Annotated in this window: 40 protein-coding genes and 1 tRNA gene; 28 read left to right on the top strand and 13 right to left on the bottom strand. The window is 63.0% G+C overall.

From position 1 onward, the window contains the following. Positions 1 to 142: 142 nt before the first annotated feature. Positions 143 to 1,363 (bottom strand): M20 aminoacylase family protein, encoded by a 1,221-nt coding sequence (locus tag LPA34_RS24415; RefSeq protein ID WP_228983301.1) that lies wholly within the window; start codon positions 1,361 to 1,363, stop codon positions 143 to 145. A 170-nt stretch (positions 1,364 to 1,533) separates the two neighbouring features. On the opposite strand from LPA34_RS24415, the gene LPA34_RS24410 reads away from it, so the two are divergent. Next, on the top strand, positions 1,534 to 3,612 hold the full coding sequence (locus LPA34_RS24410) for a molybdopterin-containing oxidoreductase family protein (RefSeq protein WP_228983297.1): 2,079 nt from the start codon (positions 1,534 to 1,536) through the stop codon (positions 3,610 to 3,612). A gap of 170 nt (positions 3,613 to 3,782) precedes the next feature. Beyond that, the gene (locus LPA34_RS24405; protein ID WP_228983293.1) at positions 3,783 to 5,456 is read left to right on the top strand and encodes a long-chain fatty acid--CoA ligase; all 1,674 of its coding nucleotides are present in this window, start codon (positions 3,783 to 3,785) and stop codon (positions 5,454 to 5,456) included. A 225-nt stretch (positions 5,457 to 5,681) separates the two neighbouring features. Here LPA34_RS24405 and LPA34_RS24400 read toward each other — a convergent pair whose 3' ends face one another. Beyond that, entirely contained in the window at positions 5,682 to 6,881 is a 1,200-nt protein-coding gene (locus LPA34_RS24400) for a porin (protein ID WP_228983290.1), read from the bottom strand. Between the two features lie 291 nt (positions 6,882 to 7,172). On the opposite strand from LPA34_RS24400, the gene coq7 reads away from it, so the two are divergent. The 18 genes from coq7 (at position 7,173) to lpxC (ending at position 27,600) form a co-directional block, all read left to right on the top strand. Next, a complete protein-coding gene (coq7, locus tag LPA34_RS24395) occupies positions 7,173 to 7,811 on the top strand; it encodes a 2-polyprenyl-3-methyl-6-methoxy-1,4-benzoquinone monooxygenase (RefSeq protein WP_228983288.1) in 639 nt (212 codons plus the stop codon). Positions 7,812 to 8,186: 375 nt separating this feature from the next. Beyond that, positions 8,187 to 8,615: a division/cell wall cluster transcriptional repressor MraZ gene (mraZ, locus tag LPA34_RS24390; protein ID WP_228983286.1), complete on the top strand. Its 429-nt coding sequence runs from the start codon at positions 8,187 to 8,189 to the stop codon at positions 8,613 to 8,615. Positions 8,616 to 8,630: 15 nt separating this feature from the next. Next, entirely contained in the window at positions 8,631 to 9,584 is a 954-nt protein-coding gene (gene rsmH / locus LPA34_RS24385) for a 16S rRNA (cytosine(1402)-N(4))-methyltransferase RsmH (RefSeq protein ID WP_228983283.1), read from the top strand. Continuing rightward, entirely contained in the window at positions 9,581 to 9,937 is a 357-nt protein-coding gene (gene ftsL / locus LPA34_RS24380; RefSeq protein WP_228983278.1) for a cell division protein FtsL, read from the top strand. The genes rsmH and ftsL overlap by 4 nt, the downstream gene beginning before the upstream one ends. Continuing rightward, positions 9,934 to 11,808 carry a peptidoglycan D,D-transpeptidase FtsI family protein gene (locus tag LPA34_RS24375; RefSeq protein ID WP_228983276.1) on the top strand — a complete coding sequence of 625 codons (1,875 nt, stop codon included), beginning with the start codon at positions 9,934 to 9,936 and terminating at the stop codon, positions 11,806 to 11,808. Before ftsL ends, LPA34_RS24375 begins: the two co-directional genes overlap by 4 nt. Beyond that, complete coding sequence (locus LPA34_RS24370; protein ID WP_228983273.1) at positions 11,805 to 13,361, top strand: UDP-N-acetylmuramoyl-L-alanyl-D-glutamate--2,6-diaminopimelate ligase; 1,557 nt, start codon at positions 11,805 to 11,807, stop codon at positions 13,359 to 13,361. The genes LPA34_RS24375 and LPA34_RS24370 overlap by 4 nt, the downstream gene beginning before the upstream one ends. Continuing rightward, positions 13,358 to 14,785: a UDP-N-acetylmuramoyl-tripeptide--D-alanyl-D-alanine ligase gene (locus LPA34_RS24365; RefSeq protein WP_228983268.1), complete on the top strand. Its 1,428-nt coding sequence runs from the start codon at positions 13,358 to 13,360 to the stop codon at positions 14,783 to 14,785. The genes LPA34_RS24370 and LPA34_RS24365 overlap by 4 nt, the downstream gene beginning before the upstream one ends. 17 nt (positions 14,786 to 14,802) lie before the next feature. Continuing rightward, complete coding sequence (mraY, locus tag LPA34_RS24360; RefSeq protein WP_228983265.1) at positions 14,803 to 15,972, top strand: phospho-N-acetylmuramoyl-pentapeptide-transferase; 1,170 nt, start codon at positions 14,803 to 14,805, stop codon at positions 15,970 to 15,972. Positions 15,973 to 16,028: 56 nt separating this feature from the next. Beyond that, positions 16,029 to 17,570 carry a UDP-N-acetylmuramoyl-L-alanine--D-glutamate ligase gene (gene murD / locus LPA34_RS24355; protein WP_228983263.1) on the top strand — a complete coding sequence of 514 codons (1,542 nt, stop codon included), beginning with the start codon at positions 16,029 to 16,031 and terminating at the stop codon, positions 17,568 to 17,570. Further along, positions 17,567 to 18,835: a putative lipid II flippase FtsW gene (ftsW, locus tag LPA34_RS24350; protein ID WP_228983259.1), complete on the top strand. Its 1,269-nt coding sequence runs from the start codon at positions 17,567 to 17,569 to the stop codon at positions 18,833 to 18,835. Before murD ends, ftsW begins: the two co-directional genes overlap by 4 nt. Continuing rightward, positions 18,832 to 19,953, top strand: coding sequence for an undecaprenyldiphospho-muramoylpentapeptide beta-N-acetylglucosaminyltransferase (gene murG, locus LPA34_RS24345; protein WP_228983257.1), 1,122 nt, complete (start codon positions 18,832 to 18,834; stop codon positions 19,951 to 19,953). The genes ftsW and murG overlap by 4 nt, the downstream gene beginning before the upstream one ends. After that, positions 19,950 to 21,341: a UDP-N-acetylmuramate--L-alanine ligase gene (murC, locus tag LPA34_RS24340; RefSeq protein ID WP_228983254.1), complete on the top strand. Its 1,392-nt coding sequence runs from the start codon at positions 19,950 to 19,952 to the stop codon at positions 21,339 to 21,341. Before murG ends, murC begins: the two co-directional genes overlap by 4 nt. 1 nt (position 21,342) lies before the next feature. Continuing rightward, the gene (locus LPA34_RS24335; protein WP_228983251.1) at positions 21,343 to 22,287 is read left to right on the top strand and encodes a D-alanine--D-alanine ligase; all 945 of its coding nucleotides are present in this window, start codon (positions 21,343 to 21,345) and stop codon (positions 22,285 to 22,287) included. Positions 22,288 to 22,296: 9 nt separating this feature from the next. Then, entirely contained in the window at positions 22,297 to 23,049 is a 753-nt protein-coding gene (locus tag LPA34_RS24330) for a cell division protein FtsQ/DivIB (RefSeq protein WP_228983247.1), read from the top strand. A gap of 27 nt (positions 23,050 to 23,076) precedes the next feature. Further along, the gene (ftsA, locus tag LPA34_RS24325; protein ID WP_228983244.1) at positions 23,077 to 24,309 is read left to right on the top strand and encodes a cell division protein FtsA; all 1,233 of its coding nucleotides are present in this window, start codon (positions 23,077 to 23,079) and stop codon (positions 24,307 to 24,309) included. Between the two features lie 171 nt (positions 24,310 to 24,480). Then, positions 24,481 to 25,680, top strand: a complete 1,200-nt coding sequence (gene ftsZ, locus LPA34_RS24320) for a cell division protein FtsZ (RefSeq protein WP_228983239.1) — start codon at positions 24,481 to 24,483, stop codon at positions 25,678 to 25,680. Positions 25,681 to 25,903: 223 nt separating this feature from the next. Beyond that, the gene (locus LPA34_RS24315; protein WP_228983237.1) at positions 25,904 to 26,407 is read left to right on the top strand and encodes a peroxiredoxin; all 504 of its coding nucleotides are present in this window, start codon (positions 25,904 to 25,906) and stop codon (positions 26,405 to 26,407) included. A 275-nt stretch (positions 26,408 to 26,682) separates the two neighbouring features. Beyond that, positions 26,683 to 27,600, top strand: a complete 918-nt coding sequence (gene lpxC / locus LPA34_RS24310) for a UDP-3-O-acyl-N-acetylglucosamine deacetylase (RefSeq protein ID WP_228983234.1) — start codon at positions 26,683 to 26,685, stop codon at positions 27,598 to 27,600. A 78-nt stretch (positions 27,601 to 27,678) separates the two neighbouring features. On the opposite strand, the gene LPA34_RS24305 is transcribed toward lpxC, so the two are convergent. Beyond that, the gene (locus LPA34_RS24305; RefSeq protein WP_228983231.1) at positions 27,679 to 28,176 is read right to left on the bottom strand and encodes a DUF721 domain-containing protein; all 498 of its coding nucleotides are present in this window, start codon (positions 28,174 to 28,176) and stop codon (positions 27,679 to 27,681) included. A gap of 303 nt (positions 28,177 to 28,479) precedes the next feature. On the opposite strand from LPA34_RS24305, the gene secA reads away from it, so the two are divergent. The 4 genes from secA (at position 28,480) to LPA34_RS24280 (ending at position 34,050) form a co-directional block, all read left to right on the top strand. Next, positions 28,480 to 31,290 (top strand): preprotein translocase subunit SecA, encoded by a 2,811-nt coding sequence (secA, locus tag LPA34_RS24300; protein WP_228983227.1) that lies wholly within the window; start codon positions 28,480 to 28,482, stop codon positions 31,288 to 31,290. 172 nt (positions 31,291 to 31,462) lie between these two features. Beyond that, positions 31,463 to 32,704: a bifunctional glutamate N-acetyltransferase/amino-acid acetyltransferase ArgJ gene (gene argJ, locus LPA34_RS24290; protein WP_228983223.1), complete on the top strand. Its 1,242-nt coding sequence runs from the start codon at positions 31,463 to 31,465 to the stop codon at positions 32,702 to 32,704. Positions 32,705 to 32,728: 24 nt separating this feature from the next. After that, positions 32,729 to 33,622 carry an ATP-binding protein gene (locus LPA34_RS24285; protein WP_228983221.1) on the top strand — a complete coding sequence of 298 codons (894 nt, stop codon included), beginning with the start codon at positions 32,729 to 32,731 and terminating at the stop codon, positions 33,620 to 33,622. Beyond that, the gene (locus LPA34_RS24280) at positions 33,619 to 34,050 is read left to right on the top strand and encodes an NUDIX domain-containing protein (RefSeq protein ID WP_228983219.1); all 432 of its coding nucleotides are present in this window, start codon (positions 33,619 to 33,621) and stop codon (positions 34,048 to 34,050) included. The genes LPA34_RS24285 and LPA34_RS24280 overlap by 4 nt, the downstream gene beginning before the upstream one ends. Positions 34,051 to 34,105: 55 nt before the next feature. Here the strand turns inward: LPA34_RS24280 and LPA34_RS24275 are convergent, their stop codons facing one another. The 9 genes from LPA34_RS24275 to LPA34_RS24235 all read right to left on the bottom strand — a co-directional run bounded on the left by LPA34_RS24275 (position 34,106) and on the right by LPA34_RS24235 (position 42,291). Beyond that, positions 34,106 to 34,303, bottom strand: coding sequence for a DNA gyrase inhibitor YacG (locus LPA34_RS24275; RefSeq protein WP_228983216.1), 198 nt, complete (start codon positions 34,301 to 34,303; stop codon positions 34,106 to 34,108). 124 nt (positions 34,304 to 34,427) lie between these two features. Further along, positions 34,428 to 35,183, bottom strand: coding sequence for a cell division protein ZapD (gene zapD / locus LPA34_RS24270; protein WP_228983214.1), 756 nt, complete (start codon positions 35,181 to 35,183; stop codon positions 34,428 to 34,430). A gap of 291 nt (positions 35,184 to 35,474) precedes the next feature. Then, positions 35,475 to 36,077, bottom strand: coding sequence for a dephospho-CoA kinase (gene coaE / locus LPA34_RS24265; RefSeq protein ID WP_228983210.1), 603 nt, complete (start codon positions 36,075 to 36,077; stop codon positions 35,475 to 35,477). A gap of 3 nt (positions 36,078 to 36,080) precedes the next feature. Further along, on the bottom strand, positions 36,081 to 37,007 hold the full coding sequence (locus LPA34_RS24260; protein WP_228983207.1) for a prepilin peptidase: 927 nt from the start codon (positions 37,005 to 37,007) through the stop codon (positions 36,081 to 36,083). 28 nt (positions 37,008 to 37,035) lie between these two features. Continuing rightward, positions 37,036 to 38,265, bottom strand: a complete 1,230-nt coding sequence (locus LPA34_RS24255) for a type II secretion system F family protein (RefSeq protein ID WP_228983305.1) — start codon at positions 38,263 to 38,265, stop codon at positions 37,036 to 37,038. Positions 38,266 to 38,267: 2 nt separating this feature from the next. Then, complete coding sequence (locus LPA34_RS24250) at positions 38,268 to 39,482, bottom strand: GspE/PulE family protein (RefSeq protein ID WP_228983303.1); 1,215 nt, start codon at positions 39,480 to 39,482, stop codon at positions 38,268 to 38,270. A 239-nt stretch (positions 39,483 to 39,721) separates the two neighbouring features. Continuing rightward, on the bottom strand, positions 39,722 to 41,026 hold the full coding sequence (locus LPA34_RS24245; RefSeq protein WP_228983205.1) for an HlyC/CorC family transporter: 1,305 nt from the start codon (positions 41,024 to 41,026) through the stop codon (positions 39,722 to 39,724). 155 nt (positions 41,027 to 41,181) lie between these two features. Further along, positions 41,182 to 41,258: transfer RNA gene (locus LPA34_RS24240), tRNA-Pro, on the bottom strand. A gap of 40 nt (positions 41,259 to 41,298) precedes the next feature. After that, the gene (locus tag LPA34_RS24235; protein WP_228983202.1) at positions 41,299 to 42,291 is read right to left on the bottom strand and encodes a polyprenyl synthetase family protein; all 993 of its coding nucleotides are present in this window, start codon (positions 42,289 to 42,291) and stop codon (positions 41,299 to 41,301) included. A gap of 214 nt (positions 42,292 to 42,505) precedes the next feature. Here LPA34_RS24235 and rplU point away from each other — a divergent pair, with 214 nt between their 5' ends. The 4 genes from rplU (at position 42,506) to proB (ending at position 45,580) form a co-directional block, all read left to right on the top strand. Next, positions 42,506 to 42,817: a 50S ribosomal protein L21 gene (gene rplU, locus LPA34_RS24230; protein ID WP_007180329.1), complete on the top strand. Its 312-nt coding sequence runs from the start codon at positions 42,506 to 42,508 to the stop codon at positions 42,815 to 42,817. Between the two features lie 24 nt (positions 42,818 to 42,841). After that, positions 42,842 to 43,105 carry a 50S ribosomal protein L27 gene (gene rpmA, locus LPA34_RS24225; RefSeq protein ID WP_228874116.1) on the top strand — a complete coding sequence of 88 codons (264 nt, stop codon included), beginning with the start codon at positions 42,842 to 42,844 and terminating at the stop codon, positions 43,103 to 43,105. 156 nt (positions 43,106 to 43,261) lie between these two features. Beyond that, a complete protein-coding gene (cgtA, locus tag LPA34_RS24220) occupies positions 43,262 to 44,377 on the top strand; it encodes an Obg family GTPase CgtA (RefSeq protein WP_228983198.1) in 1,116 nt (371 codons plus the stop codon). An 84-nt stretch (positions 44,378 to 44,461) separates the two neighbouring features. Next, positions 44,462 to 45,580 (top strand): glutamate 5-kinase, encoded by a 1,119-nt coding sequence (proB, locus tag LPA34_RS24215; RefSeq protein ID WP_228983196.1) that lies wholly within the window; start codon positions 44,462 to 44,464, stop codon positions 45,578 to 45,580. A 282-nt stretch (positions 45,581 to 45,862) separates the two neighbouring features. Here the strand turns inward: proB and LPA34_RS24210 are convergent, their stop codons facing one another. Continuing rightward, complete coding sequence (locus LPA34_RS24210) at positions 45,863 to 46,414, bottom strand: CNP1-like family protein (protein ID WP_228983194.1); 552 nt, start codon at positions 46,412 to 46,414, stop codon at positions 45,863 to 45,865. Positions 46,415 to 46,484: the final 70 nt, after the last annotated feature.

Below are 46,484 nucleotides of genomic sequence, written 5' to 3'. Positions count from 1 at the left end.
TGTGAAAGTAGGTAATCGTCAGGCTCCCCAGCAGCAACAGAAACCCCACCCCAAAAAGGTGGGGTTTCTGCGTTTACACCGCCATTCGCCTGTCTCGAGGGCTGATCCCGATGGCTTTTACCCGCCCGCAATCCCCGCCCCGTCAGGGCGGGCCATCCTCCCTCAGTTCACCCTCCCGCCCCAGATAACGCCGCGACAGATGCACCCAGTACGTCGACCCAACCGGCAGCAGGGCGTCGTTGAAATCGTAACTTGCGTTGTGAAGCATGCAAGGACCCGCGCCATGGCCAGCATCGCGGTGACCTCCAGTTCCGTTGCCCAGGAATGCGTAGCATCCCGGTTTCGCTAGGAGCATGAACGAGAAGTCTTCAGCGCCCATCGTCGGCTCGACTGAGTCGTCGACGTTTTCGACGCCTACGATCTCCTTCATCACCTCGGCCGCAAATCGGGTTTCTTCCGAGCTATTGATCGTCGGCGGGTAGTTCCGGTGGAATGTGATCTCGACCGAGCAGTCGTATGCCTCAGCCGTGCTTTCAGCGATCTTCCGGAGCCGGGTTTCGATCAGGTCGAGCGTTTCCGTCGTGAACGTGCGAACCGTGCCGCCAATCCACGCAACATCAGGTACTACGTTGACTGCGTCACCGGCATGGATCTGCGTGATCGACAGCACCGCCGTATCTAGCGGCTTTTTGTTTCGCGTGATGATGCTTTGAAGTCCGTTGGCGATTTGAACAGCCGTAAATACCGGGTCGCGTCCGTTGTGCGGCAGTGCTGCGTGTGAACCGATGCCCTTGATTTCAATGCGAAATTCGTTGCTCGATGCCATGATCGGACCTTCAGTCACGCCGAAGTTCCCAGCCGGCATGCCTGGCCAGTTATGGATGCCGAAGACCGCATCGACAGGAAAACGAGTGAACAACCCGTCGTCGATCATCGCCTGAGCACCTGCGCCGCCTTCCTCTGCCGGCTGAAAGATAAACACGATCGTGCCGTCGAAATCGCCATGTTCCGCGAGGTATCGGGCCGCGCCAAGCAGCATCGCCGTATGGCCGTCGTGGCCGCACGCGTGCATCTTTCCGTCATTGCGCGAGCGATGTTCGAAGGTGTTCAGTTCGTGTACCGGCAGCGCATCCATGTCGGCGCGCAAACCGACCGATCGTTCACTCGTGCCGCGCTTCAGGACGCCCACCACCCCCGTTTTACCGAGGCCGCGGTGCACTTCGATGCCCCAGGCGGTGAGATTCTTTGCCACGAGATCTGCTGTCTGGGTCTCCTCGTAACGCAGTTCGGGATGCGCGTGGATCGTTCGTCGGATGGTCTGAATTTCGCCCTGGGCGGCCTGGATTTCCGGAATGAGTTTCATGGTCGTAAGTACGTCATTGGCTGCGTGTCGCTCGAGGCTGGACGCCCGAGTCCGGTTCGGATCATTCTACGCCGAACGGCCTTTTTGGCGGAACGCCACCGTCGCCGCGCTGCGAACGTAATAAAATTGCACTTCGCCTCGCAGACGCCTCATTTCTCCCCGGATTTCCGATGAATGCTCCCGCTGAATTTCGCCGTGCAGTTTGTCCGCACGATTGCCCGGATACCTGCGCAATGCGCGTAACCGTCGAAAACGGCAGGGCGGTCAAGGTGACGGGCGATCCCGACCATCCACCGACGCAAGGCGTCCTCTGTGCGAAGGTCAGCCGCTATGCGGAACGGGTGCATCACCAGCAGCGGTTGACGACGCCGATGAAGCGCGTCGGCCGGAAAGGCGAAGGACGGTTTGAGCCGATCAGTTGGGATGAAGCGTTCAAGCTGGCCGGCGCGCGTCTGTCCGAAATCGCGCAACGCGCGCCGGAATCAATCGTGCCTTACAGCTATGCGGGGACGATGGGCCTTGTGCAGGGCGACAGCATTGCGCAGCGGTTCTTTCACAAGCTGGGCGCCTCACGGCTCGATCGGACGATCTGCGCGGCCGCCGGCGCGGCGGGCCTCAAATATACGTATGGCGCGAGCCTCGGTATGCTCACGGAATTTTTCGAAGAGAGCGAACTGATCCTGATCTGGGGTTCAAATCCAATTGCCTCGAATCTGCACTTCTGGACGCGCGCACAGGAAGCGAAGCGCCGCGGCGCAAGGCTCGTCGCGATCGATCCGTACCGCTCGCTCACGGCCGAAAAGTGTCATCAGCACATTGCACTGAAGCCGGGTACAGACGCCGCTTTGGCGCTTGGCATGATGCACGTGCTCATCCGGGAAAACCTCCTCGACCGTGACTACATCAATGCGCATACGCTCGGTTTCGACGAGCTGGCCGGGCGCGCCGCGGCATATCCGCCGGCGCGTGCCGCGGAGATCTGTGGCATCGGTGAGCAGGTCATCATCGATCTCGCGCTTCTTTACGGACGCACAAAAAAAGCGGCGATTCGCCTCAACTACGGCATGCAGCGGGTGCGTGGCGGTGGCAACGCTGTTCGCGCAATCGCCTGTCTGCCGTCGCTGACCGGCGCCTGGCGCGACCGCGCGGGCGGGTTGCTGCTGTCGTCGTCGGGCTGGGCGCCAGTCGATTCGCATGCGCTCGAGCGACCCGATCTGATTCCGGGCTGGCCGCAGAAGCAGCCGCGCATCGTCAATATGAACGCGATCGGCGATGCGCTTACCCATCCCGGTGACGCCGGGTTCGGTCCGAAAGTCGAGGCGATTGTCGTCTACAACTCGAACCCGGTCGCAGTGGCGCCCGATTCGGAAAAGGTTGCCGCCGGATTCGCGCGCGATGATCTCTTTACGATCGTGCTCGAGCATTTCCAGACCGACACGGCCGATTATGCCGATCTGCTGTTGCCGGCCACGACGCAACTCGAACATCTGGATGTACACAAGTCATATGGGCACACGCATGTCATGGCCAACCTGCCGGCGATTGCGCCGGTCGGCGATGCGCGCCCGAACACGGAAATTTTCCGCGGAATCGCGCGTGCCATGGCGCTCGAAGAGCCGGCTCTGTACGAAAGCGACGAAGCCGTCGCGGCTGGCGCGTTCCGCTGGGATGACGCGGCGCTTAAGGGTTCCGGCTGGGAGTCGCTCAAAACCGCTGGATGGGTGAAGCTGAATCTGCCCGATGCGCCGCTCGCTGAGGGCGCATTCCGCACGCCGTCCGGCAAGTGCGAGTTCTTCAGCGCGCGGCTCGCACAGCAAGGGCTCGATCCACTGCCCGACTATCTGCCGCCATACGAATCCGCCGACGGCGCGCCGGAGCTCGCGGCGCGTTTTCCGCTGGCGATGATCTCTCCGCCGTCGCGCAATTTCCTCAACAGCACCTTTGTGAACGTCGAGAGCCTTCGCGCCACTGAAGGCGAACCGCATCTCGACATTCACCCATCCGATGCGCTGGGTCGTGATGTTCACGATGGCGATCTGGTGCGCATCTTCAACGACCGCGGCTCGATGCAGGCGCGCGCCCGTGTGACGGAGCGGGCTCGCGAAGGCCTCGTCGTTGGTCTGTCGATCTGGTGGAAGAAGCTTGCGCCAGATGGACGTAACGCCAATCAGGTCACGAGTCAGGCGCTGACCGATCTCGGCGGTTCCGCTACCTTCTACGACTGTCTGGTCGAAGTCGAGCGCGTGTGATTCCGGCGCGCCGACGCGCCTGGAAACGTCATCGGCAGCCCGGTCGAACCGTCTGGCGACGGTTCGAGGGCCGCGTCTAACCGGGTTTCTTTCGAGAAAAACGACAGGGTGCGCATGCTAGGATGCATGTTTTAGCACGACCATTCGAAAATATAAGGAGGAGACGCCGCATGGACAAAATCTGGCTGAAATCATATCCGCCCGGCGTTCCAGCTGAGATCGACCCGACGCAGTACACGTCGGTCGCCGAACTGCTTGAAGAGAGTTTCCACAAGCACCGGGCGAAGCCGGCTTTCGTCTGCATGGGCAAGGCGATCAGCTACGGCGAACTCGACGATCTGTCGCGCAGGCTTGGCGCCTGGTTCCAGTCGAAGGGACTCGCGCGTGGCGCACGCATCGCCATCATGATGCCGAACGTGCTGCAATATCCGGTCGCCATCGCGGCGATCCTGCGCGCGGGCTATGTCGTCGTGAACGTGAACCCGCTTTATACGCCGCGCGAACTCGAGCATCAACTCAGGGACAGCGGCGCCGAGGCCATCGTCATCCTCGAAAACTTCGCGAACACGTTGCAGGCGGTTGTCGCCAATACGTCGGTGAAGTATGTGGTGGTCGCGGCGATGGGCGATCTGATGGGCGCGAAGGGGATGCTCGTCAATTTCGTCGTGCGTCGCGTGAAGAAAATGGTGCCGGTCTGGAGTCTGCCAGGTCACGTCTGTTTCAACGATGCCGTCGCCGCAGGCGGTCGTCAGACGTTCAAGGCCGTACAGCAGGACCCCGAAGACGTCGCGTTTCTCCAGTACACGGGAGGCACGACGGGTGTCGCGAAAGGCGCGACGCTCACGCACCGCAATCTCGTCGCGAACGTCCTGCAGTCGCATGAGTGGATGGATCCGGTGCGCCACGGCCGCGGTGAAATCGACCAGTTTGTCACCGTGGTCGCGCTGCCGCTGTATCACGTGTTCGCGCTGACCGTGTGCGGGCTGCTGACGATCCGGACCGGCGGCCTCGGCGTACTTATTCCGAATCCGCGCGACATCGGCGGCATGATCAAGTCGTTGCGCGGTTACGCAATCACGACGATCCCGGCCGTGAACACGCTGTATAACGCACTGCTGAACCACCCGGATTTTTCACAGCTCGACTTTTCGAAGCTGATCACCGCAAATGGCGGCGGCATGGCCGTTCAGGAGGCCGTCGCGAAACGCTGGTTCGAGAAGACGAACACGCCGATCGTCGAGGGCTACGGATTATCGGAGACGTCACCGTGCGTCACGTGCAATCCGGTGACGGTGACCGAATACAGCGGCACGATTGGTTTGCCGCTGCCGTCGACGGAAGTTTCGATCCGCGACGACGACGGCAACGAAGTGCCGCTCGGCCAGCCCGGCGAAATCTGCATTCGCGGCCCGCAGGTGATGGCCGGCTACTGGAACCGGCCGGACGAAACGGCCAGGGTCATGACCGGGGACGGCTTTTTCAAATCCGGCGATGTCGGTGTGATGAATGAGAAGGGCTTCGTGAAGATCGTCGACCGCAAGAAGGACATGATCCTGGTGTCGGGTTTCAACGTCTATCCGAACGAGATCGAGGATGTTGTCGCGAAGCACCCGGGCGTCTTCGAGGTTGCGGCGGTTGGCATGCCCGACGAGCGTTCGGGCGAAGCAGTCAAGCTCTTCATCGTCAAGAAAGACCCGGCACTCACCGACGACGATCTGTTCGCATTCTGCAAGACGCAACTGACGGGTTACAAGCGTCCGAAGATCATCGAGTTTCGCACCGAACTGCCGAAGAGCAATGTCGGCAAGATCCTGCGACGTGAGTTGCGGGACGGGCGGGTTTGAAACGGTGAGGTAGTTGCTCGCGCTTGTGGCGTCTGTGCATCGGTGCGGGACAAAACGGCTCAACCAGCGCCGGTTGAGCCTTTTTTGTCGCCGCGCGCGATCCGGTGAGGCGTGGCGGGCGCGATCGGATTGTCCATGTCGCGCAAGGCGCAATGACGGCGACAGTCAGGCACAAAAAAAGGCGCCCGAAGGCGCCTTTGAGGCATACAGCTTTTTTACGACTTATTAGAACTTGTGACGGATACCGATGCGAGCCGTCGTTTGACGGGTGTTCGACGACGGCGTCAGGCCGTTGATTGCCGCATGCGCGACATCGTTGCCAGCCGAATCGCGATCTGCCGAAGCCTGCTGGAACACGCCGATCACATAAACGTCCGTGCGCTTCGACAGGAAGTAGTCGACGCCCAGTGCGCCCTGGTAGTACGCTGCGCCCGCGTTGCCCGTGCCATTCGCCAATGCGACGTCGCTGCCCTTCGTGTAGTCGAACGAGGCGCCGAGCAGCAGTGCTGGGGTCAATTGATACTTGAAGTTGGCTTCGACGTTGTTGAACGTCGCTGTTTCGCCGCTTGCGTATGCCGTGGTACCCACTGCGCCGAGGCCCATGAACTTGACGTTCGAGTACGTCACGCCGACCGTTGCTGCGCCGAACGTATAAGCACCGCCAGCACCGATAACCTGGTACGTGTTGGCCGAGGCGAAACCGCTGTACACCGGGCTCGTGACTGCCGTTTGCTGACCAGTCGTCGCGCTCAGGCCTGCGATCGAGCCGCCGTTGTTGAACAGGCCGCCCGATGCCGCCGGCGTACGTGCGTTCAGGTAGCCAACGCCCAAGACCAACGGACCGTTCGCGTAGCCAGCGCCCAACGACCAGATCTGGTTGCTGGAAAAATCACCAGCCTTGCCGCCGAAGCTGTACGTACCGCCGAACGTCAGGCCGCCGTAGTTCTTGCTCGCGAACTTGACCGTGTTGTTCGTACGGTAAGCGTTGTTGAAGTTGTCCAGGTCACCCGGGTGAGCCGCGATGTAGCCGCCCCACTGGTCACCGGATTCCAGCGGACCGACGTAATCGACGACGGAGTCGTACTGACGACCCAGCGTGACCGTGCCGAACTGGCTCGACAGACCGACGTAAGCCTGACGGCCGAACATCAGACCGCCTTGACCCAGCTTGCCGCTGTTCACGTCAAAGCCGTTTTCCAAAACGAAGATTGCCTTCAGACCGCCGCCCAGATCTTCCGTACCGCGCAGGCCGAAACGGCTGCCTTGAAGCACGCCGCTCGACAGGTTGTACAGGTGCTGGCCACCCGAATTCGTGTTGATGTTGAAACCTTCATCAATAATGCCGTACAGGGTCACGCTGCTCTGCGCATGAGCGACGCCCGCAAACGTGCCCAGTGCTGCCAGAGCGAGAAGCGACTTTTTCATCGAATGATCTCCAAGGAATTACGAATCTTTTATTGCAAGGCGAATATTTGTCGTGCTTTGCTGCCTTGATGTAACTTCGCGAGAAGTTGCACGTAATGTAACAAAACGACCTGGCTGCACAAAGGAAAAGCCGACCGCCCGGTAACCTCATGTTTCGTTTACGCAACATGAGCTAAAATCACGGGTTATCCCCGCTTTTGGGGTTCCGCAAAAACGTGTTTTGTCGTGCAAAGACAAAGCCTTACAAAGCCTGCTGCACTTCAGGCAGCGCAGCTTTCGAGGGAGGCCTGAATGATGCTTGATGAGTTGATAACCGAGCTTGATCGGGGTTTACGATCGATGACGGGTGTGTCGCGGATGTCGCGTCCCGTCCCGCTTCCGCCGGTCGCGGCAGGCGAGTCGACGGCCGTCGAAATGTCGCCAGCCGAACGTGCGCATGCCGCGGGTCTGATGCGTGTCAACCATGTCGGCGAGGTGTGCGCCCAGGCGCTATATCAGGCGCAGAAGCTGGCCACCCGTTCGCCCGCGCTGAGAGAGGCGTTCGAGCATGCCGCCCGCGAAGAGGAGGACCACCTTGCGTGGACGGCGCGTCGTCTCGAAGCGCTCGATTCACGCCCGAGCCTGCTTAATCCGCTCTGGTATGCGGGCTCACTCGCACTCGGTCTCGCGGCGGGTCGTCTGGGTGATCGCGTGAGCCTTGGCTTCATGGCCGAAACCGAAAAGCAGGTGGAGCACCACCTCGATGGCCATCTGGAGACGTTGCCAGAAGCCGATCTCGAATCGCGCGCCATCGTCGAGCAGATGCGCATCGATGAAGCGGCTCACGGTAAGGCCGCTAAAGACGCGGGCGGTATCGATCTGCCGTTTCCCGTGCGCGCGCTGATGCGCGCTGCTTCGAAAGTCATGACACGTACCGCGTATTACGTTTAATCCCACCGGTGGGACGGCGCGCAACACGCCGTTCCGCTTCATCGTCGATGATCCGTGCTTTTCTTCCTCTCAGTTTGCTTACGCGCCGCGCCTTTCCCCCTCACTTTTGAAGTATCACCTTCACTTGTCGCAGTAGCTCATTCATTTATAACGATTTTCTGTTTTAGATGCGACGTGAGCATGTGGCGCTAAGTCCTTGTTCTAGCAAACAAAATTCCTCGAAAAAGCGTGTTTCTCCCTTGACCCGTGTTTAGCGTTCCTCTAAAGTGGGAGACAGTGTGAGAAAGTGTACATTTGTGTGATTTACCGGCTAATTTCGGGTAAATTTTCGAGATCACGCGGGCGTCGTTCAACGTTCGCCATGGGAGAGCAAAAGTGTTCCAAGGGGCGTCAGCGCTCACTCTCGATGCGAAAGGACGGATGTCGGTTCCGTCCCGCTATCGTGAAGCGCTGCAAGGACAGGCAGAAGGCCGGGTGACGATTACCAAGCACCCGGACGGCTGCCTGTTGCTCTTTCCGCGCCCGGAATGGGAGGTCTTCCGCGCGAAGATCGCCGCGCTGCCGATGGACGCCCACTGGTGGCGCCGGATTTTCCTCGGGAATGCTTCGGACGTCGATCTCGATGGCGCGGGCCGCGTGCTGGTCTCGCCCGAATTGCGGATGGCGGCGACGCTGGAAAAGGAAGTGATGTTGCTCGGTATGGGCAGCCACTTCGAGTTATGGGATGCGCAGACCTACGCCGCGAAGGAACAGGCGGCGATGGCGCAAGGCATGCCCGATGCGTTGAAGAATTTCACGTTCTGATCGCGGTTTACATATATGGCACCTGCGATGGGAAACGAACTGCAGCATCGCACGGTGCTGCTGGAAGAAGCGGTCGATGCGCTCGTCACGCGCACGGACGGCGTCTATGTAGACGGCACGTTCGGGCGTGGCGGCCATAGCCGTCTGCTGTTGAGCGGGCTGGGGGAAGGCGGACGTCTGATCGCGTTCGACAAGGACCCGCTCGCGATCGCCACGGCGCAGCAGATCGTCGATTCGCGTTTCGAGATCGTGCATGAAAGTTTTGCTTCACTGCGTGACGCGATCGCGGAACGCGGGGTAGGGCGGATATCGGGCGTGTTGCTGGATCTGGGCGTGTCGTCGCCGCAAATCGACGATCCGGAGCGGGGTTTCAGTTTCCGCGCCGACGGCCCGCTCGATATGCGGATGGACCCGACGCGCGGCGAGTCTGCCGCTGACTGGCTCGCGCGGGCCACGGTGCAGGAACTGACGGAGGTGATACGAGATTATGGGGAAGAACGGTTTGCTTTTCAGATTGCAAAGGCGCTTGTTGCTCGCCGGGCAGAGTCCGACCGTCTTGGGCCTCTCGTCAGCACGGGCGAGCTTGCCCAAATCGTGGCTAACGTCGTCAAAACCCGTGAGAAGGGCAAGGATCCGGCAACCCGCACCTTTCAGGCTATACGGATTCACGTCAATCAAGAGCTTGCGGAGCTGCAAGTCGTTTTAGAAGCAGCGCTGTCGTTGCTGGAGCAAGGGGGGCGGCTGGTGGTGATCAGCTTTCATTCGCTCGAGGACCGGATCGTCAAACGGTTCATGCAGGCGCACGCGAGTGCGCCTGCGGTCGACCGCCGCCTGCCGATCCGTGCCGTCGATCTGCCCAGCCCGCCGCTCAGAATCATCGGCCGTGTGTTTGCAAGTGACGAAGAAGTCGCCGCGAACCCGCGCGCCCGTTCGGCCGTGATGCGCGTCGCGGAGCGTATCGCGCCATGAACCGCCTCAATATCTTCCTTCTGATCGTCGTGATGGGCTGCGCGCTTTCCGTTGTCAACGCGACCAATCAGCAGCGTCAGATCTTTATCCAGTTGCAGCGGGCGCAGTCGCAGGAGCGACAGTTGCAGCAGGATTACTCGCAGCTTCAATATCAGCAGAGCGCGCTGTCGAAGACCTCGCGTATCGAGCAGATCGCCACGGCCTCACTGAAGATGCAGCCGGCCACGACCGGCCGCACGCAATATCTGACGCTCGCCGCCGGCGCGGCAACCGCTGAAGACGCACCGGTGCCGACCTCCGACGCCGGTTCGGCATCGTCGGCGTCCGCAGCCCGCCCGCGAGGTGTCCGATGAAAAAATCGGCTAATCGCAAGAGCGTCGCGTTTTCGGCGAACCCGATCCTTTCTGTTCGCCTGCCGATGTGGCGTTCGAAGCTCGTCGTGTTCCTGCTGTTCATGGCGTTCGTCGCCCTGGCCGCGCGCGCGTTCTGGATTCAGGGCCCGGGCAACGCGTTTTATCAGAAGCAGGGTGAAAGCCGCTATCAGCACACGCTCGAACTGCCGGCCACGCGCGGCAAGATTCTGGACCGCAATGGGCTCGTGCTTGCCACCAGCCTGCCCGTGCGCGCGATCTGGGCGATTCCCGAATCCGTGCCGGACGATCTCGGCGCGGACAAGCTCGCGTCGCTCGGCAAACTGCTCGACATGACACAGAAGGAACTGCGCACGAAGCTCTCGGAAGACAAGACCTTCGTCTACGTGAAGCGCCAGGTGCCGGTCGACGTCGCGCAGAAAGTCGCCGCTCTCGACATTCCCGGTATCTATCAGCGTGGTGAATACAAGCGCTTCTATCCCGAAGGCGAGATTACCGCTCACCTGATCGGCTTCACGAACGTCGAGGACGAAGGTCAGGAAGGCGTCGAACTCGGCGACCAGAAGCTGCTCGCCGGCACTTCGGGCATCCGTCGCGTGATCAAGGACCGGATGGGCCGCGTGGTCGAGGACGTCGACGAGCAGGTCGTGCCGCACAACGGCACCGACGTCGACCTGTCGATCGATAGCAAGATCCAGTACATCGCGTACACGAACCTGAAAGCAGCGGTCGAGAAATTCAAGGCGAAGGCCGGTGCGGCCATGGTGATCGACGTGCGCACGGGCGAAGTGCTCGCGCTCGTCAATTACCCGACGTACAACCCGAACGACCGCTCGCACCTGACCGGCGAGCAGCTGCGTAACCGGATACTGACCGACGTGTTCGAGCCGGGCTCGATCATGAAGCCGTTCACGGTTTCGCTTGCCCTCGATCTGCATCGCGTCACGCCGACTACACTGGTAGATACCGGTCCGGGCCGTTTCGTGCTGGACGGCGCGACGATTACCGATGACAGTGCGTTCGGCGTGCTGACGGTCGGCGGCGTGATCCAGAAGTCGAGCAACATCGGCGCGACCAAAATCGCCATGACGCTCAAGCCGGAAGAGATGTGGAATATGTACACGAGCATCGGTCTCGGTCAGGCGCCGAAGGTCGGGTTCCCCGGCGCGGCGGCGGGACGTCTGCGCCCGTGGCATAGCTGGCGGCGCATCGAGCAGGCAACCATGTCGTACGGCTACGGCCTGTCGGCTTCGCTGTTCCAGCTGGCGCGCGCGTACACCGCGATCGCGCACGACGGCCAGATCGTGCCGGTGTCGATTTTCCACACGCCCGGCGGCCAGCCAGTGCCCGGCACGCAGATTTTCTCGCCGACCACCGCGCGTGAAGTGCGCGCCATGCTCGAAACCGTGACAGCGCCGGGCGGCACATCGCCGGATGCGGCGGTGCCGGGTTACCGTGTCGGTGGCAAGAGCGGCACGGCGTACAAGCACGGCCCTCACGGGTACGACAAATCGAAGTACCGCGCGTCGTTCGTCGGCATGGCGCCGATGCCGAATCCGCGCATCGTCGTCGCCGTTTCGGTCGACGAGCCGACGGCCGGTAGCCACTTTGGCGGCCAGGTGTCGGGCCCGGTGTTCTCGTCGATCGTGGGCGATACGCTGCGCACGCTGAACGTGCCGCCGGATATGCCGGTCAGGCAGATGGTGGTGTCCGACGATACGGCCCCGCCCACGACGCCGGCCGCGCCATCCGCTGCGGCAGCCACTGCGAAAAAGCTTGCCACCGGCGCCGGTGGCGCGAGGAAACTCACTATCGCGGATACCGCGAAGACCCGTCCCGGAGTGGTCAGATGAGCGCGTTGCGTTCCGCGCATCCGGCGCACCGGCAAATCGCCGACGCACTCGCCTGGCTGCACGCCCGCGTGCAGCCAGCGGCGCATCTGCACGCCGATACGCGCTCGATCGCGGCCGGCGACGTGTTTCTCGCCTACGCCGTCGACGGCGCCGACAACCGTCCGTTCATCGATAACGCGATCGAACGTGGCGCAACGGCGGTGCTCGTTCAACCTGAAAACTTCACCGGTGCAATCGATCCGGTCAGCGCGCTCGCCGTGCCGGCGCTCAACGATCTGGCTGGCCCGATTGCGAGCGCCTGGTACAGCGATCCGAGCGATGCGATGCTCGTTTTCGGCGTGACGGGCACGAACGGCAAGACGTCGTGCAGCCAGTGGATTTCGTCGGCGCTGACGGCGGCCGGCACGCGCTGCGCGATCATTGGCACGCTCGGCAGCGGCATGCCGGGCCAGCTCGTCCACACGGGTTTCACGACGCCGGACGCTCCGCAGCTTCAGCGCAGTCTTGCGCGGTTGCGTGACGCAGGCGCGCAGGCTGTCGCGATGGAAGTGTCGTCGCACGCGCTGCATCAAGGGCGCGTGAACGGCACGTCGTTCGACATCGCCGTGTTCACGAACCTCACGCAGGATCATCTCGACTATCACGGCACGTTTGCCGCCTACGAGGCGGCCAAGGCACGTCTCTTTGCATGGCCGGGTCTGCGCGCGGCCGTGATCAACCGGGATGACGAAGCCGGCCGCCGCCTGCTCGCAGGCGCACATGGCAAGGTGCGCACGATCGCGTACGGCATCGAAGGCGCGCAGGATAACGCATCGGAAACCGCGCAGTCCGACGCATGGCTCGTCGCGTCGAAGGTTCGCGCGACGGCGACGGGCACGGCTTTTCACCTGACCACGTCCGGATGGGGCGACGCCGACGTCGAAGTCGCGACGCTCGGCGCGTTCAACGTGAGCAATCTGCTTGGCGTGCTGGGCGCGCTGCTCGCCGCCGACGTGCCATTCGAAGCCGCGCTCGTGGAACTGGAAAAACTCGAACCGGTAAACGGACGCATGCAGCGTCTCGGCGGCCGTTTGCAGAACGACGAACCGCTCGTCGTGATCGATTACGCGCACACGCCCGACGCGCTCGAAAAGACCCTCGCTGCGCTGCGTCCGATCGCGGTTGCGCGCGGCGGCGAACTCGTCTGCATGTTCGGTTGCGGCGGCGATCGCGACGCCACGAAGCGTCCGCTGATGGGCGCCATCGCCGAATCGTTCGCGGACGCGCTCATCGTGACGAGCGATAACCCGCGCAGCGAAGATCCGGCGTCGATCATCGACCAGATCGTCGCGGGCATGAAGGACGCCACGAAGGCACGCCGCATCGACGACCGCGCGAGCGCGATCCTGCATGCGATCCGTCACGCCGCCCGCGAAGACGTGATCGTGCTGGCCGGCAAGGGGCACGAAGCAACACAGGAAATCATGGGCAGGAAACGCGCTTTCTCCGATCAGGATCACGCCCGCCTCGCGCTCGCCGCGCGCGCGACGCAGGCTCGCGGAGGTGGCGAATGACGATGTATTCGCTCCGCGAAGCCGCTGCGCTGATTCCGGGCGCGACCGTGCTCGGCGATGAATCGGTGACGTTCGAGCGCGTGTCGACCGACAGCCGCACGGCCGGCCCCGGCGACCTCTTCGTCGCGCTGAAGGGCGACCGTTTCGATGCGCACGATTTCCTGCCGGAAGTCGCGACGCGTCACGTGAGCGCCGCGCTCGTCACCCGCAGCCCGGGCGACTGGCGTGTGCCCGCGTTGCGCGTCGCCGATACGCGGGTTGCGCTGGGCGCGCTCGCGCGCGGCTGGCGTCGGCGGTTCTCGATGCCGCTCGTCGCGGTCACGGGCAGCAACGGCAAGACGACGGTCAAGGAAATGATCGCGTCGATCTTCGCGGCGGCGGTGGGTGAGCCGGCACGGCTCGCAACCGCCGGCAACTTCAACAACGACATCGGCCTTCCGCTCACGCTCTTCCGTCTCACCGATACGCACCGGCTCGCGGTCGTCGAACTCGGCATGAACCATCCGGGCGAAACCGGTCTGCTCGCGAAAATCGCCGAGCCGACCGTCGCGGTAGTCAACAATGCGCAGCGTGAGCATCAGGAATTCATGGCGACCGTCGAAGCGGTCGCGCTCGAACACGCGAGCGTGATTCATGCGCTGAAACCGGAAGGCGTCGCGGTCTTTCCCGCCGACGACACGTACGCGAGCATCTGGCGCGTCGCCGCGACGGGTAGCCAGATCATCGACTTCGCGTTGAATCCCGCAGGCGGAGTTAATGCGCCGCGCTCGACCGAAGCCGCGGTGACCGGCACGTTCGACGGCAGCCGTTTGACGATCGATACGCCACAAGGCCGCGTCGAAGTCGCACTGCAGGTGCTCGGCGAGCACAACGCGCGCAACGCGCTCGCGGCAACCGCGGCGGCGCTTGCGTCGAACGTGTCGCTCGACGCGATCCGCCGCGGTCTCGAAGCGTTCGGCGCGGTGAAGGGCCGTTTGCAGGTGAAGCGCGCGGCGTCGGGCTCGTTCGCGGGCGCGACCGTCATCGACGACACGTACAACGCCAACCCCGACTCGATGCGCGCTGCGATCGACGTACTCGCGGCGTGCGCTTCGCCGCGCGTGCTGGTGATGGGCGACATGGGCGAAGTGGGCGACAGCGGTCCGGCGTTTCACCGCGAAGTCGGTGCGTACGCGAAGGAACGCGGCATCGAGACGTTGCTCGCCACGGGCGACGCGACGCGCGATGCATGCAGCGCATACGGCGCTGACGCGCGTCATTTCGATGACGCCGCCGCGCTGGTCGCGCATCTGCAGCAGGCTGGCTTAGGGCCGGATACAACGATTCTCGTGAAAGGCTCGCGCTTCATGAAAATGGAACGCGTGGTGGACGCCGTGACGAGTCCACAACCCTCAGCACCGGGCACGACGCCCGGTGCGCACTGAAATAGAAGGACCGAGGCATGCTTCTGGCGCTGGCGCAATGGCTGCAGAATGACGCAAGCTTTTTGCGCGTGTTCAGTTATCTGACTTTTCGGGCGGTCGCGGCGACCATTACCGCGCTCGTGATCGGGCTCGTCTGCGGCCCGGCCGTGATCCGCAAGCTGACCGCGATGAAGGTCGGCCAGGCCGTCCGTAAAGACGGCCCGCCGACTCACCTCGTGAAATCCGGTACGCCGACGATGGGCGGCGTGCTGATCCTGCTCGGCATTGGCGTCTCGACGCTGTTGTGGGCCGACCTGACGAACCGCTTCATCTGGATCGTGATTCTCGTCACGTTCGGCTTCGGCGTGATCGGCTGGGTCGACGATTACCGCAAGGTCGTCCACAAGGATCCGCGCGGGATGTCGTCGCGCGAAAAATACTTCTGGCAGTCGGTGATCGGGCTTTTCGCGGCGGTCTATCTCGCCTTCAGCGTGTCGGAAGCGAGCAACGTGCGCGTGTTCGATCTTTTCATGGCGTGGGTGCGAAGCGGTCTGTCGATGGGCCTGCCCGCGCGCGCCGACCTGTTGCTGCCGTTCGTGAAGTCGATCAGCTATCCGCTCGGCGTCTGGGGTTTCATCCTGCTGACGTATCTCGTGATCGTCGGCGCGAGCAATGCGGTGAATCTCACCGATGGTCTCGACGGTCTCGTGATCATGCCGGTCGTGCTGGTCGGCGCATCGCTCGGCGTGTTCGCTTACGTGATGGGCAGCTCGGTCTACTCGAAGTATCTGCTGTTCCCGCATATCCCCGGCGCGGGCGAGCTGCTGATCTTCTGCTCGGCGATGAGCGGTGCCGGGCTTGCGTTCCTCTGGTACAACACGCACCCGGCGCAGATGTTCATGGGCGACGTCGGTGCCCTCGCGCTCGGCGGCGCGCTCGGCACGATCGCGGTCATCGTGCGCCAGGAAATCGTGCTCTTCATCATGGGCGGCATCTTCGTCGCGGAAACGCTGTCGGTGATCCTGCAGGTCACCTGGTTCAAGTACACGAAGCGTCGCTACGGAGAAGGGCGGCGTTTCTTCAAGATGGCGCCGCTGCATCACCACTTCGAACTGTCGGGCTGGAAAGAGACGCAGGTGGTGGTGCGGTTCTGGATCATCACGCTCATGTTGTGCCTGTTCGGTCTGTCCACGCTCAAGCTGCGGTGAACGTTGATGACCCGTCGCTGTCTGGCTGGTGAAGTGAAATAAAGGGAAAGCAAGCGATGTTTGGCGAGAAGTTTCGGGATCGGCAAAAGCCGATGGTGCTCGTGCTGGGACTCGGTGAATCGGGTCTCGCGATGGCGCGCTGGTGCGCGCGCCACGGGTGCCGGCTGCGCGTTGCCGATACGCGCGAAGTGCCGCCGAACCTGTCCGGGCTCGAAGCGCACGGCATCGATGCCGACTTTGTCGGCGGCCCGTTTTCGCCCGTATTGCTCGAGGGTGTGGAACTGGTCGCGATCAGTCCGGGCCTGTCGCCGCTCGCCGCCGACCTGCTGCCGCTGATCAACGAAGCGCGCGAGAAAGACATTCCAGTGTGGGGTGAGCTCGAGTTCTTCGCGCAGGCGCTGAAGACGCTCGGCGAAAGCGGCTACGCGCCGAAGGTGATCGCCATCACCGGCACGAACGGTAAAACCACGACGACGAGCCTCACCGGCCTGCTGTGCGAACGCGCCGGCAAGAAAGTCGCGGTCGCGGGCAATATCAGTCCGGCCGCGCTCGACAAACTCACCGAAGCGATCGACAACACCGCGCTGCCTGACATCTGGGTGCTCGAACTGTCGAGCTTCCAGCTGGAAACCGCGCACACGTTCGCTCCGGATGCGGCCGTGGTGCTGAACATCACCCAGGATCACCTCGACTGGCACGGCGGACTGGACGCATACGCCGCCGCGAAGGGCCGCATCTTCGGGCCGGAAACGGTCCGCGTGCTGAACCGCGACGACGCGCGTGTAATGGCGCTCGCGTCCGCCGCAGGCGCCCCGAAGGAAGCCTCCCCGGGAGGCGCCTCCGCGCCGGTGATCACGTTCGGCCTGAACGAGCCGACGCGTGCGGGCGACTACGGTCTGCTGCGCGATAACGCGATGAACTGGCTCGTCGAGGCCCACGACCGCGACGCCAGCGACGAGCCGCAACCCACGCGCCGTCGCAGGAACGAAACCGCTACGCCGCCGGACATCGGCCTGAAGCGCCTGATGCCCGCCGACGCGCTGCGCATTCGCGGCCTGCACAACGCGGCGAACGCGCTCGCCGCATTCGCCCTCGCACGCGCCGTCGGCCTGCCGGGCGCACCGCTTTTGCACGGCCTGCGCGAATACCGTGGCGAGCCGCATCGCGTGGAACTGATCGCATCGATTGAAGGCGTCGATTTCGTCGACGACAGCAAGGGTACGAACGTTGGCGCGACGGTCGCCGCGCTCGACGGCCTCGCGCAGCGCGCGGTGCTGATCGCAGGCGGCGACGGCAAGGGCCAGGAATTCGAGCCGCTCGCCGCGCCCGTGATGCGCTGGTGCCGCGCCGTGATGCTGATCGGCCGCGACGCGCCGCTGATCCGCGCGGCGCTCGAAGACACCGGCATCGCGCTCACTGATTACGCGACGCTGGAAGACGCTACGCGTGCCGCGAGCGCGCTCGCGCAGCCGGGCGACGTCGTGCTGCTGTCGCCGGCATGCGCGAGCTTCGACATGTTCAAGGGTTATGCGCATCGTGCCGCCGTGTTCCGCGGCTCGATCGAGGAAATCGCCGCGGAACGGGGGACGATGATATGAGCTGGTCCGAACGCTTCGGCTCCCGCCTCACGAAACAACGCGGCTCCGCCGGCGGCGAAAGGGTGTCCGCGCGCTCGGCGGGCAGTGGTCTCGCGAGCGCCGTCAATGGTGTGAGGCCGCTGCGCTCACGCATGCTCGACTACGACCATTCGCTGCTGTGGGTCGTGATCGCGCTGCTCGGTCTCGGCGTGGTGATGGTGTATTCGGCGTCGATCGCGATGCCTGACTCGCCGAAGTACGCCGCGTATCGCGACTACGCGTTTCTCGTGCGACATCTGGTTTCGCTGGCGGTCGCCACCGTCGCGGCCGTGATCACGTTCCGGATTCCGATCTCGGTGTGGGACAAATACGCGCCGAAGTTCTTCCTGCTCGCGCTGTTCACGCTCGTGATCGTACTGATTCCGCACATCGGCAAGGGCGTGAACGGCGCGCGTCGCTGGATTCCGCTCGGCATCACGAACATGCAGCCGTCGGAAATCATGAAGCTCGCCGTGACGATCTACGCGGCGAACTACACGGTGCGCAAGCAGGAATACATGCAAAGCTTCGCGAAAGGCTTCCTGCCGATGGCGCTCGCCGTCGGCGTGGTCGGCGCGATGCTGCTGCTCGAGCCGGACATGGGTGCGTTCATGGTGATCGCGGCGATCGCGATGGGCGTGCTGTTCCTCGGCGGCGTGAACGGCAAGCTGTTCGGCGGCCTCGTTGCCACCGCGGTGGGCACGTTCAGTCTGCTGGTGTGGGCTTCGCCCTGGCGTCGCGAGCGGATTTTCGCGTATCTCGATCCATGGGACGACCGTTACGCGCAGGGCAAGGCCTATCAGCTGACGCATTCGCTGATCGCGTTCGGACGAGGCGAATGGTTTGGCGTCGGCCTCGGCGGCAGCGTCGAGAAGCTCAATTACCTGCCGGAAGCGCATACCGACTTCATCCTTGCCGTGATCGGCGAGGAACTGGGTTTTGTCGGTGTGCTGATCGTGATCCTGCTGTTCTACTGGATCGTGCGCCGCTCGTTCGAGATCGGCCGTCAGGCGCTCGCGCTCGATCGCACGTTCGCGGGGCTCGTCGCGAAGGGCATCGGCATCTGGTTCGGCGCGCAGACGTTCATCAACATGGGCGTGAACCTCGGCCTGCTGCCCACCAAGGGTCTGACGCTGCCGCTCGTGAGTTATGGCGGTTCGGGCATCTTGCTGAACTGCGTCGCGCTGGCGGTGCTGATGCGGGTTGATTATGAAAATCGTGTGCTGATGCGCGGAGGAAAAGTATGACCGCGACGCAACAGCGCACGCTCATGGTGATGGCCGGCGGCACCGGGGGACACGTGTTCCCGGGGCTCGCGGTCGCGCACCGGATGCAGGCGTGGGGCTGGCGCGTCGTGTGGCTCGGCAACCCGACCGGCATGGAAGCGACGCTCGTGCCGAAGCACGGTATCCCGATGGAATTCGTGCGCTTCGGCGGTCTGCGCGGCAAGGGCCTGAAAACGAAGCTGATGCTGCCGGTGAATCTGCTGCGCGCGTGCGCGCAGAGTTTAGGCGTGCTGCGCCGGGTGAAGCCCGACGTTGTACTCGGCATGGGCGGATACATCACGTTTCCGGCTGGACTCATGACCGCGTTGAGCGGCCGTCCGCTCGTGCTGCACGAACAGAATTCGATCGCGGGCCTGACGAACAAGGTGCTCGCGAAAGTGGCAAAGCGCGTGCTGGTCGCGTTTCCGGATGCGTTGCCCCATGCCGAATGGACAGGTAACCCGATTCGTGAGGAACTTGCGCTGACATTGGCACCCAAAGTTCGCTACGCACAACGCAATGGTCCGCTGAATGTGCTGGTCGTCGGCGGCAGCCTGGGTGCGGCGGCGCTGAACGAAGTCGTGCCGCGTGCGCTGGCGCTGCTCGCGCCGGAGCAACGTCCGCGCATCGTGCATCAGGCGGGCGCGAAGCATATCGACGCGCTGAAGGCGAACTACGCGGACGCGGGCTTGTCGGCGGGCGACGATCTGCAGCTCGTGCCGTTTATCGACGACATGGCGTCGGCCTATGCGAAGGCGGATCTCGTGATCTGCCGCTCGGGCGCGATGACGGTGGCGGAAATTGCAGCAGTCGGCGTGGCGGCGTTTTTCGTGCCGTTCCCGCACGCAGTAGATGATCACCAGACAACCAACGCAGCGTTTCTCGCCGATCACGGCGCGGCGCTCGTCGTGCAGCAACGCGATCTGTCGGCGGATACCCTTGCCGGCTGGTTGCGCAGCCAGACGCGGGACATCCTCGCGGACATGGCGGAGCGTTCGCGCTCGCTCGCGAAACCCGATGCCACTGAACAGGTCGCGCAGATCTGCGCCGCCGTGGCGGGTGTAATCCCGAGCTTGAGCCCGGAAGGAAGGCAACAATGAAACACATCGTCAAACATATTCACTTTGTCGGCATCGGCGGCGCCGGCATGAGCGGCATCGCCGAAGTGCTCGTCAATCTCGGCTACCAGGTGAGCGGCTCCGACCTCGCGCGCAACGCGGTGACCGATCGCCTCGCCACGCTCGGCGCGCGCGTCGCCATCGGTCACGACGAGGCGAACATCGAAGGTGCGAACGCCGTCGTCGTTTCGACGGCGGTGCGCAGCGACAACCCGGAAGTGCTTGCCGCGCGTCACCGGCGCATTCCGATCGTGCCGCGCGCGGTGATGCTCGCGGAACTGATGCGCCTGAAGCAGGGCATCGCGATTGCCGGCACGCACGGCAAGACGACCACCACATCGCTCGTGGCGAGCGTGCTGGCGGCTGGCGGACTCGATCCGACGTTCGTGATCGGCGGGCGGCTGATCAGCGCGGGCGCGAATGCGCGGCTCGGCACGGGCGATTTCATCGTCGCGGAAGCGGATGAATCCGATGCGTCGTTCCTGAACCTGTTCCCGGTGATCGAAGTCATCACGAACATCGACGCCGATCACATGGACACCTACGGCCACGATTTCGCGCGGCTCAAGCAGGCGTTCATCGAGTTCACGCATCGCCTGCCGTTCTACGGGATCGCGGTGCTGTGCGTCGACGATCCGAACGTCAAGGAAATCCTGCCGTTCGTCTCGAAGCCGATCATCCGCTACGGTTTCGCGCCCGACGCGCAGGTGCGCGCGGTGAACGTCGAAGCGAAAGACGGACGTATGCATTTCACCGCCATGCGCGAGGATGCGGCACCGATCGACATCGTCCTGAACCTGCCCGGCACGCACAACGTGCAGAACGCATTGGCGGCCATCGCAATTGCGACTGAACTTGAAGTGAAAGATGCCGATATCCAGCGAGCACTCGCGGATTTCAACGGCGTCGGTCGACGCTTCCAGCGTTACGGCGAAGTACCGGCGCCGGATGGCGGCACGTACACGCTGGTCGACGATTACGGGCATCACCCGGTCGAAATGGCCGCGACGGTCGCGGCGGCGCGCGGCGCGTTCCCCGGTCGCCGGCTCGTGCTGGCGTTTCAGCCGCACCGCTTCACGCGCACGCGCGACTGCTTCGAGGATTTTGTGAAGGTGCTGTCGACGGTCGACGCTCTGGTTCTGACCGAAGTCTACGCAGCCGGCGAAGCGCCGATCATCGCCGCCGACGGCCGCGCGCTCGCGCGTGCGCTACGCGTGGCGGGCAAGGTCGAGCCGGTATTTGTCGAAACGGTGGATGAAGTGCCGGATGCGCTCGCAGCAGTGGTGCGCGGCGGCGACGTAGTGATCACGATGGGTGCGGGTTCGATCGGCGGCGTGCCGGGTCGGATTGCCCAGGAACAGAAGGTTTGAGATGAGCAGCAATATCGATCCGAAATCATTCGGCAAGGTGGCCGTCCTTCTCGGCGGGAATTCCGCCGAGCGCGAGGTGTCGCTCAATTCCGGTCGTCTCGTGCTGCAAGGCCTGCGTGACGCAGGCGTGGATGCACATCCGTTCGATCCGGCCGAGCGTCGGCTCGCCGCACTGAAGGAAGAGGGTTTTGTGCGCGCGTTCAACGCGCTGCACGGCGGCTACGGTGAAAACGGCCAGATTCAGGGTGCGCTCGATTTCTATGGCATCCGCTACACCGGTAGCGGCGTGCTGGGCTCGGCGCTCGGTCTCGACAAGTTCCGCACGAAGCTCGTGTGGCAGCAGCTCGGCGTGCCGACGCCGCCGTTCGAAGCCGTGCTGCGGGGCGACGACTACGACGCGCGCGCGGTTGAAATCGTCGCGAAGCTTGGCTTGCCGCTCTTCGTGAAGCCGGCGAGCGAAGGCTCGAGCGTCGCGGTCATCAAGGTGAAGCGCGCCGACGCACTGCCGGCCGCACTCGCCGAAGCCGCGAAGTTCGACAGGATCGTCGTGGTCGAACAGAGCATCGAAGGCGGCGGGGAGTACACCGCGTGCGTCGCGGGCGATCTCGATCTGCCGGTGATCCGCATCATCCCGGCCGGCGAGTTTTACGACTATCACGCGAAGTACGTCGCGAACGACACGCAGTATCTGATTCCGTGCGGCCTCGCGCCGGACGCCGAAGCGCACCTGAAAGTGCTGGCGCGCCGTGCGTTCGATGTACTCGGCTGCACCGACTGGGGCCGCGCCGATTTCATGCTCGATGCGCACGGCAACCCGTATTTCCTCGAAGTGAACACGGCGCCTGGCATGACCGATCACTCGCTGCCGCCGAAGGCGGCGCGCGCGGTCGGTATCAGCTACCAGGAACTGGTAGTGAAAGTGTTGTCGCTGACACTGAAGGACTAACGGCCAGACATGTGGAACAACGTTCGCCAGCTCAATCTCGCCTCCAACGCACTGCATGCGTTGCTGGTGCTCGTGCTGCTGGCGGCAGGCGGTTACTGGATGATCCAGCGCCCGGGCTTCGCGCTGCGCGAAATCCGGATCGACGGCGACACCGAGCACATCAATTCGCCGACGGTGCGCGCGGGTGTGGTCGGCCGGTTGAAGGGCAATTACTTCACGGTCGATCTGGACACGGCGCGTCAGGCGTTCGAGCAGATGCCGTGGGTGCGTCACGCGAGCGTGCGGCGCGTCTGGCCGAACGCGCTGGCTGTCACGCTGGAGGAGTACAAACCGCTCGGGACGTGGGGCAGCGATCAGCTTGTCAGTGTCGACGGCGATCTGTTCACCGCGAACCAGGGCGAACTGGAGCAGGAACTGCCTGCCTTCGATGGTCCGGACGGCACGGCGAAGGAAGTGGTCTCGCGTTATCGGGACTTCAAGACGTGGTTTGCGCCGCTGGGCGCGACGCCGGAAGAAGTGACGCTGTCGCCGCGTTATGCGTGGACGGTGAAGTTGTCGAACGGCATGCAGGTGGAGCTTGGACGCGAACGCAATCAGGACACGCTCCTGGATCGCTCGCGCCGGTTGACCGCGGCGTGGGGCGCGGTGACGCAACGTTGGGGGAACGATATTGAGTATGCGGACTTGCGCTATCCGAACGGTTTCGCGATTCGCGCAGCAGGCATGCGCTTTATCAGCGAACCCGACAAGGGCAAGAAGTAAACGGACATCACACGCAATGAGCACGCTATGAGTAAAGACTATAAAGATCTGCTGGTCTCCCTCGACATCGGGACGTCGAAGGTGGTGGCCATCGTCGCCGAGCTGAAAGGCGAAGGTCACTACGAAGTGATCGGCCTCGGCCAGAGCGAATCGAAGGGGCTCAAGAAAGGCGTCGTGGTGAACATCGAGGCCACGGTGCAATCGATTCAGCGCGCGCTCGAAGAAGCTGAACTGATGGCCGATTGCAAGATCACAAACGTATTCACCGGAATCGCCGGCAGCCATATCCGCAGCTTCAATTCGAGCGGCATGGTGGCGATCAAGGAAAAGGAAGTCACGCAGACGGATGTGGCGCGCGTGATCGAGACGGCGAAGGCGATCAATATCCCGACCGATCAGCAGGTGCTGCACATCCTGACGCAGGAATTCATCATCGACGGCCAGGAAGATGTGCGCGAGCCGATCGGCATGAGCGGCATTCGCCTCGAAGTGAAGGTGCACATCGTGACGGGTGCGGTGAGCGCGGCGCAGAACATCGTCAAGTGCGTGCGCCGCTGCGGCCTCGAAGTGAACGATCTGATCCTGCAGCCGCTGGCGTCGTCGCTGGCGGTGCTGACGGAAGACGAAAAAGAGCTGGGCGTGGTGCTGGTCGACATCGGCGGCGGCACGACCGACATCGCGATTTTCAGTGAAGGCGCGATCCGTCACACCGCGGTGATTCCGATCGCCGGCGACCAGATCACGAGCGACATCGCGATGGCGCTGCGCACGCCGACGCCGGACGCGGAGGACATCAAGGTCGATTACGGCATCGCGAAACAGGCACTCGCCGATCCGGACGAAATGATCGAAGTGCCGGGGCTCGGCGAGCGCGGTCCGCGCACGCTGTCGCGCCAGGCGCTGGCGGCGGTCGTCGAGCCGCGCGTCGAGGAGCTGTTTTCGCTCGTGCAGCAGGTGGTGCGCGAGTCGGGTTACGAGGAACTGCTGAGTTCCGGCGTCGTGTTGACCGGCGGCGCGGCGATGATGCCGGGCATGGTCGAACTCGGCGAGGACATTTTCCTGAAACCGGTGCGCATCGGTGCGCCGGAATACGCGGGTGGCCTTGCTGACGTGGTGCGCAATCCGCGTTATTCGACGGCGATGGGGCTGCTCGTCGAAGGCCGTGCGCAACGCATGCGCGGTCGGAAGGTCGCGGTGCAGTCAGGTTCGATGGGCCAGGTGCTCGGACGGATGAAAGACTGGTTCCTCGGCAACTTTTAACGCAGCACCCCGGGTTCAGATGCGGATTCCGGGGCGCGGTGTGCAGGGAGATTTTCAGTAATACGCGCTGGTGCCGGCGGCTGGCGCGCGACAGGAGGTTGCCCGATCTCCTGCCGAATAACGGCCGAGTAGCTGCCTGACGGCAGTACATTTTTTCTTGACGGAGGCAACATGGAATTCCAGATGCTGGAAACCGAAACCAACGGCACCATCATCAAGGTGGTTGGCGTAGGTGGGGCTGGCGGCAATGCCGTTCAGCATATGATCAACCGCGGCGTGCAAGGCGTCGACTTCATCGTGATGAACACGGATGCACAGGCCCTGTCGCGTTCGCGCGCCACGGCTGTGATCCAGCTCGGCAACACCGGTCTCGGCGCGGGCGCCAAGCCGGAAATGGGCCGTTCGGCAGCAGAAGAAGCACGGGAGCGCATCGCCGATGCACTGCGCGGCGCGCACATGGTGTTCATCACCGCGGGCATGGGCGGCGGCACGGGCACGGGCGCGGCTCCGGTCGTGGCGCAGATCGCCAAGGAGATGGGCATTTTGACTGTGGGCGTCGTCAGCAAGCCGTTCGAATTCGAAGGCGGCAAGCGGATGCGTGTGGCAGAAGCCGGTTCGCAGCAACTGGAGGATCACGTCGACTCGCTGATCGTCGTTCTGAACGACAAGCTGTTCGAGGTGATGGGCGATGACGCCGAGATGGATAAATGCTTCCAGTGCGCAGATGATGTTCTGAACAACGCAGTCGCCGGTATCGCGGAAATCATCAACGTAGACGGTCTGGTGAACGTCGACTTTGAAGACGTGAAGACGGTGATGGGCGAGCAGGGTAAGGCGATGATGGGCACGGCGACGGTTGCCGGCGTCGATCGCGCGCGTCTCGCGGCCGAGCAGGCGGTTGCCAGCCCGCTGCTGGAAGGGGTGGACCTGTCGGGCGCGCGTGGCGTGCTGGTGAACATCACGTCGAGCCGTTCGCTGCGTCTGTCCGAAACGCGCGAAGTGATGAACACGATCAAGAGCTATGCTGCAGAAGACGCAACCGTGATTTTTGGCGCGGTCTACGATGATGCAATGGGCGACGCGCTGCGCGTGACGGTGGTGGCAACGGGTCTCGGCCGTGCGGCGAAGAAGCAGCAATCGGCACCGATGACGCTGCTGCGTACCGGCACCGATAACCAGCCGGTCGGCGGTCATGCGCACGCGTTCGCGTCGCAACAGCATCACACGGGCGCGGCCGATTACGGTTCGCTGGATACGCCGGCTGTATGGCGTACGTCGCGTGATACGGCGGCTTCGCACGTGCAGGCGCTGCAGGAAAAGGGCGTCGACACGTACGATATCCCGGCGTTCCTGCGCAAGCAGGCGGATTAACCGCGGGCTGGGCTGTGCTGCGGCACGGTTGATGCGTGCCAGCAGCGATATGCACGGGCGTGGCGGGTGAACGGCGAACAAGGCCGCGTTTCGTCAGATACGTGGCGGGGACAGATGCCCTCTTCGTATTCGCGAAGCGGATCGGGCAACTGTCGGCGAAAGTCAGGTTCACTGCGACACGAAAACGTGCGGATGCAAGCCGCATCGATGTAAAGGACTGAGCATGATTCAGGTGGGTGAAAAGCTGCCGGACGCAATCGTCTACGAATTGATCGACGACGAGCGCGAAGGCTGCACGATCGGGCCCAACAGCTTCGACGTGCGCGAGCAGACCGCGGGAAAGCGCGTGGTGATCTTCGGATTGCCGGGCGCGTTCACGCCGACCTGTTCGGCGAAGCACGTGCCGGGTTATGTCGAACACGCTGCCGCGTTTCAGGCGGCTGGTGTCGACGAGATCTGGTGTGTGTCCGTCAACGACGCGTTCGTCATGGGCGCGTGGGCGCGCGATCGGCACACCTCGGGCAAGGTGCGCATGATGGCGGACGGAAGTGCGGCTTTCACGCGGGCGCTTGGTCTGGAGCAGGATCTGTCGGCGCGTGGCATGGGAATCCGTTCCCAACGCTACGCCATGGTGGTCGACGACGGCGTGGTCAAGACGCTGAACGTCGAGGCACCCGGCAAGTTCGAAGTCAGCGATGCAGCGAGTATTCTTGCCACGTTGAGCTAGCCGCGAGGGCCTGTTTTGTCGCCTCGTCCTGCGAATGTTGCAGGCAGGCAACGACAAAATGACGCTTTTGTGACCGGCCGTTACGCGGGCCGATGTCCGGAAACGCCTCCGTTCCGGGCGTCGGCCCGTCACGCTTTCCGCGCGGTTCCTGTGAAGTAACGATGGGAAACAGATTGATACGTTCAGTGAAAACCCGATGTGGGGTTGATGGAGTATAATTCGCGCTATGGAATAAAAAGTCCCGATTGGGATTTTCAATCGAATAGAAGACCATTATGTTGAAGCAGCGCACAATCAAATCGATCGTCAAGACGGTCGGCATCGGCTTGCATTCGGGCCGCAAGGTCGACCTGACGCTCCGTCCGGCGGGTCCGGATACGGGCATCGTGTTCACGCGTGTGGATCTGGCCACGCCGGTGGAGATTCCTGCGCAGGCCATGGCGATCGGCGATACGCGTCTTGCTTCGGTATTGCAGAAAGACGGCGCGCGGGTCTCGACGATCGAGCATTTGATGTCGGCGTGCGCGGGTCTCGGCATCGACAACCTGTATGTCGACGTCACCGCCGAGGAAATCCCGATCATGGACGGCAGCGCGGCGTCGTTCGTGTTCCTGATCCAGTCGGCGGGCGTGGAAGAACAGAACGCCGCGAAGAAATTCATCAAGGTAACGAAGCCGGTCGAAATCCGCGACGGTGACAAATTTGCCCGTCTGGAGCCGTTTTTTGGCTTCAAACTGAAGTTTACGATCGATTTCCGTCATCCGGCCGTCGACAAGACCGGCCAGGCGCTCGAAGTCGATTTCGCGAATACGTCGTATGTGCGTGAAATCGCCCGTGCACGTACGTTTGGTTTTGCGCACGAAGTCGAAATGATGCGTGAGCTGGGTCTCGCGCGCGGCGGCAGCATGGACAACGCGATCGTGCTCGACGAATACCGCATCCTGAACAACGACGGCCTGCGTTACGACGACGAATTCGTGAAACACAAGATGCTCGACGCGATCGGCGACCTGTACGTGGTGGGCCATCCGCTGCTGGCTTCGTACAACGCATACAAATCGGGGCACGGTCTGAACAACCAGTTGCTGCGTGAATTGCTGGCGCACGAGGATTCGTACGAAATCGTCACGTTCAACGATCCGCAGCAGGCTCCGCGCGGCTTCGCCTACGATACGCAAACGGCGTTTGCCTGATTGCGGCAGGGCGGTTCAGTACCGCCGCCAGCGCGTTTGACGGAATGAGTGCGGAAACAGGCGGCCCTTCGGGGTCGCCTATTTTTTTGGCTCGCGGCTGACGCGATGCCGGGCCGCCATTCTCGCCAGCGCTTCCCGCAACGGCGAGGGCGCGAGTGTCTCACTGAGCGCGTGCAGCGCTTCGGCTCCGCGTGCCGTCATGCGCGCCTGCTTGGGCGGCGGCGGCTCTTTCACCGCTTGCGGACGCACGCGGATACGCAGCGAATTGACGGCCCAGCCGCGCTGCTGCAAATCCGAGAGCAGGCTGGGTTCAAGATGTCGCAGGCGCGCGGCAAGCGCGTTGTGTGCGGCAAAAAGCGTCAGCACCCCTTCCTTGATGAAACCGGGCTCGATGCTCGTCGCCAGATAATCGGGCAGGAGCTGCTTCAGGTCGCGCTCCAGCGCCGCAATCTGCTCGACGCCGGCGCGCAGGGCGGCGAACGCGTCGGTGCGATTGAGCACTTCGGAGATCGCCTGCGGGCGGCGTGCCTCCTTCTGACTGGAAAACGGCCTTGAAAAAGACGAGAAACGGCTCATATTTTCGTGGAAGCTTTCGAGGTGAGGACGGGCGGAAAAGCGGCAGCCGAAGCGATGTTGCCTGCCATATGCCGTGATGCCCGGATTGTACCCCGTGGCTTGCGTGCCGGGCCGCCGTCGGGGGCTGCAGGCGCGCGGCCGGGGTAGCCCCTGGCCAATCCGCCATGGACACAGGCGCAGCCGGGCCTGCGTGCTAAAATCCCCGATTCGAATTCACTCCTGGACCTAAGCCGCCGGGGCCGCCGTTTCCGGGCTCGCACACCGTGCGAGTCCGGCCGCAGCCGCGACGCAGACACCGATCCGATGACCACCGGTTTTCTACAAAAGATTTTTGGCAGCCGCAACCAGCGGCTCGTCAAGCAATATCAAAAGACCGTCGCGTCGATCAATGCGCTCGAACCGCAGATCGAGCAGTTGACGGACGACCAGTTGCGCGCCAAAACCGGTAAGTTCCGACAGCGCCTCGCGAGCGGCGAATCGCTCGACAAGCTGCTGCCGGAAGCGTTCGCCGTCTGCCGCGAAGCGAGCAAACGCGTGCTGCATATGCGGCACTTCGACGTGCAGCTGGTCGGCGGCATGGTCCTGCATTACGGCAAGATCGCGGAAATGCGCACCGGCGAAGGCAAGACGCTCGTCGCGACGCTGCCGGTCTACCTGAACGCGCTCTCCGGACGCGGCGTGCACGTCGTGACGGTGAACGATTACCTTGCACAGCGCGACGCCGAATGGATGGCGCGCCTGTACAACTTCCTCGGTCTGTCGGTGGGCATCAACCTGTCGCAGATGGACCACGACGCGAAGCAGGAGGCTTACGGGTCGGACATCACGTACGGTACGAACAACGAATTCGGCTTCGACTACCTGCGCGACAACATGGTCTACGAGACCGATGCGCGCGTGCAGCGGGCCCTGAATTTCGCCGTCGTCGACGAAGTGGACTCGATCCTGATCGACGAAGCGCGTACGCCGCTGATCATTTCGGGGCAGGCTGAAGATCACACCGAGCTCTACGTGCGCATGGACGCGCTGCCGCCGCTGCTCGAGCGCCAGATCGGAGAAGAAAAGGCCGATGGTACGGGTGTCGAAAAGCCGGGCGACTACACGCTTGACGAGAAAGCACGTCAGGTGTTCCTCACCGAATCGGGCCACGAAAAGGCCGAGCGTCTGCTCGCCGAGTGGGGTCTGATTGGCGAGGGCGAAAGCCTGTACGCGGCACAGAACATCACATTGATGCACCACGTGTACGCGGCGTTGCGCGCACACACGCTGTTCTTCAAGGACCAGCACTACGTCGTGCAGAACAACGAAGTTGTGATCGTCGACGAGTTCACCGGCCGTCTGATGTCGGGCCGCCGCTGGTCAGACGGGCTGCACCAGGCCGTCGAGGCGAAGGAACACGTCAAGATCCAGAGCGAAAACCAGACGCTCGCTTCGATCACGTTCCAGAACTATTTCCGCATGTACGCGAAGCTGTCCGGCATGACCGGCACGGCCGATACCGAAGCGTTCGAATTCAATGAGATTTACGGGCTCGAAACGGTCGTCATTCCGACGAACCGTCCGCCGAAGCGGATCGACAAGCAGGATCAGATCTACAAGACGGCGAAGGAGCGTTACGACGCCGTCATCCGTGATATTCGCGAATGCTATGAACGTAGCCAGCCGGTACTGGTCGGCACGACGTCGATCGAGAATTCCGAACTGCTGTCGAACCTGCTGACCAAGGCCGGTTTGCCGCACGAAGTGCTGAACGCGAAGCAGCACGCGCGTGAAGCCGAGATCGTTGCGGAAGCCGGCCGTCCGAAGCGCGTGACGATTGCAACCAACATGGCCGGCCGCGGTACCGACATCGTGCTGGGCGGCAATGCCGAAAAGCAGGCCATGTTCCTCGAACTCGACGAATCGATTTCCGCCGACGAAAAGGCGCGTCGCATCCAGCAACTGCACGATGAGTGGCAGACGTTGCACGACGAAGTGAAGGCCGCGGGCGGCCTGCACATCATCGGCACCGAGCGTCACGAATCGCGCCGGATCGACAACCAGCTGCGCGGCCGTGCCGGCCGTCAGGGCGATCCGGGTTCATCGCGCTTCTATCTGTCGCTGGACGATTCACTGCTGCGCATTTTCGCGGGCGACCGCGTGCGCTCGATCATGGACCGTCTGAAAATGCCGGAAGGCGAGGCGATCGAAGCGGGCATCGTCACGCGGTCGATCGAATCGGCGCAGCGCAAGGTTGAAGCGCGCAACTTCGATATCCGCAAGCAACTGCTCGAATACGACGACGTGTCGAACGACCAGCGCAAGGTGATCTATCAGCAGCGTAACGAGTTGCTGGAAGCGCACGACATTACCGAGACGATCGGCGCGATGCGTCATGGCGTGATTGCCGACATCGTTCACCAGTTCGTGCCGGCGGGCAGCATCGAAGAACAGTGGGATGTGCCTGAGCTCGAAGAAGTGCTGCGCAACGAATGGCAGCTCGATCTCGCCATTCAGGAGATGATCAACGAGTCGAAGTCGATCGATGCCGACGAAATTCTCGAAGCCGTCACGGCGGCCGCTGACGAAACGTACGAAGGCAAGGTCGAGCTCGTGGGTCGTGAATCGTTTAGCGCGTTCGAACGTTCGATCATGCTGCAGACGCTCGACCGCAGCTGGCGTGAACACCTCGCCGCGCTCGATCACCTGCGCCAGGGCATTCATCTGCGCGGCTACGCCCAGCAGAACCCGAAGCAGGAATACAAGCGCGAAGCGTTCGAACTGTTCGCCGCGATGCTCGACGCCGTGAAGCTCGAAGTGACGCGCGTTGTGATGAACGTGCAGATCCAGTCGCCGGAGCAACTGGAAGAGGCGGCGGAGCAGTACGAAGACCAGGGCAGCCATGTTCTTGAGAACGCCGAATTCCGTCACGCGGAATTTGCGGAAGCGGGTGACGCGGCGGCGGCACCTGCTGCGGCTGCCGCCGCCATGATCGGCGATGCGATGAGCCACGGCCAGCATGCGTCGGGTTCGCAGCATCTGGCTGGCGATAGCGTGCCGAAGGTCGGCCGCAACGATCCGTGCCCGTGCGGCAGCGGCAAGAAGTACAAGCAGTGCCACGGCAAGATTGCCTGAGTTGCAGAACGGCGCGTGCGTCACAACCGGTGCACGCGCCGGGTCGTTTTTGCCGGCGCCTTTTAATGGCCGCAGGCTGATTCTCCGGTGGTCCGACGTTCGTCTGGACCATTCATGTTGATTTCCGATGCTGGTTCCACGCCGGCACGCTCATCTCCGACAGGTCGCCAACATGGCTGTCAATTTCCCCTCGATCGATCCCGCTCAGCTTCATCCCGTCGCCGGCGTCACGCTGGGCTGGGCCGAAGCGAACATCCGCAAGCCGAACCGCAAGGACGTGCTCGTCATTTCCGTCGACGAAGGTGCGACGGTCGCGGGCGTATTCACGCAGAACCGTTTTTGCGCTGCGCCGGTGACGGTTTGCCGTGAGCATCTGGAGCGCGTACGCGCGGGCGGCAAGGCGATTCGCGCGCTCGTCGTGAACACGGGCAATGCGAACGCCGGCACAGGCGAGCCAGGTCTCGCGCATGCGCGCGAGACCTGCGTCGAACTCGCGCGCCTCGCCGACATCGAGCCCGGGCAGGTGCTGCCGTTCTCGACGGGTGTGATTCTCGAACCGCTGCCGGTCGACCGTCTGAAGGCCGGTTTGCCTGCCGCGCTGGCAAACCGGAAAGCCGCGAACTGGTACGCCGCCGCGCAGTCGATCATGACGACCGACACGCTCGCGAAAGCCACGTCCCGGCAAGTGACGATCGACGGCCACACGGTCACGCTGACCGGCATCAGCAAGGGCGCGGGCATGATCAGGCCGAACATGGCGACGATGCTCGGCTTCCTCGCGTTCGACGCCAACGTCGCGCAACCGGTGCTCGACGCGCTCGTGAAGCACGTCGCGGACCGCTCGTTCAACTGCATCACGATCGACGGCGATACGTCCACGAACGACTCGTTCATCCTCATCGCATCGGGCAAATCGAGCCTGCCGGCGATCACGTCGACGGATTCCACCGCCTATGCGGCGCTACGCGACGCCGTGACCGAAGTCGCGCAGACGCTCGCGCAACTTATCGTGCGCGATGGCGAGGGCGCGACGAAGTTCATGACGGTGAACGTCGAAGGCGGGAAGGACACCGCCGAATGCCGCCAGATCGCTTATGCGATCGGCCATTCGCCGCTCGTGAAGACCGCGTTCTACGCGTCGGACCCGAACCTCGGCCGGATTCTGGCCGCGATCGGCTATGCAGGCGTGAACGACCTCGACGTCGACCGGATCGATCTTTACCTCGACGACGTGCTCGTCGCGAAAGCCGGTGGACGCAACCCGGACTATCGCGAGGAAGACGGCCAGCGCGTGATGAAGAAAAGCGAGATCGCGATTCGCGTGGTGCTCGGTCGCGGCGACGCGCGGGCCACGATCTGGACCTGCGATCTCTCGCACGAGTACGTCAGCATCAACGCCGATTACCGTTCCTGATACTGATACCGGGTCACATACACGATGGACAAACTCGAACAGTTTTTGACGCGCGCCGAAGCCGTGCTCGGCCGCCTGGAAGCGATGCTTCCGCCCGCGGCACTCGATGTCGACTGGTCCGCGGCCGTTGCATTCCGCTGGCGCAAGCGTCAGGGACGCGGCTACCTGCAACCGGTGCCGTCGATTTCAACCATCTCGCTCGACGATCTGCAGAACATCGACCGGCAGAAGTCGCTGATCGAACAGAACACGCGTCAGTTCGTACACAGCCAGCCGGCCAACAACGTGTTGCTGACGGGCGCACGCGGCACGGGCAAGTCGTCGCTGATCAAGGCCTGCCTGAACGCGCACGCCAAAGACGGTCTGCGCCTGATCGAAGTGGACAAGGACGACCTGCACGATCTCGGCGACATCGTCGACCTGATCGCGTCGCGTCCGGAGCGGTTCATTGTGTTCTGTGACGATCTCTCGTTCGAAGAGGGCGAGTCGGGCTACAAGGCGCTAAAGGTGGCGCTCGACGGCTCGGTGGCCGCGCAATCGGACAACGTGCTGATCTACGCGACCTCGAACCGTCGCCACCTGCTGCCCGAGTACATGAGCGACAACGAGACGTACAAGCACACGTCCGATGGCGAAATCCATCCAGGCGAAGTGGTCGAGGAAAAGATTTCGCTGTCGGAGCGCTTCGGCCTGTGGGTGAGTTTCTATCCGTTCAAACAGGACGATTACCTGGCGATCGTCGGCCACTGGCTGCGCCATTTCGGTTGCGCCGACGCCGAGGTCGAAGCGGCGCGCGGCGACGCGCTCGTCTGGGCGCTAGAGCGCGGTTCGCGTTCGGGCCGGGTGGCGTGGCAGTTCGCGCGCGACTGGTCGGGGCGTAAGTCCCAGGCGCCGCGGGCGTCGGCAGAGGGCGTATGACCGCCGCCGCTGACGTTGCCGGCAACGCGGGCACTGCGCGGCCGGTCACCGAAGTCGCGGTCGGCGTGCTGGTGCAGCCGGACGGGCGCTACCTGCTGGCGCAGCGGCCCGCAGGCAAGCCGTACGAAGGCTACTGGGAGTTTCCAGGCGGGAAGCTGGAGCCGGGCGAATCGGTCGAAGCCGCGCTCGCCCGCGAACTGCACGAGGAACTCGGGATCGTCGTGAACGCGAGCCATCGCTGGCATACGCTCGAACACGACTATCCGCACGCGTACGTGCGGCTCTATTTCTGCAAGGTGACCGGATGGGAGGGTGAGCCGCACGGGCGCGAAGGTCAGGCCTTCGTCTGGCAGGCGTTGCCCGCCGAAGTCTCACCGCTGCTGCCTGCCACCATTCCGGTGCTGGAATGGCTGGCCGCGGAGAAGTAATGCGAACCTGCGTGTCCGCGCAGGTTCGCACGCGGCGGCTGTTCCTTCAGCGCGTTCAGTGCGGGTTGTAGTCGCCGGTAGGGGTTTCGTCCGAAGGCGGTTCTTCATCGGTGCCGCCGATCTTGTACTTTTCGGCGGCCCACGCTCCAAGATCGGTCTGCTTGCAGCGATCTGAACAGAAGGGGCGGAAGCGGTTTTCAGGTGTCCAGCGGACGTCCTTTCCGCAAGTTGGGCATTTGACGACAGTGGGCATGGTCAGGCGATCAATCGCAATCAGGAACGGGAAGCTTCAAACATGGGGCGAACGAGAGCAGTTTCAAAGGCCGCGTGCCGCTCTCGCGGCCGTCCCGGCAGCCGTTATCGCACCGGTGCTGCTATTACAGGCTGCACAACGTAAGCTGGAACGGTACGTCGACATCGACCGATCGCGGCCTCAGGTCGCCGTCCTGCACCGTGAAGCGCACCCACAGCATGTACTTGTTGGCGCTTGCCTCCGGAATCACGCGCAATTCCGGTGCCACTCTCACCTGCATCAATTGATATGAGCGGCCGGAGAGCATCTGTTGATAGCTCCCCTGCATCGCCATCACCTTCGAGGCCTGTCCCGATTCGCGCGCAAGGCGCAATACGATCGTTGCGGCATCACGCAGCGCCAGCAGCGGTGTGACCCATTTGGCAATGTCCTGGCGACGCTGGTCCGGATGCATCTGTTGCCACGCGAAATACGACGGCAGGTCGAACTTGCAGGTTCCGCCGGGAATGATCGCGCGGCTGCGGATGCTTGCGAGCCATTCGTTGTCTGCAAGATGCTGGCCCGTTTTGCCCTGCATCTGCGTGAGGCCGGCTAGCGTCTGCTCGATCTCTCCCAGGACTGCTTCGAGCGCGTTCTGCTCGATGCCGGGATTTCCGCGAAACGGCGCCAGCGTCTGGCGTTGCCGTTCAAGCTCTTTCATCAGATCCGACTTCAGATCCGCGCGGCCCGCGACCTCGGCGATTTCGAAGAGGGTCGTCAGCGCAACATGGTGCTCCCTGGCGTCTTCCTGGGTCAGAAAGAACGTGAAGCGCTCGAACAGATCTTCGAGGCGCAACAGCGTACGGATTCGCTCGTTGAAGGGATACTCGTAAAGGATCAAGCGCGCTCGCCTCTGGCGTGGTCGGTGACGGGATTGCAGGACATTCTAATGCCGTGTGACTACCCTAGCAATCACGCACTTTTTTCGCCCGTTCAGGCGCATTTTCTGCGCCTGAACCGTGATGGCAATGTGACGGGACGCGCGGCCGGTTTCGCGGTGGAATGCGGCGCTGGCGAAGTACTGGATATGTGGTGGGGCGTGCGGCGGAGCATGAGGGTGAGTGCGGCCTGCGTGTGGGCCCGCGTAGGCCCGGCGCGCTTCGCGCATCGGCTGGCTGCTGGCCGGGGAGTGTCACGCGCCGGCCAGCGCGACGTACTGCCGGTGCAATGCGTCGACGTCCATGGAAAGCGTCTCGATCGAAACGGTGTCATTGACGACGACATCGTCCGCGGCGGCGAGCCGCGCTTCGCGGGTCGCCTGACGCGCGACGATCGCGAGTACCTGTTCGCGCGTGAACGCGTTGCGACGCATGACGCGCTCGATCTGTGTTTCGACGGTGCAGTCGACGACGAGCACACGGTCCACCCGCGTCTTCCAGCTACCCGATTCGACGAGCAGCGGTACGACAACCATCACATACGGGCCGCGGGCCTCACTTCGCTCGCGCTCCGTCTCGGCGCGGATCAGCGGATGCGTGATCGCTTCGAGTCGCGACCGGGCTGTATCGTCGCTGAAGACGAGCGCGCGCATCCGGGTGCGGTCGAGCGAACCGTCCTGCGCAATGAACGACGGACCGAACGCCCTGGCAATCGATGGCATCGCGATGCCGCCGGGCGCAGTGATGCGATGGGCGATCACGTCGGTGTCGACAAGCGGTACGCCGCGCGCCGCGAAGAGATCCGCGACGGTGGACTTGCCGCTCCCGATTCCGCCTGTTATCCCGACAGCAAACATGTTTCAGCTCCCCAACACCTGATACAACGGCGTGCCGAGAAACAGGGTGATTGCTCCGCCCGCCGCGAGAAACGGGCCGAACGGCAACGGCTCCTCGAAGCGCATCCGGCCGCGCCACGTTGCGAGCAATCCGACGACCGCACCGGCCACCGCCGCGATCACGACGATCTGCGGCAACGCTGCCCAGCCGAGCCACGCGCCGAGCGCCGCGAGCAGCTTGAAATCGCCGTAGCCCATGCCTTCGATGCCGCGTATCAGCTTGAAAAGCCAGTGGACGCACCACAGCGTGAGGTAACCCGCGATCGCGCCGAGAACCGCATCGTGCAGCGTGGAAAACGTGCCTTCGACGTTGATGATCAGGCCGGCCCACAAAAGTGGCAACGTCATCGAGTCTGGCAGCAGGTGCGTGTCGACGTCGATGGCGCTCATCGCAAGCAGTGTTGCGCAGAGTCCGAAGGCGGCGAGGGCGGTGCCTGTCGCGCCGAATGTCACGAGCGATCCGGCCGCGAGCGCGGCACTCGCTATTTCGATCACGGGATAGCGCAGGCTCACGTGCGCATGGCAATGCGAGCATCGGCCGCGCAACAGCAGATAGCTCAGCACCGGAATGTTTTCCCAGGCCTTCAACGTGTGTCCGCAATGCGGACATGCGCTGCGAGGCAGCCACAGGTCATAGCGCGCAGGAAGGGCGTCGTCTTCGGGTGCCTGGCCCGTCGTCTCGCTTACTTCGTTGCGCCACGCACGCTCGAGCATGATGGGTAGCCGGTGTGTCACCACGTTCACGAAGCTGCCGATGACGAGGCCAAACACGACGGCGAATGCAATCTGCGCGCTGGCGGGCAGAGCGCTGAACGCGGCGGTGACGCTGGCGGTGTAATAGCCCAGCGGGCCGCTGAAAGGGGAGTCGGTCAGGGACGTTATCGCGTGCATGGCTGAATGACTGGATTCGGCTGCGATGCTACACCACGTTGCCGAGTTGAATGATGGGAAGATACATCGCGATGACCAGACCGCCGACGAGCACGCCGAGCACCATGATGACAAGCGGCTCGCACAGGCTGGCCAGCGTGCCGATCTTTTCGTCGACCTGCCGGTCGCAGAGCGACGCGACGTCGATCAGCATCGCGTCCAGCGCACCCGATTCCTCCGCGACGGCGACGGGTTGAACGATTTCCGGCGGAAAGCAGCGCGCCGTCTGCATGGCCGCGGCGAGGCGTTCCCCGCGCCGAAGCCGGACCGCGATGTCACCGGTCGCGCGATCGACGTAGGCGTTGCCAGTAGCGTGCGTCAGGGAATCGAATGCATCCGATAACGGCGTGCCGGCCGAGAGCAGCGTGCCGAGCGCGCGGCTCCAGCGAGCTGAGCAGAGCGTTGTCAGTAGCGGCCCGGCGATTGGCAGCTTCAGCGTCAGGCGTGCAAAGGAAACGCGCGCCTTGTCCGAGCGGCGTAAGACGTGTGCCGCGCCGACGCACGCCGTGATGGCGCATGCGAGCGCGGGCACGCTCCAGCGCGCAGCGGCGGACGAAAGCGCGATCACGAACTGCGTTGGCGCGGGCAGCTTCGCGCCGAAACCGTCGAAGATCTGCTGGAACGTCGGCACGACCCACACAAGCAGTGCCGCGGTAATGGCAAGCGCGAGCAGCAGGATCGCGACCGGATAGGTGAGCGCCGCTCTAACTTTTGCCCGTTGCGCGGCGGTACGCTCGCGGTCGTCGGCGATGCGCGCGAGGACCGAAGCGAGTGCGCCGGTCGCCTCGCCGACTCCGACGAGCTGACAGTACAACGCACCGAACTGCGCGGGATGCCGCTCAAGCGCGGCGGAGAAACGCAGGCCGGCGGTGATATCGCGGGCCAGTGCGCCGACGATGCGCGGCATGCCCTCCCGACCGCGCCGCGCCGGCGATTGCGCCAGCAGATCGAGCGCGGGGGCAAGGGGCAGCCCTGCGCGCAGGAGGCTTGCAAGTTGCCGGGTAAACAACGTGACCTCGGCGGCGCGCGCTTTCGGGCGTGATGCCTGTCCGCGCGCCTCGAGTTCGTAGACGAACAGGCTGTCGCGCTTGAGCAATGCGCGCGCGATGACCGGATCCGGCGCGATCAATGTGCCGCGACGGCGGGCGCCGCTCGAATCGACGGCGCGCCACGCGAAGCGCATGTCGGGTGACGAAGCGTGCAACGAAGGCCGGGCCATGGTCATGCAACCTCCGTTGCGGCCAGCGCTTCGGCCAGACTCGTCGTGCCGTCCCGCACCCGGGCCAGCGCCGCCTCGCGGAGCGAGCCGACGCGTTCGGCCTGGGCCTGTTTCGCAATCGCAAGCGTGCCTGCCCGCGCGACGATCAATTCGCGCGTGGCGTCCGAAACCGGCATCACCTGATGCACGCCGATGCGTCCGACATAGCCCACGCCGTGGCACGCGGGGCAGCCTTTTGCTGCATACGGCTCCCAACCGTCGAGTTGCGCGTCGGAGAAGCCGGCCGCGCGAAGCGCGGCGGCTGATTCATTCGCCGGTACACGACATGCCACACACAGCCGCCTTACAAGACGCTGTGCTGTTACCACGCGCAACGCTGCCGCGAGGTTGTATGGCGCGACACCGATGTCGATCAGTCGGGCAACAGCGGCCGGTGCGTCGTTTGTATGCAGCGTCGAGAGCACAAGGTGTCCGGTTTGCGCGGCCTTGACAGCGACGTCAGCCGTTTCCTCGTCACGAATTTCGCCGACCATGATGACGTCCGGATCCTGGCGAAGGAACGCACGCAGGGCGACGGCGAACGTGAGTCCGGCCTTTTCGCGGATACTGACCTGGTTGACACCAGCTATCTGGATTTCCGACGGGTCTTCGACCGAGCACACATTGCGCGATTCAGCGTTCAGCATTTGCAGGAAGCAGTACAGCGAGAGCGTCTTGCCGCTGCCGGTCGGCCCGGTGACGAGCATCAGCCCATGCGGCGCACGAATCGCGGCTTCCACGGCATCTCGCTGAAGGTGGTCGAGCCCGAGCGCGTCGAGCGAAAGCTGTGCCGGTAGCGCTTCGAGACGCCGCAGCACGAGCTTTTCGCCGTGCAGCGTGGGCAGTGAGTTGACGCGGTAGTCCTCCGTGCGCCCGGCCGCTGCGGCGAGCCGCAGACGACCGTCCTGCGGGATGCGCCGCTCGGCAATGTCCATTCGGGCGAGTACCTTCACACGGGTGATGAACGCGTCGCGCAGATGCGCGGGCGGACGCGCGATCTCATGCAGCACGCCATCGACGCGCAGACGGATGCGCCAGTCATGTTCACCGGGCTCGATATGCAGATCGGATGCGTTCCGGTTTGCGGCTTCAACCAGCGTATCGGTGAGTAGTCGCACCGCAGGCGTGGTGTCGGAGTCCGGATCGACGGGAACATCCGCGTCGTGGCGCAGACGCATCGAGGTCTGCGTTGTGCCGACGCCACTGAACACGCGCGACGCAGACGGCGTGACCATGCGAGGCGCGGACTGACCATGAACCGGCGCAGCGTCGTCATCGTGGCCGGCGGTGCGCAGCGCTGCGGAAGGCGTGGCGTGTGAAGTGAGAGGGTGCATCGAAATCCGGCCTGAGGCCGCCTGCGGAACGCGATAACTTCATCATCGTTGCAGCCGGTCTTGCGCACCACTCGGCCGGATGGCTAGTCTCGAGCGGCCTTCTTGAGTTTCGTGCCCGTGCGGGCAGGCGGACGGAAGATCTTGACCGTGCGAATCGCCTGATCGTCGCTTCGCAACACTTCCAGTTTTACCTCGTCGATGCGAACGCATACGTCGCCTTCGGGGATCTCTTCGAGCATTTCGAGGATCAGGCCGTTGAGCGTTTTCGGTCCGTCAGTGGGCAGTGCGAGTTGCAGCCAGCGGTTCAGTTCCCGCAGCGGCATGCCGCCGGTGACGATGCATTCGCCGTTGTCGTCCCAGCCGCCGCGTGAACTGGCGCTTCGCGGAATGGAGGTCGTGAATTCACCGATCAGCTCTTCGATGATGTCTTCGGGCGTCACGAGGCCTTCGAGCTCGCCGTATTCGTTGACGACGAGTGCCGTGCGCTGGCGACTCTCCTGAAAATATTGAAGCTGCTGGAACACTGGCGTGCCGGTTGGCACGAAGTACGGCTCCGCGAGCAGTTCGCGCAGCGTCTCGCGTTCCAGTTCCTGGTTGTGGAGCGCGGAGAGCGTTTTTCTGACATGCAGCACCCCAAGCACCCGGTCGATATCGCCTTGATACACGATCAGCTTGTTGTGATAGCAGGTTTCGAGCTGATGCAGGATCTGGTCGAACGGTGCATCGAAGTCGAGCGCTTCGATCCGGCGACGCGGAATCATCACGTCATCGACGGAAATGTTTTCGAGGTCGAACAGGTTGAGCAGGATGCTGCGGTGCTTGGTCGGCATGAAACTGCCGGATTCGAGCACGATGGCACGCAGTTCCTCCGTGGATAGACGCTGGTCGCGTCCGCCTTTGGTATTGATGTGCAACAGGCCCAGGATGCCGTTCGCAAAGAGATTGACGAACCACACCAGCGGCCGCGCGACGCGCATCATCGGCGCGATCAGCAGGCTTGCGGGCAGCGCGATTTTTTCCGGAAACGTCGCGCCGACAATCTTCGGCGTGATTTCGGCGAATACGATGATCAGAAACGCGACGATGCCGGTTGCAACCGACAGCACCACATTGTCATGCCCGAACGTGTGCAGCGCGATGGACGTCGTCAGTACGGGAATAATCGTGTTCAGCAGGTTGTTGCCGATCAGGATCACGCTCAGCAGCTGGTCCGTATGCGTGAGCAGCATTTGCGTGGTTTTCGCGCCCAGTGTGCCCTGTGTGGCGAGATGCTTCAACCGGTGACGGTTCAGCGCCATCATCGCCGTTTCGGAAATGGAAAAGAAACTGGAGCAGATGAGCAGTACAAAGACGGCGCTGATTTGCGCCCATAAGGGAATTTGGTCCACGCGTCGCGAAGTAGAGGAAAAAAGGGGGATGGAGGGAAATATAGCAGAGGGTGCCGCCGATGCCCGCCTGGCCGGATGGCATAAGATCCGTGCATTCGGGGCTGGGAACCTGCAGGCGAAAAAAAACCGCGCATTTGCGCGGTTTTTTCAGATTCTGGTCGGGGTGAGAGGATTCGAACCTCCGGCCTCTACGTCCCGAACGTAGCGCTCTACCAGGCTAAGCTACACCCCGAATTGGCCTTACTTGGACTATTACTGCTTTTCAGTCTCGTTCAAGACTGTCTTGCCGTCGAGTAAGAACATAATTCTAGCAGGCTTTCTTTGTAAATGGAATCCGGGAACGAAGAAATTGCCGCTGCGGCCGCCTGCGCCTCCTGCCTGGCGCACTCGAGCGTGTGATCCAGTGCGCCTGAGCGCGTGATCGCCTCGAAAATGGTCTCGAAACGATCGGTGCCGCCCTGCTCGATGGCTTCGCGTGCGAGCGCCGACTGTTCGGGCGTGCCGCGCTCGATCAGATAGATGAGCGGCAGCGTCGGCTTTCCCTCGCGCAGATCGTCGCCGGCGTTCTTGCCCATCGATTCCGCGGTGCCCGTGTAGTCGAGCCAGTCGTCCATGATCTGAAAGGCCGTGCCGATACGGCGACCGAATTCCGCCGCTGCCGATTCGATCGTCGCATCCGCGCCAGCGAGCACTGCGCCCAGCTGTGCGGCCGCCTCGAAGAGCTTCGCTGTTTTGTAGCGGATCACCTGCATGTAGCGGGCTTCGTCGACGTCGGCGTCGTGCATGTTCAGAAGCTGCAGGACCTCACCTTCGGAGATGATGTTCGTCGCCTCGGAAAGGATTTCCATCACGCGCATCTTGCCGACGCCAACCATCATCTGGAACGAGCGCGAATACAGGAAATCGCCGACCAGCACGCTCGCCGCGTTGCCGAACAGCGCATTCGCGGTCTGCCGGCCGCGGCGCAGGTCCGATTCGTCGACCACGTCGTCATGCAGCAGGGTGGCCGTATGGATGAACTCCACGACCGCCGCCAGTTCGTGCCGGTACCCCGTGGTTTCGCCCAGCGCGCCGGCCACGAGCAGCAGCAGCGCCGGACGCAGGCGCTTCCCGCCGGCACTGATGATGTACTCGGAGATCTGGTTGATCAGCATTACCTCCGACGCCAGACGATGCCGGATAACGCGATTCACCTGCTGCATGTCTTCGGCGATCGGAGCGAGGAGGCTGGCGGCGTTGGGGGAGGGGGTGGCAGTCGACGACATGATGGCGAAAAGGGGTAGTGCCGCGAATTATAAGGCGAATCGCGGCTATTCCGCGCCGCAGCCTGCGAGATCGCTGCAGGAATGGCCATCCGGCCAGGGCCGGCGGCCTTCCCGCGGGATGTCAACTGCTTTTGACCGCGCAGCTAACTCTATGTATAATCACGGGTTTCCGCGCGTGGTGCGTGGGGAAAATGAATACAGAGTGAGGTTCTCAATGTACGCGGTCATAAAAACCGGTGGCAAGCAGTATAAGGTTGCTGTCGGCGAAAAACTTAAAGTAGAACAGATACCGGCAGACATTGACGCTGAAATCACGCTCGACCAGGTTCTCGCAGTGGGCGAAGGCGAATCGATTAAGTTCGGTACGCCGCTGGTCAGTGGGGCTTCCGTCAAGGCTACCGTCGTATCTCAAGGTCGTCACGCAAAAGTGACCATCTTCAAGATGCGTCGCCGGAAGCACTACCAGAAGCATGGCGGCCACCGCCAGAACTACACCGAACTGCGCATCGACGCGATCAACGCGTAAGCGCAACGGTCAAGGAGCTAACAAATGGCACACAAAAAGGCAGGCGGATCGTCCCGGAACGGCCGCGACTCCGAGTCGAAACGACTTGGCGTGAAAGTGTACGGCGGTCAGGCCATCAACGCTGGCGGCATCATCGTGCGTCAACGCGGCACGCGTATGCACCCGGGTGAAAACGTCGGTATCGGCAAGGATCACACCTTGTTCGCGCTGACGGACGGCCACGTCAAGTTCACGACGAAAGGCGCCGACAGGAAGCATCTGGTCAACGTAGTCCCGGCAGCAGCCTGAGTTTATTCAGGCACGGGCTTCAGGACCGGAACAAAGGCCCCGCGAAGTTAGCGGGGCTTTTTTTATTGCCGCGTGCGCAAGTATTGGCCATCCGGACGATTGGTCAACGCGCGACAGTCGCGGCAAAATGGCATTAAACACGGGACGGAGTGACTCATGAAGTTCATTGACGAAGCGAGGATTGAAGTCATCGCCGGCGACGGAGGGGATGGCAGCGCGTCGATGCGCCGCGAGAAGTTTGTCCCATTCGGTGGCCCGGACGGTGGCGACGGTGGCCGTGGCGGTAGCGTGTATGCAGTTGCGGACCGCAACATCAACACGCTGATCGACTACCGCTACGCAAAGAAGCACCAGGCGCGCAACGGCGAAAACGGCCGTGGAGCAGACTGCTACGGCAAGGGCGGCGACGATATTACGTTGCGCATGCCGGTCGGCACGACGATTCTCGATATGGAAACGGGCGAGCTGATCGCCGACCTCACCGAACACAACCAGTCGGTTCAGATCGCCGCCGGCGGTTCGGGCGGGCTGGGCAACCTCCATTTCAAGTCGAGCACGAACCGCGCGCCGCGTCAGAAGACAGACGGCAAGCCCGGCGAGCGTCGCATGGTGCGTCTGGAATTGAAGGTGCTGGCGGACGTCGGTCTGCTCGGCATGCCGAACGCCGGCAAGTCGACGTTTATCTCGTCGGTGTCGAATGCGAAGCCGAAGATCGCCGACTATCCATTCACGACGCTGGCGCCGAATCTGGGTGTCGTGCGTGTCGGACCAAGCCGCAGTTTCGTCATTGCCGATATTCCCGGCCTGATCGAAGGCGCAGCGGAAGGCGCGGGCCTCGGCCATCAGTTTCTGCGACATCTGCAACGCACGGGGCTGTTGCTCCATATCGTCGACCTCGCACCGTTTGACGACGCGGTCGATCCCGTTGTCGAGGCGCGAGCGATTGTCAACGAACTCCGCAAATACGACGAGTTGCTCTACGACAAACCGCGCTGGCTCGTGCTCAACAAGCTCGACATGGTGCCGGACGAAGAGCGCGCGGAGCGGGTCGCCGATTTCCTGAAGCGCTACGAATGGAGTGGCCCGGTCTACGAAATTTCGGCGCTCACCGGTCAGGGTTGCGAGAGTCTGATTTACGCCATCTACGACCATATCGCGGCTCACTCCGACGCCCAGCGCGCTGCCGAAGCCGAAGATCTGGCCGCCGACGTCCGTTTTCGTGAAAAGCCGGAGGGTGAAGGCGGCGCCGAATCCGTCCAGCCGCAGGAATAACCGCCCGTCGCTTCAAGGCCTGCACACTCCATGAGATCGGGCGTGCAGGCAGGTATCACGCATTCTCTTGGGAGATCGCGCACAATGCGTTCCGTCATCGCCGATTCCAGGCGCCTGGTAGTGAAAGTCGGTTCGAGTCTCGTTACAAACGACGGACGTGGGCTCGATCATGCAGCGATCGGCCGTTGGGCGGCCCAGATTGCAGCATTGCGGGAGCAGGGCAAGGAAGTTGTCCTCGTCAGTTCGGGCGCGATCGCCGAGGGTATGCAGCGGCTCGGCTGGACGAAGCGCCCGCGCGAGATCGACGAATTGCAGGCGGCTGCGGCGGTCGGTCAAATGGGGCTCGCGCAGGTGTACGAAAGCCGTTTTGCCGAGCACGCGATTCGCACTGCGCAGATTTTGCTCACGCATGCCGATCTGGCCGATCGCGAACGCTATCTGAACGCGCGCTCGACGTTGCTGACGCTCCTTCGGCTTGGCGTCGTGCCGATCATCAACGAGAACGACACGGTCATCACCGACGAAATCAAGTTTGGCGATAACGACACGCTAGGCGCGCTGGTCGCGAACCTCATCGAAGGCGATGCGCTGGTGATCCTGACCGACCAGCAGGGTCTTTACACGGCGGATCCACGTAAGGATCCGGCGGCAAAACTCGTCGAGCAGGCCGACGCCGGTGCGCCGGAACTCGAGGCCATGGCGGGCGGCGCGGGTTCGAGTATTGGCCGCGGCGGTATGCTGACCAAGATTCTTGCCGCGAAGCGCGCGTCGCACAGCGGCGCGAACACGATCATCGCGAGCGGACGCGAACCGGACGTTCTCGTGCGGCTCGCTTCGGGCGAGGCAATCGGCACGCAGTTGGTCGCGCGTACGGCGCGAATCGCCGCGCGCAAACAGTGGATGGCGGACCATTTGCAGGTTCGCGGTCACGTCGTCATCGACGATGGTGCAGTCGAGAAGCTGACCGCAGGTGGCAAGAGCCTTCTGCCGATTGGCGTCGTGGGCGTGCAGGGCGTGTTTGCGCGCGGTGAGGTCATCGCGTGTCTGAACGCCACGGGTCGCGAGGTTGCGCGAGGCCTGACTAACTACAGCAGCACGGAAGCAAAGCTGATCCAGCGACGTACCAGCACCGATATCGAGTCGGTGCTCGGATACATGCTCGAACCGGAGTTGATCCACCGGGACAACCTGGTGCTGGTTTAACGGGTTGTCCGAAGGGCGCCGAAACAAACGCACCTGATCGCGAACAGGCCAGGCGTGGCGCGTCCTTTCCGGCGCTCACGCATGAGCGTGAACCGGATCGCCTTGTTCGCCAGGGACATTTTGCCCACGCGGAAAAAAGCCGATCCCATTTCCGGGAAAGGCTTTTTCATTCATCTCCAGCTCACTATCCCGACACACGCAGCAATGTCAGTCAGCCCGGCATTTAACCGTCGGCGCACGGTTCTCAACCATCGAACATCACACCGAAGCGCTAATTGACGCTTACCGGATCAGCACGCTCTGTGTCCGGTGAAACTGGACGTTTTCGACAATCCGTTTCGCGTTAGCGAGCGGGATCTTGTTCGCGCAGAAATAATCCTGATAGAGCGACGCGTGATAGGCATTCAGCTCGCCGTTTTCGATGCGGGTGAACGCGTTGGCAACGGTGCGGTCCCAGGCATTGTGGTCAGCGTCGAGACCCGCATACAGACGCCATTCGTAGGTGTCGCAGCGGATGCCTTCGTAATTCACGTTACGCGCGCCGGTCGGGCTCGTGATCACAACGGTATATCGCACGACTCCGTCGGAGCCCACGCTCACCGACTTCGAGTCCAGGAAAAACTTCAGCGGCGTATTCTGCGACACGTCGAACGGGAGCAGATTGGCTTGTTGCGGCAGCGGCGGCAATTCGTCGACCTTGTTTTCAACCCAGTTGGCCGGCTGGTCGAGCAGGTACTTAAACGCGCTGTCGTCCTTGTTGGAAGGCGTGCTCGAGCAGCCAGCCAGCAAGGCACCCGTGGCGAGACACGCCACGGCGAAAACAGAAGCTTTCAATATGATTTCCTCGAAACGCCGGGCCCGGCGTTTGAAATGCCCCCCCGCGAGATTCGGGCAGGAACGCCGC

Source organism: Paraburkholderia gardini (genome assembly GCF_907164575.1).
GTDB classification, from domain to species: Bacteria; Pseudomonadota; Gammaproteobacteria; order Burkholderiales; family Burkholderiaceae; genus Paraburkholderia; species Paraburkholderia gardini.
The sequence above is the reverse complement of the archived record's forward strand: the minus strand, read 5'-3'. Positions and strand labels throughout refer to the sequence as shown.

Excerpts from the sequence above, each read along its gene's own strand:
- LPA34_RS24415 (WP_228983301.1), bottom strand. The coding sequence starts at position 1,363 with ATGAAACTCATTCCGGAAATCCAGGCCGCCCAGGGCGAAATTCAGACC.
- LPA34_RS24410 (WP_228983297.1), top strand. The coding sequence starts at position 1,534 with ATGAATGCTCCCGCTGAATTTCGCCGTGCAGTTTGTCCGCACGATTGC.
- LPA34_RS24405 (WP_228983293.1), top strand. The coding sequence starts at position 3,783 with ATGGACAAAATCTGGCTGAAATCATATCCGCCCGGCGTTCCAGCTGAG.
- LPA34_RS24400 (WP_228983290.1), bottom strand. The coding sequence starts at position 6,881 with ATGAAAAAGTCGCTTCTCGCTCTGGCAGCACTGGGCACGTTTGCGGGC.
- coq7 (WP_228983288.1), top strand. The coding sequence starts at position 7,173 with ATGATGCTTGATGAGTTGATAACCGAGCTTGATCGGGGTTTACGATCG.
- rsmH (WP_228983283.1), top strand. The coding sequence starts at position 8,631 with ATGGCACCTGCGATGGGAAACGAACTGCAGCATCGCACGGTGCTGCTG.
- ftsL (WP_228983278.1), top strand. The coding sequence starts at position 9,581 with ATGAACCGCCTCAATATCTTCCTTCTGATCGTCGTGATGGGCTGCGCG.
- LPA34_RS24375 (WP_228983276.1), top strand. The coding sequence starts at position 9,934 with ATGAAAAAATCGGCTAATCGCAAGAGCGTCGCGTTTTCGGCGAACCCG.
- LPA34_RS24370 (WP_228983273.1), top strand. The coding sequence starts at position 11,805 with ATGAGCGCGTTGCGTTCCGCGCATCCGGCGCACCGGCAAATCGCCGAC.
- LPA34_RS24365 (WP_228983268.1), top strand. The coding sequence starts at position 13,358 with ATGACGATGTATTCGCTCCGCGAAGCCGCTGCGCTGATTCCGGGCGCG.
- mraY (WP_228983265.1), top strand. The coding sequence starts at position 14,803 with ATGCTTCTGGCGCTGGCGCAATGGCTGCAGAATGACGCAAGCTTTTTG.
- murD (WP_228983263.1), top strand. The coding sequence starts at position 16,029 with ATGTTTGGCGAGAAGTTTCGGGATCGGCAAAAGCCGATGGTGCTCGTG.
- ftsW (WP_228983259.1), top strand. The coding sequence starts at position 17,567 with ATGAGCTGGTCCGAACGCTTCGGCTCCCGCCTCACGAAACAACGCGGC.
- murG (WP_228983257.1), top strand. The coding sequence starts at position 18,832 with ATGACCGCGACGCAACAGCGCACGCTCATGGTGATGGCCGGCGGCACC.
- murC (WP_228983254.1), top strand. The coding sequence starts at position 19,950 with ATGAAACACATCGTCAAACATATTCACTTTGTCGGCATCGGCGGCGCC.
- LPA34_RS24335 (WP_228983251.1), top strand. The coding sequence starts at position 21,343 with ATGAGCAGCAATATCGATCCGAAATCATTCGGCAAGGTGGCCGTCCTT.
- LPA34_RS24330 (WP_228983247.1), top strand. The coding sequence starts at position 22,297 with ATGTGGAACAACGTTCGCCAGCTCAATCTCGCCTCCAACGCACTGCAT.
- ftsA (WP_228983244.1), top strand. The coding sequence starts at position 23,077 with ATGAGTAAAGACTATAAAGATCTGCTGGTCTCCCTCGACATCGGGACG.
- ftsZ (WP_228983239.1), top strand. The coding sequence starts at position 24,481 with ATGGAATTCCAGATGCTGGAAACCGAAACCAACGGCACCATCATCAAG.
- LPA34_RS24315 (WP_228983237.1), top strand. The coding sequence starts at position 25,904 with ATGATTCAGGTGGGTGAAAAGCTGCCGGACGCAATCGTCTACGAATTG.
- lpxC (WP_228983234.1), top strand. The coding sequence starts at position 26,683 with ATGTTGAAGCAGCGCACAATCAAATCGATCGTCAAGACGGTCGGCATC.
- LPA34_RS24305 (WP_228983231.1), bottom strand. The coding sequence starts at position 28,176 with ATGAGCCGTTTCTCGTCTTTTTCAAGGCCGTTTTCCAGTCAGAAGGAG.
- secA (WP_228983227.1), top strand. The coding sequence starts at position 28,480 with ATGACCACCGGTTTTCTACAAAAGATTTTTGGCAGCCGCAACCAGCGG.
- argJ (WP_228983223.1), top strand. The coding sequence starts at position 31,463 with ATGGCTGTCAATTTCCCCTCGATCGATCCCGCTCAGCTTCATCCCGTC.
- LPA34_RS24285 (WP_228983221.1), top strand. The coding sequence starts at position 32,729 with ATGGACAAACTCGAACAGTTTTTGACGCGCGCCGAAGCCGTGCTCGGC.
- LPA34_RS24280 (WP_228983219.1), top strand. The coding sequence starts at position 33,619 with ATGACCGCCGCCGCTGACGTTGCCGGCAACGCGGGCACTGCGCGGCCG.
- LPA34_RS24275 (WP_228983216.1), bottom strand. The coding sequence starts at position 34,303 with ATGCCCACTGTCGTCAAATGCCCAACTTGCGGAAAGGACGTCCGCTGG.
- coaE (WP_228983210.1), bottom strand. The coding sequence starts at position 36,077 with ATGTTTGCTGTCGGGATAACAGGCGGAATCGGGAGCGGCAAGTCCACC.
- LPA34_RS24260 (WP_228983207.1), bottom strand. The coding sequence starts at position 37,007 with ATGCACGCGATAACGTCCCTGACCGACTCCCCTTTCAGCGGCCCGCTG.
- LPA34_RS24255 (WP_228983305.1), bottom strand. The coding sequence starts at position 38,265 with ATGGCCCGGCCTTCGTTGCACGCTTCGTCACCCGACATGCGCTTCGCG.
- LPA34_RS24250 (WP_228983303.1), bottom strand. The coding sequence starts at position 39,482 with ATGCGTCTGCGCCACGACGCGGATGTTCCCGTCGATCCGGACTCCGAC.
- LPA34_RS24235 (WP_228983202.1), bottom strand. The coding sequence starts at position 42,291 with ATGTCGTCGACTGCCACCCCCTCCCCCAACGCCGCCAGCCTCCTCGCT.
- rplU (WP_007180329.1), top strand. The coding sequence starts at position 42,506 with ATGTACGCGGTCATAAAAACCGGTGGCAAGCAGTATAAGGTTGCTGTC.
- rpmA (WP_228874116.1), top strand. The coding sequence starts at position 42,842 with ATGGCACACAAAAAGGCAGGCGGATCGTCCCGGAACGGCCGCGACTCC.
- cgtA (WP_228983198.1), top strand. The coding sequence starts at position 43,262 with ATGAAGTTCATTGACGAAGCGAGGATTGAAGTCATCGCCGGCGACGGA.
- proB (WP_228983196.1), top strand. The coding sequence starts at position 44,462 with ATGCGTTCCGTCATCGCCGATTCCAGGCGCCTGGTAGTGAAAGTCGGT.